This is a genomic window from Celerinatantimonas sediminis, assembly GCF_046054195.1.
Classification (GTDB): domain Bacteria; phylum Pseudomonadota; class Gammaproteobacteria; order Enterobacterales; family Celerinatantimonadaceae; genus Celerinatantimonas.
The window spans coordinates 57,672-114,852 of sequence record NZ_JBEQCS010000001.1 but is presented as its reverse complement, the minus strand read 5'-3'; the positions used below and the strand labels follow the sequence as shown (position 1 = coordinate 114,852).

The following is a 57,181-nucleotide window of genomic DNA, read 5'->3' as shown; positions in this document are numbered from 1 at the left end:
ATATCTAAGCGCAGTTCCACAGCAGACGCGACTTTATTCACATTCTGCCCACCAGGACCACTTGCTCTTATCTGAGAAATTTTGATGGCATCCTCATCGATAGCAACGCCGGGTTTGACCTGCAACATAGATTAACTCCTTAAATAAAATCCCCTAATAACGCCGCACCATAAGCGTTGGGAGTGATAAATGGTAACGAATTGCCACCAGGCGGATCAACAAGGCCGTTAAAATACATAGTAAGGTGCTGACCCAAAATGGTGAGTGAACACTTACTGCTAAAATCCAGGCAATGCCACCGGCAAGGCACGCAGTTGCATAGACCTCTTGGCGCAGCACCAGTGGCACTCGATTTGCCAACACATCTCGTAACATGCCACCACCACACGCGGTTAGAATCCCCATCAGCACACAAATGGAAAGAGGTGCACCACTTTGCTGGGCTTTGACCGCCCCAATTGCCATGAAGGTTGCCATCCCAATGGCATCAGCAACTGGCAGCAACCACCACGGCAAAGTTTTTAAACGCCACAGACCAATCAAACTAACGACACTGGCGGCTAGAATCACCCACAGATAAGCAAGTTGATGCACCCAAAAAACCGGGGTATCCCCTAATGCCATATCCCGAATGGTACCACCACCGATGGCGGTACAAGTGGCTAAGACTAACGCGCCAAATGGATCCATCCGTCGCCCGGTAGCCACTAAGACACCCGAGATAGCAAATACTGCCGTACCAAAATAATCCAAAACCGTAATTAACATTTTTCGCTCTTAAGCAATCGCGTTTTAACGCGCCTATTAGACCCAATTTATCGCTTCGATACCAGCGCCAAAGTTGAGTGAATCAGCAATCGGCTCTATGCTCCTAAGAGAATTAAAAAGGAGTCCTTAATGGCAAAATTAGTTTGGTTTCGACACGATTTACGCACTCTGGATAACCCCATGCTCAGTTATGCCAGCCACAGCGGCCAACCCATCTATGGCTGTTATCTGATTACGACCAAACAATGGCAGCGGCAAAACCACAGCCCGCTGCGCAATCAATATGTGCTCAACCGCCTTTGTGCATTGCGCCAAGAGCTTCACGATTGCCATATCCCGCTGATAGTTAAAAGTTGCGATGACTATGACCACAGCATCGATGAGCTCAAAGCGTTATGTCTTAAACTAAATATCGATGAAGTGCTGATTGGCGCTGAATATGGACTCTGGGAGCGTCAGCGCGATGAGAAAATTCGCACCGAACTTGCCTCACAATCCATTCAACTGAGCAGTTTTACCAGCCAGTTACTCATAGCGCCCGGCGAACTTGTCACAGGCAAAGGGCTACCTTATCGAGTGTTCACCCCTTTTTCCAAAGCATGGAAAGCGCAGCTTGCATTGCATGACCACCCACCACTTAGCGCCCCCAACCAAGCGCCAATCAATATAAACATTGATGAAGGGTTAGATAACGAGGAACTTGCACGTTTAGCCGATGGAGAAAGCCGCTGGCCAGTGGCGCAACAACAAGTACTCAACCATCTCAGCCATTTTATAAAAAATAAAGTTAGTGATTACCAACAATCACGCGATTTTCCCAATGAGCCAGCCACAAGCCGCCTGTCGGCAGCCCTTGCCCACGGAGTATTTTCTAGCGCGCAAGCCCTTTATCTATTAAAGCAAAGCTACCCCAACCAATATCTTGACCCTAAATCAGGCCCTGGATGTTGGCTTAATGAACTGATCTGGCGCGAGTTTTATATTCAGCTGCTCGCACAATTTGACGCCATCAGCCAGGGGCTAACCTTTAAAAGTGAGACGCGCGCCATTAAGTGGGATAACAATCCACAAGCACTCAGTGCTTGGCAACAGGGTAAAACCGGGATCCCAATTGTTGATGCTGGCATGCGCCAGCTTAATGAAATTGGCTGGATGCATAACCGGGTACGGATGATCTGCGCTTCATTTTTATCTAAAAACCTCTGGCTCGACTGGCGAGAAGGCGAAAAATATTTCATGAGCAAACTGATTGATGGACATCTGGCCAGTAACAACGGCGGATGGCAGTGGAGCGCTTCTACCGGAACAGATGCTGCACCCTATTTTCGAGTTTTTAATCCGGTTAGCCAAAGTCAGAAATTTGATCCCAAAGGGGATTATATTCGCCGCTGGGTCAGCGAATTGGCCTCACTATCGCCAGCGCAAATCCACGAGCCAAGCGATGAAGTGCGCCAAAAACTCAATTATCCACTGGCAATTGTCAATCTTAAACAATCGCGCAAACAGGCCATTGAGCGCTTTGCTGCGCAAACCAAATCAGACTAAAAGAGCACTGAAGACAATGTCGAAAAAATCACTTCAACGCCAATGCCTAATAAAATCAGGCCACAAATCCAGTCTAAATAACGGTTATGGCGACGGATCCAGTTCAACAGGCCCGCTTGGGTTAAAATAGTCACCACTAGCGAATACCAACAACCATCAATGAGCCATGGCGTGAGTACGAGCACGCCATGGGAGCCTTGAGCACTTTGGACAAAAGGGCTAAACAGCGCAATAAAAAACAGTAAAATTTTGGGATTCAGCAATGAGATAGCCAATGCATCACGCGCGGCATCAACGGGCGATGAGCTCGCAGCACTTTGGCTAAGCTCAAACTTACCAGCGGCTTGGCGAAATGAACCAATGCCCATCCAGATGAGATAACAAGCGCCAGCAAGGGCGATAATGCGAAATAATAGCTGCGCTTTTAACAAAATAACCGCTAAACCAAAAACACTTAACGCCGCATACACCGCAATACCGGTCGTATGACACCACGCGGCAACATAACCACAACGACGGCCACCACTGATGGTATGACGAATCACCATGGCTAAACTTGGTCCCGGCGACATTGCCCCCAACAAACATACGGCTGCCAAAGGTAGCCAACGACTGATATCCACAAACGCCCTCGTTCATTCCTTGCTGTGTCATTCGTAACGCTAGAATAACGCCATCACAGTCATTTGCATAACAGATTGACAAGCCGCTCAGCGCAAGCGAGGATTTGGTGTGAATCTTAATCAAGGAGTCGTTATGCAACCTATTCGTGTTGGCGTCATTGGCTACGGAAATTCCGCCAAAACCTTCCATCTGCCATTTATTAACGCACTGCCCATGTTTGAACTCGTTGCGATTAGTTCAAGTCAGAGTGAAGCGCTCAAAGCGGATTATCCAAATGTCGCTCACTATCAAGATGCCATGACTCTCATCGAGCAAAGTGATGCTCAGCTGGTCATTATCACCGCGCCCAACCAAGCCCACTATCCACTGGCAAAAGCAGCTATCGAAAAGGGCCAGCATGTGCTTTTGGAAAAACCGTTTGTCATCGATATCAAACAAGGCGAAGCGCTTATCAATCAGGCCAAACAAGCGAATGTGAAGCTTTGCATATACCACAATCGGCGCTGGGATGGTGATTTTCTAACCGTCAAAAAGCTCCTCGAAGAGAACAAGCTCGGTAAACTTAAAGTATTTCAATCGCACTACGACCGTTTTCGCCCTGAGGTAAAAGTGCGCTGGCGTGAAGATGGTAAACCGGGCTCAGGCACTCTTTATGATCTCGGCTCTCATATCATCGACCAAGTGTTAGCGCTGTTTGGCCGCCCGCAGAAAGTCAGCGCAGACGTGCTCGCGATGCGTGAGCATTCACCTGCGGTTGATTATTTTCACCTAACTTTGCACTACGCCGACCACCTAGTCATTGTGCATTCCAGCTCGTTTAGCGCAGGCCCAGTATTGCGCTTTCGCTTAGAAGGCGAGCAAGGCAGTTATGTAAAATATGGCGTGGATCCTCAAGAAAACCAGCTTAAAGCGGGAATCGTCGATACCAGTTCAACACAGCAGCCGGGCGCAGAAGTTGGGATGCTCTACACCGAGCAAGGCGAAACCCAGATAGCAAACATTCAAGGTGGCTATCACCATTTTTATCGCCAATTAGCGCAAGCGCTGCTTTATAATGCACCGCTACCAATAAGCGCTGAGCAAGCGTTAGATACGATTCGAGTGATTCAATTAGCCGAACAAAGTCAAGCGCAGCAACAAACCTTAAGCTTTAGTGAATAAAATAATGTTTTTATCATCAAGCGCTTATAACAGGAACTATTTGATTGATATAAAGAAAGGAAGAACTAGCAGAATTGGTTAAAAAATGACTCCTAAAGGCATGATTATGGTATGATCATGCCTTGTTATTGATGATACAAATGGAAATGATTGATGAAGCAGTGGAGCAATCATCTAAGCCTGTGGACTTGGATGATTTTAGGGATGGGGCTCATTTGGGGTCTAATTCCGCATGCTCAAGCACAACTGCTTAGAATCAACCCACTACGCGCACAACAATCGCTAGATAGCCATGTCGAAATTCTAATCGATTCTAACTCAAAGCTCTCACTGAGTGATGTCATGGCACAACCTGAGCGCTTTAAACACTCCTCGGGGCGCGATTCTCTGCACATCGGTTATACCCAAGACACCGTATGGTTAAAGCTTTCGCTGCAAAGCTCGCAATCACTCGAGCGAGTATTGATGTTTCAATACCCATATATCGATCGCATTGACTTGTATGCGGTGGCCAATCATCATCTGATCGAACATCAATATAGTGGATTCGTAATTTCTCCAGATAAGCGAGCGATGACAGATATTCATCCCGCATTTTTATTAAAACTACCTGCTAATCAATCGATTACACTGTATTTAAAAGCCAAAGCCAATGGCAGCATGACCTTAGATGCGTCCATCTATACCGTTGATGAGTTTCATCGGGTCAGCAACCAGATGCTGCTCTTTCAGATTTTATTCATCGGCATGGCCTGCGCGCTGGCGCTTTATAACTTCTTTTTGGGCACCGTGTTACATCAACGGGTATTTCTGTTGTATTGCGGTTTTATCAGCTGCTTTGCCATTGCCACTATGACCGCAAATGGGGTCGCTGGCTTGTATGCTTGGCCGTTGATTGGCCCCGTGATTAACTATGCCGTTCCTTGTGGCTTCAGTATTGCCGTGGTGTGGGCGGTCATTTTTGCCCGCTATTTCTTAGCGCTTAAAACCAAAGCGCCTCGCGTTGATAGAGTCCACCAAGTGATGATCGTTATCACGGCTGTTATGGCTGGCGCAACATTGTTTTTACCCGTTCAAGTTGGGGTAAAAATCATGTCACTATTAGGCTGTAGCATGGGCGCATTTTTAGCGTTTTGCGGCTTAATCGGAGTTTATAATAAGGTTCCAGCCGCACGTTATTACCTGCTGGCTTGGACCTGCCTGCTCATCGGTTCAGCATTGGTTTCTGTGCGAAACACCGGACTGATTGCTTCAAACTTTATCAGCGTATACGGCATGGAAATTGGCTCAGCCATGGAGATGATCTTGTTATCATTTGCTCTGGCGGCACGCTTTAATGAGCTAAAACGGCAAAAGGATCTTGCGCAAAACAAATTACTAAAGACCTTAAAAACCCAGGAAAAACTGCTAGAAAAACGAGTCAGCGAGCGAACTTACGAGCTAAAACTAGCTAAAGAGTCGCTCGAATCGATGGCCAACCACGACCCGCTGACCCAAATTTTTAATCGCCTTGGTTTATCCTCTAATTACCAACGATTAAAACAATCACTCTCTCAAGAGACAACACTGGCGGTGTTCTTAATTGATTTAGATGGCTTTAAACCGATCAACGACCGATATGGCCACGCCGCTGGTGACATACTGCTCCAAACGGTCGCCAAACGCCTCAAATCAGTCTGTCGCCCGAGTGATATTGTCGCACGCTTAGGTGGCGATGAGTTTGTGATTCTCTGCTCACAAATTGATGCAAGAGACATTTTATTAGAATTTGCTAAGCGTCTGCTCCGCCAGCTCATTGCCCCGATTCATCTAGACTGTGATATCGAAACAAAAGTTGGTGCGAGTATCGGCATCTGCTTAAGCTCGTTTAAACGCCACTCTTTTGAACAACAGCTGCATTTAGCCGACCAAGCAATGTACTACATCAAAACTTGCCGCAATGCTGCAATTGAGCAAAAAGTTGCAATTGATGACCAGCTCACCCACAGCTTTGTCACGTTAGATCATTCACCAAGCACCGAAACCAAATTACTAACTGATTAACCTAACGAACTATTCCTTCCTAAACATCTGACAGATAAATAATTAATACACTAACTATAAATTCATGTTTATAAATAAAATTTAAAATAAAACACTCTGTTTTTATATGTAAAACTTATTTTTAGTGGATAAAAAATGATTAGAGGTGAAAACAATATTTGAATATGTTAATATTCTTTCCTAACCATTTAGTCATGTTTTAGGGTTTTGACATTATTGTTTTAAAAACAATGAGACATGATTTTTTGTTTTTAACTAAGAATTGCCACAAAAAGGAGCCATTCATGGCGACACTTTCATCGCCCGAAACAGACCAACCTCTTTGTAAGTTACCGAGTTTTTCTTTAGCGGTTACCCCCATCATTCTGACTCTAATGCTATTAGGATTGCAGATTTTCTACTTCGGTGATTTTACACCACATATCCCATTAGCATTGGGGTTAGCCATTACCTCATTGGTCGGCCTAAAACAGGGCTTAAAATGGAAAGATATAGAACAAGGGATGCTGCACGTTGTTTCACTGGCATTGCCATCAATTGCCGTATTGATCTGCGTCGGCATGATCATCGGGACTTGGATTGCCAGCGGGACGGTTCCAACCTTAATCTATTATGGGCTTACCCTGCTCTCTCCCCACATCTTTTTAGCTGCAGCAATGGTGCTCTGTTCTGTCGTGTCTCTGGCACTTGGAACATCTTGGGGCACCGTTGGAACGGTCGGCTTAGCACTGATGGGAATTGGCTCAGGGTTTGGCATTCCGATGTATTGGACCGCAGGGGCAGTTGTTTCTGGCGCCTTCTTTGGCGATAAAATGTCGCCTCTTTCGGACACCACCAACTTGTCCCCCGCAGTGACTGGCACCGATGTCTTCTCGCATATTAAAAATATGATCCCGACGACGCTGCCCGCGATGATCATTGCCTTTTTGATCTATCTGGTAGCGGGATTTGTCATGATCCATACCGGTCATAGCTCATTTGATAATATTGCCAGCGTCACTAACTCACTGGATAAGCATTTTAACTTATCGGTCTGGTTACTCCTGCCAGCTCTGATTGTTATTGTGTTGGCAGTTAAACGTATGCCGCCTATTCCGTCACTGTTTGCCGGTGTATTGGCAGGTGGTGCAACAGCCATGATTGCCCAAGGCGCTAGTTTGCATGATGTATTTTCTTTTGCCAGCAGCGGCTATAGCATCCATACCAATGTCGATGCGGTTAACAGCCTGCTCAACCGTGGTGGTATTCAGTCAATGATGTGGACCATTTCATTGATTCTCATCGCGTTAAGCTTTGGTGGTGCGCTGGAAAAAACTCGCTGCTTGGAAGCCATCATTAGCGCGATTGTTAATCGGGTGAGCAAATTTGCTCAGCTACAAACCGCTGCCGCTTGTGCCTCTATGGCGACCAACTTAGTCGCTGGCGACCCTTATCTATCCATTGCTCTTCCAGGTAGAATGTTTGCGCCGGCTTATCGCGGTATTAAATATTCAACCTTGAATCTGTCACGAGCTCTTGAAGAAGGCGGCACACTCATCTCGCCATTAGTGCCGTGGAACGCAGGGGGTGCGTTTGTTATCTCTGCATTGGGATTAGGAATTTCTCAGGGTAACTTTGAAAATCTTTTATACATCCCACTGGCATTTGCCTGCTGGCTATCACCATTGACTGGCATCTTGTTTGCGCACTTAGGAATTTTCTCTCCTAAAGCGACCCAAAAAGAGCGTCAAGAATGGCAAGATAAGAATGAGTTAGTCGCAGCCGTAGATGGCATTGAATAACACTTAAGCGCCTAGCTTGGCGCGAAGTTTAAGGGTGAATGAAAACGCTAAAAGAGCTCCACTTCGTTGGAGCTCTTTTTTATTAACTAAAGAAGTTTTAACAGCGCGTTAGCGCATTCAACCGAAGAACTTGGGTTTTGCCCGGTCACCAATAAACCATCGGTGAGCACAAAGCTGCTCCAATCCTCACCTTTTGCATAATGACCACCATTGGCTTTGAGCATATCTTCGACCAAAAATGGCACAACCTCAGTCAGCCCAACGGCGGCTTCTTCACTATTACTAAAACCGGTGACATTTTTTCCTTTGACCAATGGGCTGCCATCTTGGTTTTTAACATGGCGTAAAACCCCCGGCGCATGACAAACAGCCGCAACGGGGCGATGACTCGACAAAGTCTGTTCAATCAGCTTAATTGAATCGGTATTTTCAGCCAAATCCCACAGTGGCCCATGACCACCCGGATAAAAGATAGCGTCAAACTCAGCGCCATTGACATCAGCCAAAGCTAAAGTATTGGCAAGCGCTTGCTGCGCTTTCGTATCGGCTTTAAAACGGTGAGTAAACTCAGTTTGTGATTGCGGGTCATCACTTTTGGGATCAAGTGGCGGCTGACCACCAGCGATAGATGCAAGCGTTAGCTCAACGCCTGCATCTAAAAATGTGTAATACGGTGCGGCAAACTCTTCTAACCAGAAACCTGTTTTGTGTCCGGTGTTACCTAGCTTGTCGTGGGAGGTTAAAACCATCAAAATTTTCATCGCTCACTCCTTTTTCAAGACTGAGTTAATAAACTGTCGGCCCAAATAGACAGACCATGAGCAGACAGTTTAGTAAAAACTAGACCAATCGTCTAGAATCGATACGTCACCGCAAATGACTTAGCTGTGCTGTTTAACGTGATAACCAAAACAGCTAACCAACCAACGCAAAATGCCATAGACAGTAGCACTGACCACTAATGTTGGCAACGTAGCACCAATATCAGGGTAGTAGCTAGTCATCATGTGATAAGTCACCACCCCTAAAAGCCAGGCAACCAGCGCCGAGCAGACCTGAAACTTACCAGGAGTACGAAGCTGTTTTGATGAAAAATGATCGACCATTAACAGTGCAAATAGCGGTGTGAAGACCGAACCAATCCACAACAAGAAATCTAAATAAGCATCGGTTGGCACGCACCAAGCCACAACGGTAGAAACAACACCGAAGAACATTGCCAGATAAGAGATAGGCCAGCGCACCACTAAGCTTGCCGATACGGCAGATGAGTGAATCGGCGCAAACGCATTTTCAGTTTCATCAAACAGCACCATCAGCAGTGGAATACCACTAAAGGCCACACCTAAAGACAGCATCAACTGCGTGCTCGATGAGCCAGCGGGTAATACCACCTGATAAGCCGCCCCCAATGTCATGATCCAGACGGTGCCAATCAGGTAACCAAACGCTGTGCCGTTGAAAGTATGCCCTGAGCTTTTACCAAAACGGCTATAATCCCCCACCAGCGGTAACCAGCTCACCGCCATTGAAATAACAATATCCAACCCGAGCGCTTGTGGCATTGAGCCATCACCCGCTTGCTGCCAGAACTGGTTAAGCGAGTAATGAGCGAACCAGTAATAAGTGAGCCCCGCGCAGCCTGCAACAACAATCCAAATGCCGACTCGACGCAAAAACACGCGAACCCAAGTCAGTGGTCCCTGAATCGCCTGCCAAGTTGCTAAAGCACCAAACAAGAGCGTCCAAACCAGAGGAATTGTCAGCCACGTGGCACCCGGCCACCACTGTTCAATCAACTGGGTGACAGCATTGCGCATCAATACAATTTCAAAAGCGCCCCAACCGATGAGCTGAATAAAGTTCATGCACGCAGGAACGTACGCGCCTTTAAAACCAAGCGTCTGCTGCATCAGCGCCATTGACGAAAGTCCATGACGTTGGCTAAACCAACCGACGGTCGCAATTAAAGCCGCGCCAATAACGGAGCCGACTAAGATCATCATAAATGACTGCGCAAGCCCCAAACCCGGCCCTAACAAGGCTCCAGTTTGAAGCACCGCCAAACCGATGCCTAAAGAGGTCCACAACGCAAAGAAATCACCAAAAGCCCAGCTTTGGCGCTCACTTGAAACCGGCTTGCTGGCCGTATATTTTTCAGTAGGTTGCATAAATTAACGTATCTTTTTAAATCGAAAGAGTTGGGGGGGATTCAGCATGACATCTTGCGCGGCAATCAACTGCAATTCGCGCTCGCCAGACTGCGCGGTTTGTTTTAGCAATGCATAAACAGAAGCGGCGACAAACTGCAAAGCTTGCTCGGGAGCAGCACCTTTAAGTAGCTGCGCGAGAAACAAAGCACTGGTCGCATCACCGGCGCCGCTTAACACTTCTTTAAAATCAAGTTTGGGAGTGATCACCAGATAACTGCCTTCTTCATTATCTAGTAGCATCCCAATTTCATCTTCAGCCAGTTCGCTCACATCAAGCGAGGTGAGCAGCACCTGTTTAGGGCCATTTTTACGCACAATTTGCGCCGCTTTAATCGCATCATTGAGCGAGCCAATATGATGATCGGCAAGAAAGCTCAGCTCAAACTGATTCGGGGTAATCATATCGGCATGCACAATCGCCTTATCACGGATCCACTCAGGCAGACCATCCTGAACATAAAATCCACGCCCGACATCGCCCATCACCGGGTCGCAGCAATACAAAGCATTGGGCTGATAAGAGCGAATTCGAGCCAGCGCATCTAACACAACCTCACCGGTATGCTGATCACCTAAATAACCAGTCAGCAGTGCACTCATATTTTTAAGCGCACCACATTGTTCCACCCCATCAAGGACTGTGCGCAAATGCGAGGGAGGAAACACATCACCTTTAAACTGTTCGTAACCGGTATGGTTAGAAAACTGAACGGTATGGATGGCGGTAACTTCAAAGCCCTGGCGTTGCAAGGGGAACACAGCAGCACAATTTCCCACATGACCAAAGGCAACGTGGCTTTGTATAGAGAGCAGATGATAAGGCATAAAATTCGACGATTACTTCAACATATGAAGCATTATGCTACGAGTTGATTGCTCACGAAAACCCCATTTCTAATAAAAATAAAATATAAAAAATAAACAATCTGCCTAACAAGCCATCGAACACACAACATTTGTGTACTTTTGTGTATTTTTGTACTTTGTTGTATTTGCCTACAAAGCCGTCATTATAAACATAATCGCTAAGTTAAAAAGCCATCTTCAGGGGGTAACCATGGCCACGCGCTCTACTATTATGGATACGAACAGTTTTCGTGCTGAACATGCAGCAGGACTGGACAGCCACACTCGCGAATTAACCGACAAACGCTCAAAAGTTCTCGGGGAGTCTTACCGGTTGTTCTATCGCAAACCTGTTCATCTGGTCAAAGGTAAAGGCCAGTATTTGTGGGATGCAGCAGGTGAAAAATATCTGGATGTGTACAACAACGTGGCCAGTATCGGTCACTGCCATCCGGCGGTCATTGAAGCTGTGCACGAACAGATGTGTCAGCTCAATACCCACACCCGTTATCTGCACGAACGGATCCTGGATTACTCTGAAGATATTCTTACCACCATGCCAAGCGAGATTGATCGCGCCATGTACATGTGTACTGGCTCTGAAGCAAACGATCTAGCCATGCGCGTGGCTCGCTCCTTTAGCGGTGGCACCGGTATTATTGTCACCCAAGAAGCCTATCATGGTACCAGTGCGCTAACCTCTGGCGCATCACCCGCCCTTGGTACAGGCCAAGCCTTAGATGCAACGACTCGCTTGCTTCCATCGCCGGATCACTATCGGCTCAGTGACGTTGATTTAGGCCACTGGTTTGCTCAGCAGATGCAGGCACAGATTGATGATATGACAGCTCACGGCATTAAATTTGCGGGCTTTTTAGCGGACTCTATCTTTTCTTCTGATGGGGTTTTACCCGGGACCGCAGGATTTATGCAAGAAGCTATCGATGTCGTGCATAAAAACGGTGGGATTTTCATTGCCGATGAAGTTCAGCCAGGCTTTGCCCGCACCGGCGAAGCGTTCTGGGGATTTGCTCGCCACAGCTTAGTGCCGGATGTTGTCACCGTCGGCAAGCCAATGGGCAATGGGATCCCTGTTTCTGGGCTGTTTGCGAAAAGCGACGTGTTAGCCTCATTTAGCGACAGCATCCCTTATTTTAATACCTTTGGTGGTAACCCTGTGGCGATGGCTGCAGCTCAAGCCGTGCTTAAAGTGATTCGCGATGAACACTTGCAAGAACACAGCCTCACCGTTGGCCGCAAACTATTAGCAGAGCTTAAAACATTGATGGACAAACATGAATGTGTCGGCGATGTTCGTGGTGCTGGATTATTTATCGGTTTTGAACTGGTTAAAGATAGAACCAGCAAAGAAGCGGACCAGCAACTGGCGCTGAATGTCATTGAACGGTTACGCGAAAAACACGTTTTAACCTCCGTTGCTGGCCCTTATGGCAACGTTCTAAAACTGCGTCCACCGCTGGCATTCCAAGAACACGATATTGACTGGTTAGTTGGCGCGCTAGATGAATCACTTAGCGAATTAAAAGCTTAAGAATCCAATTGAAATAGATTAGGGAGCTGATGCTCCCTTTTTTAATAAGCTCATTTATTAAACATCGCTCGCCTGATAGCTCGATTGCCAGTTCGCAGATAAATCTCTCAGTGATTATATTGCTTGTAACACCTTAGGCTAGCAGCTGCAAAAGCCATCGGTATAACTCACGCTATCTTTGGCAGTGGCTTAGCAAAGATAAAAAAACCGCCGCTAGTGCGGCGGTAACACTTAATCAATATGACTTTATTTGCCTGCTAACATCGCATCTTCGGGTGCATGCTGACGCTGAGCACCGGTGAGGCGAAAATAAACATAACCGACAATTAAAATTCCCACAAAAATCCCAGCCAGTACGAGGTTAAACCAGATCATCGCAATGAGCGCTAAAACCGAGATAACCAACGCAATTGCAGGGACCAGCGGATAACCTGGCGCATGGAAGCTACGTGGCAAATCAGGTTCAGTGCGGCGCAGTTTAAACAAACTCAACATGCTCATGATGTACATCACAATCGCACCAAAAACGGCCATAGTAATCATCGCAGCGGTTAAACTCATCCCCTCTAAGTTCACGAAACTATCACTGAAGATGGCGATGATGCCAATAATACCGCCGGTGATAATGGCGCGATGAGGCGTTTTAAAAGCCGATAACTTAGCTAAACTTTCAGGCAAGTAACCGGCACGAGCCAGTGCAAAAAATTGCCGAGAGTAACCAAGAATAATCCCGTGGAAACTCGCAATTAAGCCAAACAGACCAATCCACACCAGCATATGCATCCAGCCAGAGTTGGCACCCACCACGATTTTCATGGCTTGCGGCAATGGATCGTTAATTCCTGAAAGCTCCTGCCAATTACCAGCACCACCGGCTAACATCATCACCCCAATTGCTAACACAACTAAGGTCAGGATGCCGGAAATATATGCTTTAGGAATCGTGCGTTTGGGATCTTTGGCTTCTTCAGCAGCCATAGCCGCCCCTTCAATGGCAAGGAAAAACCAGATAGCAAATGGAATGGCCGCAAAAATACCCGCAATAGCATGAGAGCTAAACTGGTTACTACCAGCCCAACCATTGATGACAAAATGGCTAAAACTAAAGCCCGGTGCGACAACGCCCATAAAGACCAGTAACTCGATAACGGCTAATATGGTGACTAATAGCTCAAAGGTTGCAGCCAGTTTCACCCCGAGAATATTCAGCCCCATAAACACAATGTAAGCGCCAACAGCGGCATAACGCGGGTCTAAATGTGGGAACTGCACATTTAAATACGCCCCAATTGCCATCGCAATCGCAGGTGGAGCAAAAACAAATTCAATTAATGTCGCCATCCCTGCAATCAAACCACCGGTTTCACCAAAGGCACGACGGCTATAAGCAAAAGGCCCACCCGCATGTGGAATTGCAGTTGTTAGTTCAGTAAAACTAAAAATAAAGCAGGTATACATCACGGCAATCAGGGCTGTAGTTATCAAAAAGCCCAATGTACCTGCTACCCCCCAGCCATAACTCCAGCCAAAATACTCACCCGAAATAACCAGCCCCACTGCAATTCCCCACAGATGCAGCGTGCTCAATGTCGGTTTAAGTTTTTCCGTCATACGAAATCTCCAATGATCGACCGAAACGGTTCAAACAGCAAAATATCGACGCTTTTTTGAACGACCCTTTGATAATCGATGATTCAACAAAAGAAAACTTGACCAAATCCGACTCAGTTTGCCACCTAAAGTCAACTTTCCAATTAAGTTGACACTACAGTGCAACAGCGAGTGCTTGGTGCAACATTAGGTCAAGCACAAAGAGCAAGAAAATTAGAAGCTTTAACTATCGACGAATAGATGGAGTTTTCCGATGTCAACGCAGCAATACGATACCTTAACCGACCAGCAGGTTCTGGCTCTGGCTTCGACGCTATTAGAGCGCTATGACAATTCTTACCAAGGCGATATCAGTTTATTGTGCCGCTCAGAAAATGCGACCTTAAAAATCACCACCACCAATAACCGCTATGCACTGCGCATCCATCGACCCGATTATCACAGCTTTAATGCCATCAACAGCGAGCTTTTATGGCTGGATGCACTGCGTGAAAACGGCATCGAAGTTCCTATTGCAATAGCCAATAAAGAAGGCGAGCGCGTTCAAACGTTAACCTTAGATAGTGGAGAACAACGCTATGCAGTGATGTTCGGCTGGATTGAAGGTGATATGCCAACCACCGAGGTTGACCCCAAAGCTTTTTTTGGCCTTGGCGCTATCACAGCCAAATTGCATCAACATGCCAAAAGCTGGCAACGCCCAGCAAGCTTTGAGCGAATTATCTGGAATCATCAGACCATGGTGACCGATGATGCCCATTGGGGACGTTGGCAAGACGCGCCGCATCTAAATCCCAGCGATCATGCACTCATTCACCAGGCACTGACAAAAGTTGCGCAGCAGATGGCCGCTTATGGCATGAGTGATGACCGATATGGGTTAATTCATGCAGATCTTCGCCTAACCAACATTCTGTTATTTAACGGCCAAACCCGGGTGATTGACTTTGATGACTGTGGCATGGGCTGGTACATGCATGATTTAGCCGCAGCGATTAGCTTTAACGAACATTTGGCGAATGCCCCCCTGTGGGTGGACCAATGGCTCAATGGCTATGAAACCCAAGCACACTGCAGCGACAGTGATTTAGCAATTCTTCCAGCGATGATCATTCAGCGGCGAATTCAGATGCTCGCCTGGACGGGAACCCATGCTCAAACAGAGATGACGTTAAGTCTTGGCGATCAATGGGCCAATGAATCGGTGCGCTTATGCCGGCGTTATTTAGAAACTGACGGACTGCCGATTGGTCAATAATATGCACAAACTTTGCTCAACAGCGCAAAAACGGTGCGTAAAACCTCGAATTGGTTATCGATAAATATAGTTAACTTATTGAAATATCATCTATAAGACATTGGTTTAAAAATTGCTTTATAAAACCTTATGTCCACTATCGCATAAGGTTTTATGATGACTGACCAAATGTTGATTACCCGCCCGCTGATTGGCGATGCGCTGCGTGAAAATGTTTGTGTAAACCAAGGGGTGCTGGCCGCTGCCGCTAGTGGCTTAGATCAGTTCATCGGCCAATATGGTGCGGATGTGGACCGAATTTTAGGCCGCAGTGGCATTAACCCAGAAATTCTTAACTCGCCAACTCAATCACTGCAATTGGTGAACTATTGCCAAGTGCTTGAAGAAGCAGCCAAAGAGAGCCAGTTTGATAACTTTGGCCTCTATTATGGCCGTCAATTTCAACCCCAATCGTTAGGACTCATCGGTTACATTGGTTTATGTTCTGCTAACTTAGCTCAGGCGTTAACCAATGTCGCTTATGCCTTTCACTGGCACCAACACGACACCTTTGTGCAATTTGTAGAACAGGGCGAATGCTATCGCTTTGATTATCAGGTTCGCCACGGCGCTATTGTTTGCCGCCGCCAAGATGCCGAGCTAACCATGGGGATGATATTTAATCTGATTCGACAGTCTGCGGGTAAAAACTGGGCACCGCGCGAAGTTCACTTTGAGCATCCGCGTCCAGAACAATGGCATGAACACTGTAAAGTCTTTGATGCGCCGGTTTATTTTGAACAGCCGTTTAATTCGTTGTTGATCCCCAAAAGCGATCTTAACCGCGCCATGCCGGGGCATGACCCTATTCTACTGGGCGTTATGCTGGATGCGCTGAAACGGTTAAATATGCAGCCGCCGGGACAGGATGTCATCAACCAAACCCGCGCCCAAATTCAAAGTGCACTGCTCGATGGCGAACCCGATTTAGAAACCATCGCAGAACAATTAAATTTATCTCTCTGGTCACTACAGCGGCGCTTACGCCAAGAAAATTTAAGCTTTAGTGGCTTAGTTGACTTGGTTCGCCAAGAAGTGGCAACCCATTATTTAAGTCAAAAACAAATTCCAATTTCACAGATGGGCATGCTACTTGGTTACTCAGAAACGAGCGCATTCTCGCGCGCCTTTCGTCGTTGGTTTGGCATGAGTCCACGCCAATACCGACAAAACCAAAGCCAAGCGCATTAACAGCCAACAAATGGATGCACTCGAGACTGATTTATGCTCTGATAACGCCAGCAATTAGTGACCATGATGAAATATGCTGCAACAAACTCGACTGTTAAAAATTCAGGCACTGCTTGGCCAGTATCGTCAGCTTAACAACGAGCAACTGATGGACGCGCTGAATGTTTCCCGTGAAACAATTCGTCGCGATATTATCAAGCTCACCACGCAAGGGCTGGCCGCCCGTGTTCATGGTGGGATTGTCGCCCTCGATGCCCCAGCGGAGCCGCCGCTAATTATTCGCCAAGGCGCTCGCACCCAAGAGAAAATTCACATTGCTAAACAATGTGCCCAACTCATCGCACCAGAGCAAACTATCTTTATCGATGCTGGCAGTACCACCTCTCATTTGGCAGAACAGCTTAAAGCCTCGATGAATCTGACGATTATCACCAACAGTTTACAGGTGGCACTAACGCTCAACCACGGTCAAAATCCGACCCAAAATGAGGTGATTTTGCTCGGTGGCAACATGTTCTCAGGCGCCAATGAAACCCGTGGAGAGGAAACCATCAATGCTATCTATCGCTATCATGCGGATGTGGCAATTGTTTCGCCAGTGGGTATTAGCAGCGGTGGAATCAGCAGTTATTATCAATGGGAAAGCGCCATTGCTCAGGCCATGTTCGCCCAATCCAAACACCATATTGTGCTGGCCGATCATAGTAAAGTTGGCAAAGTGAGCCGTTTCATTTACGCACCATTGGCCAAAGTCGATAAATTAGTCACCAATAAAAGTGCCAGCAATGCGGTTCTTTTAGAGAAAATCGCGCAACAGGGGGTTGATGTTTACTCAGCTTAAAGCCTGAGAAACCTGATTTTATCACAGGCGGAGGTAGCTAAATCAAAGCAGAGTAGATTAACCGTTTTATCACCACCAGCGCTGTGCTAGACTTCGCGGCGCTTTTTTAATCACCACGGAAAACGTTATGCCACTGCTGCATTTTGGATTGGCTCTGGTTGTTATTTTCGCGCTAGCTATTGCAGTTAGCTTCGAACGCAGCCAAATTCGCCCTCGTTATATTATTCAGCTACTTGTTATTGAGATAGCACTTGCCTGGGGAATGCTCCATTCCCAAAGCGGTATTGCCGTCGTTCATGCCATTGCTGAACTATTTGATAAATTAATGGTTTTTGCCGGAACAGGCACCGACTTTGTGTTTAATGGAATGCGTCCCAAAGGGATGGCATATGTCTTTTTAAATGTGCTTTGTCCAATCATCTTTATCTCAGCACTTATCGGTATTTTGCAGCATTTTCGTATTCTGCCGTGGCTGATTCGAATCATTGGAACCATCCTTTCGAAAGTAAACGGCATGGGTAAGCTTGAATCGTTTAATGCCATTAGCTCACTCACTTTAGGCCAGTCAGAAAACTTCATCGCCTATAAAACCGTTCTTGCCCAGCAATCACCACGGCGCATGTACACCATGGCAGCAACGGCGATGTCGACGGTTTCAATGTCGATTCTGGGTGCCTATATGAAGATGATTGAACCCCGTTACGTGGTGGTTGCCATCATCTTAAATGTGTTCTCAACTTTTATTATTTTATCGCTGATTAACCCCTACCACCCAGGGGCTGAACCAGAAGTAAAGCTTGAACAGCTCCATGAAAAACAGAGCTTCTTTGAGATGCTGGGAGAATACATTCTAGCGGGCTTTAAAGTTGCGATGATTGTCGCTGCGATGCTGATAGGCTTTATTGCGCTAATCGCGCTGCTCAATGCGATTTTCTCGGCAATCTTTGGTTTGTCATTCCAGCAGTTACTGGGCTATATCTTCTATCCACTGGCTTGGATTATCGGTATTCCATCAGCCGATGCACTGCAAGCAGGCTCTATTATGGCGACAAAATTGATTGCCAATGAGTTTGTTGCGATGCAAACGCTACAAAAAATCGCGATGAATTTCACCCCAAGAGGCTTAGGAATTTTGTCGGTCTTTTTAGTCTCATTTGCCAACTTTGCCTCTATTGGCATTGTTGCTGGCGCAATTAAAGCCGTCAGCGAAAAACAAGGCAATGTGGTTTCTCGATTTGGTTTTCGCCTCGTTTATGGCGCAACGTTGGTAAGCTTATTATCAGCCGCTGTGGTTGGGGCCGTGCTCTAAGCTATCTTACGAGATTAACTTGCACAGATAAAAAGCCAGTCATTTAACTTGACTGGCTTTTTCTTTATGAACTGTTTTCGATTAAATTAAAATGAAACGCAAGAGCTGCTATCTACTCTCATCACCGATTCTTGGTGGAACTGCTGCATGTAGATTTTGCGAATTTTTTCAATTTTAGCGTTACTGGCTTTATCGTCTCGCGGATAAATCAATAGCAGTGCGCGGCTAGGTTCTCTGGCAATTTTACCATCTTCACCCAACCATTGCCCTCTGGCTCGAAATACCGTTAACCCATCACGAAACCGCGGGGTCACTTCATTATTCACAAAACTCTGCCACTGCGCTTGGGTAATATTCGGCCCATCGGTGCGGCTCATCCCAAAATATAACGTACTTTGAGCCATGACTGAGCCGACCTGACACGCATGAACATCGCTCGTTTTAGGTGCTGGTTTTTCTAGTGCACATCCAGATAGAGCCAGAGTAAACGATAAGACAAGGCCACCGACTAAGTGACGGCGAGTGATAAATTGGTTCATTTGCATGAAGACTCCGTTTAAAGAAGAAACATTATTCTACCCATGAATGAGCACCCAAGGTAGTTTAATCAATTAACGTTATCTGCCAAGGATACCGCATAAAAGCCCACGCATTAGAGTAAAAATTAAGTACAATCAATACACTAAAATGTAGCATTCAATCAAAGGAGGCGCTGGTGGATCGCATCGAGTGTGACCGCATGTTTGTTGCGGTAATGGAGCAAGGTAGCTTTATAAAAGCGGCCAAACGCCTTGGCACCAGTGCCGGTCAAGCATCCAAGCTTATCTCAAAGCTTGAACAAGAACTCGATATTCAGCTCTTTAAGCGCACCACCCGTGCTCTTTCCCCAACTGACGTGGCACTGTCCTATTATGAGCGCGTCAAAACCCTGCTTGAAGAGTTTGATGCGCTCGATGCATCGGTTCGCAATATCGCCCGAAACCCTTCCGGCAAACTCACTATTTCAGCGCCATCAAGCTTTGGTCCGACCCAGCTCACACCGGTTTTAATGCGCTTTGCCAGTCAATATCCACAGATTGAGCTCGACGTTAACTTTACCGACCGGTTAGTGAATCTTGTCAACGAGGGGTTTGATTTAGCCATTCGGATTGGCAAGCTTGATGACAGTAGTTTGATGGCGCGCAAGCTCGGTGATATTCGAGTGGCAGTTGTCGCATCCCCAGAATATCTCGCCAAACAAGGACGCCCGAACCACTGGCAGCAACTGGCCAATCACGCCCAAATTATCGATTCAAATTCGCGCACCCCAAGACTCTGGCGGTTTTGTGAAAATGGCCAAGATTATGACTTGCCGGTCAAGGGTCGCTTAAGAATGTCTGACCCGCACGCCTGTTTACAGGCGGTTTGTGCTGGATTAGGTGTGGCGCAACTGCCTATTTTTGTTGCCTCAAAAGCCCTTCAGGAACAACAAATTGAGATAATTTTGCAAGAATATGAAATGCCGCCACTGGGATTGTATGTGATCTATCCACCAGCTCGCCATCTTGCACAAAAATCTCGCGTATTGATTGATTTTTTAAGTGCATGGTTTCAACAAAAATTATTTTAAAAACAATCAATTATTTTAATTTATTCCAATATGGAAATTATATTATTCAATTTACCCATATAATAATACAAATGGAAATAATATAAGATTCTCTCAAGTCAAACGATAAACCAATTCAAAACGAGGGAATGATGATGATTGACAATAGAACAACTCCATACGCAGCTTTGTTATTACGTGTTGTCTTAGGGATTTTATTTTTCGCTCACCTGGGACTGAAATATTTCGTCTTTACACCAGCTGGCACCGCACACTTTTTTGAATCACTGGGATTGCCTGGCGCTCTGGCTTACATCACCATGGTTTGGGAACTGTTAGGAGCCATTGCGCTGGTTCTGGGCATCTGGCCACGACTGGTTGCGATTGTCATGATTCCAGTGCTGTTAGGTGCCATTGTGACCGTTCATGGTCCTGCTGGATTCTTCTTCACTGATGCCAACGGTGGTTGGGAATACCCAGCTTTCTGGATTGTCGGTCTGATTGTTCTGGCCTTAACTGGTGATGGTAAATATGCACTTAAACCAACACCGATTAAAGTACCAGCATAAACTACACTGCAAAGCCCAGGTTTAACCTGGGCTTATTTTATTCAAATCGGCAAACAAAGGGGTCATCATGAGCAAAAAATTAGTCGTTTTCTTACATGGCGTTGGCAGCCAAGGCAGCGATTTAGCAGGCTTAGGAAAAATGTGGCAAGAGCAGCTGCCAGATGTCCAATTTTTAAGTCCAAATGGCCCTGAGCCTTGTGATTTTGGCCGCGGCTATCAGTGGTTTAGCGTCAGTGGCGTCACCGAACAAAACCGCCCAGCTCGGATCCTATCCGCGCGGCAAAGCTTTGATGCCCACCTAAATGAACTATTTGCCGCAAATGACTTTAACCCCCAGCATGATAAGTTAGTCTTGGTTGGATTTTCACAAGGTTCAATTATGGCCTTAGATGTACTCGCTAGCGGTCGCATCAATCTTGCTGGGGTGGTTGCGTTCTCAGGCCGATTAGCATCGCCTGAGCCACTTACGCCACAATCAGACAGTCATGTACTGATTATTCACGGACTGAGCGATCCAGTGATGCCACCAGTCTTAGCAGAGCTTGCCGCAAAAGAGTTATCAACCCTTGGCGTTGATGTCCAAACCTATTTTGAACCTAATCTAGCCCATCAAGTTTCAGCAGATGGTGCAGAGCGTGCTTTGAACTTCATAAAAAAACAGCTGAGCTAATTTAAGCAATAAGCCTTTAATAATCATATCAAAGGCTTTTGAGCTCTAGACAAGCCTGATGTAATTCTATATATCTCTTAGATAAAAGCCCCGTAAAAGTCGGATAACAGGATGCATCAGGCGACCAATTACTCGCTCAAACAGATGAGCGACTATGAACTAAAACAGTTACGCGTTTTTAAAACCGTGGTTGAATGTGGTGGCTTTGCCGCTGCTGAAACCAAGCTCAATATTGGCCGCTCAACCATCAGCTCCCATATCAGTAATCTAGAATCCCGTCTTAATTTACGCCTGTGTCAGCGCGGTCGTGCAGGGTTTGCGCTCACCGAGGAAGGTGCCATCATCTTTGCAATGACGCAAGAAGTGCTCGATTCTTTGGAAAAATTTCGAAATGGCGTCAATAACCTGAACAGTAGCCTTACCGGCCAATTACGCATTTTAATGTCTGACAATATCTGTCTTGACTCACGCGCAAATTTTCCCGAACTGGTGGCAAGTTATGCGCAAAAAGCGCCGCAGGTGCAGCTTATCACCGATATTCGAGCCATGGCTGATATTGAGCAACGATTGTTAAATCATGAAGCGGACATCGGTTTTATCCCCTATCACCGCGAACTTGAGGGGTTAAGTTATCAGCAGCTATATGCTGATACCTGTTATCTGTACTGCGCGCTTAATCATCCGCTCAGCCAAAAAGCTCTTAGTGGCACGCTTAGCGAGCAAGCCATTGATTTAGCCCCCGCGGCTCACGCCGAGCTTAAAGCTCATGAGCAGGTCAATAACCAGTTGATCAACTTGAATTTAACGGCAGCTGCTTATTTTTATGATGTGCGCTTGAGCTTAATTTTATCGGGCAATTACATCGGCTTTTTACCCGAATTTTATGCCCAACATTATGTTTCAACGGGTCAAATTATTGCGCTTAATCCTCAAACGCGCCATTACCAGTTAGGGGTTGCGGCGGTCTGTCGTAAAACCGCGCAACCACATAAACCTCGTGAACTATTCTGGCAACTGCTAACCGAGCAGCTCGGCAAACACAGCACTTAATTTATCCATCGCTTCGGTTAAAATCTCTTGCGGAGCAGTTAAAGCCGGTAATAGACGAACCACATTTGAGCGAATACCACAGGATAATAAAATTAGCCCATGCTCACTGGCTGTTTTCACGATTTGTTTGGTCAGTTCCGGATTTGGAACACTAGCATCACCATCTTTAACGAGCTCAAAGGCGACCATGGCGCCAAGATGTCGCACCTGACCTATCTGCGCTGGGTAGCTTTGCGCAAGCTGATTAAGGCGACTAGATAACAGCTCACCAATAGCCAAAGCTTTGTCACAAAGTTGCTCTTGCTCGATAACATCTAACACCGCCAAGGCCGCTGCACATGAAACAGGCGAACCACCGTAAGTGCCGCCTATTCCACCCGGTTGGGCACTATCCATAATCGATGCTTTGCCGACTACGCCAGAGAGAGGAAATCCGCCACCGATACCTTTAGCGATGGTCATTAGATCTGGTTCAATCTGCGCATACTCACAGGCGAACAGTTTCCCGGTTCGAGCAAAACCGCTTTGGATTTCATCAATAATCAGCACAATGCCATGTTCATCACATAACGCGCGCAGAGTTTGCAAAAAGCTTATCGGCGCTTGATAAAAACCGCCTTCGCCCTGCACTGGCTCAATGACAATGGCAGCCACTCTTTGCGGTTCAATATCGACTTTAAAGCGCATATTTAAGGTATCGAGCGCTTGTTGCTCACTAATACCTAGATATTCATTTGGATAAGGGACGTGATAAACATCCCCAGGAAACGGCCCAAAACCACGTTTATAAGGGTCAACTTTCCCCGTTAAAGCCATCGCCATCGCCGTACGGCCATGAAAACCACCATCAAAGGCAATCACACCGCTGCGCTTTGTGTAATGACGGGCGATTTTTATCGCATTTTCAATCGCTTCAGAGCCTGATGAAAATAAAACTGTTTTTTTACGACTTTCCCCGGGAGCCAACTGGTTTAACCGCTCAGCTAAGCTCACAGCAACTTCATAAGGAGTGACGGTCAGACAGGTGTGGGTGACATGTTCAAGCTGCTCTTTCACTGCGGCAATGACTTTGGGATGACGATGGCCAGTATTTAAAACTGCGATCCCAGCACCTAAATCGATATAACGATTACCGTCACTGTCCCAATATTGTGCATTTTCGGCGCGTTCAATAAAAATATCAAAGGCACTGCTTTGTCCATTAGCAAACGCGTCCTTGCGTCGTTTTGCCAGTTGCTGATTATCCATGCGACCCCCTGTTGAGCGATGTTTAGAATAAATAGTGATAGGAGTAATAGAGCTTTTGCGATGGTTTAGTTTGACCAAAATTCAATCGCAAAAGACTAACAGCCCCTAATGAATCGATATTAAATGTCCCCAAAAAACTTAAAAATAACGGTAAATCAATGCATAGTTTGATGGTGACAAAACTTTAAGCAATAACCATGCGAACCAAAGGCAAAGATATATCTAAATATTTAATTGTATAAGTCAGCTAAATTGGTAAAGTGGGCCGATAGGTTCATCTAATGTTCACCAACGTGTCGCTGGCTTCATCTTCTGTTGCGCTCGCGCCTGTTACGACTTGAGAAAATCACCAATAGCCAATGCTCATACATAAACTCTTTCGCTCTTTGAAAAACTACAACTACCGGCTGTGGGCCGGTGGTTCAGTTGTTTCAAACATTGGCACATGGATGCAGCGCACCGCTCAAGACTGGCTAGTGTTGACCCAACTAACCCATCATAATGCGACGGCAGTTGGGATTGTCATGGCTTGTCAATTCGGCCCGCAGCTGTTGTTATTACCTATCAGTGGTTTTTGTGCTGACTACTTTAACCGCCATAAATTGGTGATGACTACGCAAGGCATCTTGTGTCTATTGGCACTGATTTTAGGCATTCTTACCGTAACGGGTGCAATTACACTGTGGGAAGTCTATTTACTGGCGTTTTTATTTGGCTGCACCGCGGCAATCGATGCGCCCGTTCGCCAGACATTTGTTGGCGATCTGGTCGGTGATCAGTATCTCAGTAACGCGATATCACTTAACTCAACCTCTTTTAATGCAGCACGAATGATTGGCCCTGCCGTTGCCGGGCTGATTATTGCAGCGGTGGGCACAGGTTGGGCGTTTATTATCAATGCTGCATCATTTCTGGCGGTTTTAACGTCTTTACAATTTATGCGCCCGAGTGAGTTTTTCCAACTCACTCGCCCCCAGCGCACCAAAGGCAGTTTAACGGCTGGTTTTCGTTATGTGTGCCGACGCAGAGATTTACGAACTATTTTGTTGATGGCGTTTGTGATTGGCACCTTTGGTTTGAATTTTCCGCTGTATATTTCAACGATGGCTGCATCGGTGTTTCACACCGGAGCCAAAGGCTACGGATTTTTATCTTCGTGCATGGCGATGGGCACGGTCAGTGGCGCCATTTTTTCAGCCATTCAAGAAAAACCGCATATGCGCAACTTGCTCTTTAGTGCCTTATTATTTGGGATTGGCTGCGCTTTTGCCGCGTTTTCACCTAGCTATGGCTGGTTTGCTATTATCTTGATTGTTGTTGGGCTTGCGACACTAATTTTTAATAATAACAACAATAGCCTCGTGCAATTATCGACAGAACAGTCGATGCGCGGTCGAGTCATCGCGATTCGAATGGCCATTATGATGGGTGGAACGCCCTTTGGCGCACCGATTGTTGGGTGGGTCATCAACCACTTTGGCGCTCGCTGGGGGCTTGCCATTGGCGCAATGTCCGGGATTGTCGCCGCCTTAATCGCCTTAAGTTATTTTATCTTTAGCAAACCGGCCGATTCATCACTTCAAGCCAGTAAATAATCGTGCGGTTTCTCTTGGGTAAATTGCGGTAATTTTTCATCACGTAAAACAAATAGACTTTGACATACGTCTAAACATATATGATATTTCGTATATGTTTAAGGAGTAAAGATGATAGAACCGCTCAACTTATTTAAATTGTTAGCCGATGATACTCGCTTAAAAATATTGCTCTTGCTCTGTGAAAATAAGCAGTTATGTGTCTGTCACCTCACCGATGCACTCAACTTATCGCAGCCTAAAGTGTCTCGGCATTTAGCGATGCTACGCCAAGCATCGTTGGTACTAGACACTCAACAAGGCAAATGGCGCTACTATCAACTTGCACCCGATCTCGCGATGTGGATTGTTCAATTGTTACAACAGACGATAAAAGCGCAGCCAGCTTATTTAACGCAGTGCAGCCAACGACTTACAACCAGCCTCAAGACATGTGAGAGCCCTCGATGAAAATTCTTTATATCTGTACCCATAACCGTTGTCGCAGCATTTTAAGCGAAGCAATCACTAACCACTATGGCGATGGCCTACTCAATGCCAGAAGCGCGGGGAGTCAGCCAGTCGGGCAAGTTCATCCGTTATCGATTAAATATCTTAATCAGGTTGGTATCGCCACCGACCAACTAAAAAGTCAGTCTTGGGATGAGATGCACTCATTTGCACCCGATGTCGTAATTACCGTCTGCGACAGTGCAGCAAAAGAGAGTTGTCCAGTTTGGTTTGGCCACTCTTTACAAGTTCATTGGGGACTTAGCGACCCATCCAAGCTACGCGGTGATGACGCTCTAATCGAAAATGCTTTTATGCAAACAATTCAAACCATTAAAGAGCGAGTGATTGAGCTTAAACAGATAGCAGCTCAGGATAAACAGAGCTGGCAAGAAGCATTTAAAGCGCTAGGCGCCGATATAAAAGCTTAAAAGGACATTCAGCATGGGACGCTTTGAAAGATATTTATCACTGTGGGTTGCGCTTTGCATCGTTGCGGGCGTGGTGTTTGGCAATCTGTTTGCAGGGTTGTTCAGTGTCATCGCTTCGCTTGAATATGCACACGTCAATTTAGTGGTCGCTGTGCTGATTTGGGCCATGATCTACCCAATGATGGTACAAATTGATTTTAAAGCCATTAAAGAGGTGAAAAACCGTCCCAAAGGGTTATTACTCACCATTGTCATCAACTGGCTGATTAAACCCTTTACCATGGCACTGCTAGGTAGTGTGTTTTTCTATGGCCTATTTTCCGGATGGGTCAATCATCAAGAAGCCTCTGGTTATGTCGCGGGAATGATCTTACTTGGCGCAGCTCCGTGTACTGCGATGGTGTTTATCTGGAGCCAGATGACCAAAGGAGATCCTAACTACACTTTAGTGCAAGTGGCACTGAACGATCTAATTATGATTGTCGCATTCGCTCCGATCACCGCGTTACTATTAGGCATTAGCGATATTGCCGTGCCGTGGCAAACCTTGCTTATTTCTGTGCTACTTTATGTTGTGCTGCCACTGGCAGCTGGCGCAATCACTCGGGCTCGTTTACCCAAAGAGCAGCTCAATTCGTTTTGCGCCCAACTCAAACCTTGGTCCATCATCGTCTTACTCGCAACTGTGGTGATTCTCTTTGCGTTGCAAGCCCAAACAATCATTAGTAAGCCACTGATTATTCTTTTAATTGCCATTCCTCTTTTAATTCAAACCTATGGTATTTTTGGACTGGGTTATATAGGTGCCAAACTCTTAAAACTACCTCACAATATCGCCGCCCCAGCGTGCATGATCGGTACCTCAAATTTCTTTGAACTGGCGGTAGCGGTTGCAGTTTCACTGTTTGGCCTGCACTCAGGAGCTGCGCTTGCAACCGTTGTTGGGGTATTAATTGAAGTGCCTGTGATGCTCTCTTTAGTGTGGTATCTCAATCGCAAAAATCGAATCTAATCATTAGCAGACTAAGTTCTGCGATAATACTCACAACAGATTTTCGCCATAAGATTAAGTTGTTCTTAAGGGATATTTCTGATTATTTATTTTTGAGTCTAAAGACGATGACTGCCTGTCCAGCCAAACCCCATCTCAGCCCTGAGAGCCAAACTGTCCTTCACGACTCACATTAACAAATGTGCCGTCAATAATTAGAGCCCTCTTATCTTTTATTCCACTTGAAACAGCAAAACATCACTGCATTTTTAATATGGAGGAATGACTATGAAAGCTGTTGTTTATCACGGCCCAAATGAGATTAGTTATGATGAGGTGGCAAAACCTGAGTTAGAACACCCAACCGATGCCATCGTAAAAGTATTAAAAACGACCATTTGCGGTACCGATCTACATATTTTAAAAGGCGATCTGCCAGAGGTCACCCAGGGGCGCATCTTAGGGCATGAAGGAATTGGCATTGTCGAATCAACCGCAAGCTCAGTGAGCCACTTTAAAGTTGGAGATAAAGTCATTATCTCTTGCATTACTTCATGCGGGAGCTGTCGTTATTGTAAAAAAGGACTACCTGCTCACTGTGAAGATGGTGGCTGGATTTTAGGCCACTTAATCGATGGCACTCAGGCTGAATATGTCCGAATTCCCCATGCTGATAACAGCCTATACCCAATTCCTAACGGGGTTGATGATGACTCAGCGATTATGCTCAGTGATATTCTTCCCACCGGCTTTGAAATTGGTGTTTTAAATGGTCAGGTTAAACCGGGCGACAATGTTGCCTTTGTCGGCGCAGGTCCTGTTGGCATGGCCGCAATGATGACTAGCCAGTTCTATTCACCATCAGAAATTATCATGATTGATTTAGATGATAACCGGCTTGAAGTTGCTCGAGAATTTGGTGCAACACAAACGATTAACCCAGCCAAAGAAGATGTTGAACAGCGCATCAATGCACTGTGTCATGGCGATGGGGTTGATGTGGCGATTGAATGTGTTGGTGTCCCTGCCACCTTTGATATTTGCCAGAAAATTGTCGGTAAAGGCGGTCACTTGGCTAACGTCGGAGTACATGGACAAAGTGTTGATCTGCAATTGCAGGAACTGTGGACGAAAAATATTATACTGACCACCGGGCTTGTGAACGCCACCAGCACCCCGATGCTATTAAAAGCACTCACCGCTCAAAGCAGCAAAATCGCGCCAGACAAATTAGTCACTCACCATTTTTCATTTGACGAGTTTACGAAAGCGTATGACGTCTTTGGGCATGCTGCCGATGAAAAAGCGATGAAAGTGGTGATTAGTCAAACCGATTAAATCATCCATTGCTACGCCTAGCATAACCACGGCGTAGCAATCGTAACTCAAGCAAAGTTACGGGCGATAAAGCTCAAACTCTTCATTTGAACTGATGCCAAAATAACTAGCAGGTCCACCTGCTCGCATCACTGGCTGCGCGGCAACGGTTTGATAAACACCATCTTTTAGAAACTGTTTATCGATGTGTACCCCAACCACCTCGCCAAGCACTAACCAATTAGGTAATGGCTCAGCTTCGGTATTTTCAAGGCGTATCACTTGCGTTAATCGACATTCAAATGACACAGGAGATGCTGCAACTCGCGGCACATCAATAATATTTGAAGGGGCTGTTTCAAGCGAGCAAAGTTCAAACTCATCGATCTGAGGTTCAACACTCGCGCAGCTTTGATTCATCTGCGAGGCCAGAGAGCGAGTTACTAAATTCCAACTAAACTCTTTAGTCTGCTCAATATTACGCACACTATCTTTATAACCACTGCTGGCAAAACCGATGATTGGCGGCTCATCACAAAATGCATTAAAAAAGCTATAAGGCGCAAGGTTGGCAATGCCATCGGCACTTTTTGAACCAATCCAGCCAATAGGCCGCGGCGCAATAATCGATTTAAATGGATTATGGGGTAAATGGTGACCCAATTTAGGTTCATAAAAATGGAACGATTGTTCACTCATAATATCTCCCGTTGGATGATTGAGTAGCGCCAGAGCCAGATTATTTACCGATACAAAAGCTTGAGAAAATCCGCCCCAGCAAGTCATCACTGGTAAATTCACCAGTGATTTCACTTAAAGCATTCTGACAGAGCCGAAGCTCTTCGGCCACCAGCTCGCCGGCTTTATACTCTTCAAGCTGAACATGGGCATTTTCAAGATGCTCAAATGCTTTATCCAGCGCATCCAGATGGCGGCGCCGAGCCATAAAAGTACCTTCATTGGAGCCTTGAAAGCCCATGCAGTCTTTTAAATGCTCACGCAATAGCTCTATCCCTTCGCCTGTTTTAGCCGAAAGTGATAACACTGGGATCTCACCTACATGCGCCATGCCGATGGTTTCACCACTTTGATCCGCCTTATTGCGGACCACACTCAGCCCCATATGCTCAGGCAAACGCGCCATAAACTCGGGCCAAATATTGGTGGGGTCTTTAGCATCACTTTCACTGCTATCGACCATTAACAATACCCGATCAGCATTATTAATTTCATCCCACGCGCGAGCAATCCCAATCTGTTCGACCTTGTCAGGGCTGTCGCGCAATCCTGCGGTATCGATAATATGTAGCGGCATCCCATCAAGATGAATATACTCACGCAGTACATCGCGCGTAGTACCAGCGATATCGGTCACAATGGCTGAGTCTTTGCCTGCGAGTGCATTAAGCAGGCTTGATTTACCCGCATTGGGACGTCCTGCTATCACCACTTTCATCCCTTCGCGCAGCAACGCGCCTTGTCCTGCTTGCGCGCGAACGCCGGTTAATGCCTGCTCAACAAGGGACAGCTCAGCGGCAATTTTACCATCACCTAAGAAATCCACCTCCTCTTCAGGAAAATCAATGGCCGCTTCAACAAAGATGCGCAGGTGAATCAACTGTTCGACTAATGCACTGACCTGTTTAGAAAATTGTCCCTGCATTGAGTTAAGGGCACTTTTAGCCGCTTGCGCGGAGGTGGCTTCAATTAAGTCGGCAATGGCTTCGGCCTGAGCCAAGTCGATTTTATCGTTCAAAAAGGCCCGTTCGGTAAACTCCCCAGGGCGCGCGGTGCGAATATCATCCAGTTTTAGAATCTGCTGAATGAGTAAATCCATCACCACTGGGCCACCATGGCCCTGCAGCTCTAAAATGTCTTCGCCAGTATAGGAGTGCGGCCCTTTAAAAAATAACGCAATGCCTTGGTCAATCATGTCGCCATCGGCATTTTTAAACGGCACATATTCAGCGTAACGCGGTTTTGGGCAGTGCCCGAGCATAGCTTTTGCAACCACCTGTGCTTTTGGACCGGAAACTCGCACAATCCCCACGCCGCCGCGTCCGGGAGCCGTTGCCTGGGCGACAATGGTATCAATGCTTTGCATATAAACTCCTATTGCTGGTAGAGCATAAAAAAATGCCACCGATGATTCAGTGGCATTTTAAAGATTTGTAACGATTCGTTAAGCGTTATCGTTATTTTTTCTTATCTTTTTTATCCCGACTGTGCAGACCTTTTTTCTCCAGCTCACGATAAATCAGGGTTTGCTGAATCAATGTTACACAGTTACTGACCAACCAGTACAGTACCAGACCAGATGGGAAGAACAGGAAGAATACGGTAAATGCCACTGGCATAAACTGCATGATTTTCTGCTGCATCGGATCGGCAACCGCAGTTGGCGACATTTTCTGGATCATGAACATACTAATGCCCATCAATACTGGCAGGATGTAGTATGGGTCTTGTGCTGACAAGTCATGGATCCACAAGAAGAATGGTGCATGGCGCAGCTCAACACTACCCAAGAACGCCCAGTACAGAGCGATGAAAATAGGCATCTGCAAGGCAATTGGGAAACAGCCACCAAGCGGATTCACTTTCTCTTTTTTGTATAATTCCATCATCGCCTGAGACTGTTTCTGGCGATCATCGGCGTAGCGTTCACGCAGCTCTTTCATTTTCGGCTGCAGAATACGCATTTTCGCCATTGAGGTGTACTGAGCACGAGTCAGCGGATACATCACACCTTTAACAATCAGCGTAATCAGGATAATTGCCACACCCCAGTTACCAACCAAGCTGTGCAAGAATTTCAAGAATTTAAACAGCGGCTGAGAGATAAACCAGAGCCAACCATAATCAACGGTTAAATCCAGATGCGGCGCAACTGCGGCCATTTTATCCTGAAGCTCAGGACCAACCCAGATAGAGCTTTTGAGCTGCGCGGTTTGTCCTGGTGCAATTTCTTTTTTCGCACCGATAAAGCCGATATGAGCAAAGTCATCTTTGTATTGGCTGTAAAGCGTACTTTTTTCATCCTGTGGTGGTACCCAAGCTGCGGCAAAATAATGCTGCAACATAGCAACCCAGCCACCTTTGGTGGTGATATTCAGATTTTTATCTTTGATATCATCGAAGGTGTATTTTTCATAGCGGGTATCATCAGATGAATACGCCCCACCACGATAATTTGGATGCCCAAAGAAACCGCCTTTGGCTTTCTGAGTGGTCTGTTTTAACTCAGCAAATTGTTGAACGGTGATTTTGTTTGCCGCGTTGTTAGTGACTTTATAATCCACTTTAACGTCATAGCTGCCTTTATCTAAGGTGATCAGCTTATGGTAAACAACCCCGTTTTTATCGGTATAGGTCAGTGGAACAGTCACTTGTTTTTGACCGTCAGCCAGTGTAAAGGCTTTTTTATCGACACTATAAACAGGTCGAGATTGACCCGCATCAGGACCATTGTCACCGATTAAACCACTGCGAGCAGTATATTTATGGGCACCATTGATATTGAGCAGTTGAACTGGATCTGATGTTTTCTCAGTTTTTGGATATTTGAGAAGATCAGCTTCAACGATATCACCACCGAGTGTATCAATCGTCAGTTTTAAAACATCTGATTGCACGGTGATTAACTGGCCATGCGCACTCGCATTGTCAGCAGGTGTTGTTTTAGCTTCTCCCGGAGCCGTTGGGACATCCGAGTTCGACTGAGCAGACTGAGTCTGGGTCGTGGTTTGTTCTGTATTTACCGGCTTAGGGCTGTGATCCTTGCCCCACTGTTGATAAATCAGAAAACTGACAAACAGCAAACCGATTAACAATAAATTGCGTTGAGATTCCATAATCTAGTCAATCTCTTTTAGTTTTATGAGCAGGCGGAACCGGATCGTATCCACCTGAGTGTAAAGGCTGGCATTTTAATAGACGTTTTATTGCTAACCAACTGCCTTTGATCAAACCATGAACTTTTAATGCTTCAATCGCATAATTTGAGCATGTTGGCGTAAACCGACAACGCGGACCAATTAGCGGGCTAATAGCTAACTGATAGAAACGAATTAACCCAATTAAGAGGTAGCGAAACGGCGCAGTAATCGTCGCCATGACTTATCCAATATTTTGTTGAGCTCGGTATCAGACAATTTGGACACACCAAACTTTGAAATTACAACAATGTCCATGCCCGATAGCTGTTGCTGATTCAGCCGAAAACTCTCTCGAATATGCCTTTTAATTCGATTTCTGGCAACTGCTCGCTTATCGCTTTTTTTGGAAATGGCCAAACCAAGGCGGGGATGAGATAGCTGATTGGCTACAGCCAGAAAAGTAAGCTGAGGTGTGCCGATGCGAATCGGTTGATTAAAAACCTGTTTAAATTGCATGGGAGTTAACAAACGTAACTCCCTGCTGAACGACTGATTCGCCACAATTAGGCTGACAGACGTGCACGACCTTTGGCACGACGACGAGCCAAGACCTGACGACCTTTTTTGGTTGCCATGCGAGCGCGGAAACCGTGAGTACGGCTACGTTTCAGTACGCTTGGTTGAAAAGTACGTTTCATAATATTATTACCGTTTTGCTAGCTAGTTTTTACTGTACAGCAGGCCCATGGGCCTGGTAAAAAGAGGCGAAATTCTAATCATTGGCATAGTAAAAGTCAATCACTGATGAAAAACCAACCGCCAATTTAGTACTCCACATCAATTTGTCCTTGGTCAGCGCGAAATTATAGCGATTATTGGCGCACAGGCAAGCTTCTTACTTAGGTTTCTGTGAGCTTTCCTGCACAGTTAAACTTGTTACAATGCTTTTTTCTTTCAACTGTTGTAGGTTATGGCCGATTTTAAAACCCATACCATTGTTGCAGCCGGTGTCAGTGGCGCAATGACCGCCGGATTACTCGTGCACTACCAACTTAGTGTCCCACTGGCGCTATTATTCTGGGCAGCAGGGACCTTTGGCGGCATTCTGCCCGATATCGACTCAGACCACTCAACATCGATTCGGCTTATTTTCCAGCTCCTAGCCGGCATTGGTGCGGTGATAACCGTTGTGGCGCTGCATACTAAGCTGCCATTATGGCAACTGTGGCTAGCGGGGCTTGTGAGCTTTCTCGCGGTTTATTATCCGCTGCGCCAATGTTTTGCCTCGTTTACCATTCATCGCGGCATTTTGCACTCGCTGCTGGCCAATCTATTATTTGCTCTTATCATGATAGTCGCAGGCTATTATTTACTCGACATGCGCCCTTGGGTCGCTTGGGGCTGTGGGTGTTTTCTGTTTTGCGGAGCGATTATTCACCTTTTATTAGATGAGATATATAGCGTAGATTTAGCAGGAGGCCGATTAAAATCATCGTTTGGTAGCGCCCTTAAAATCACGCAGTGGAGCGAACCACTGCTTAGTATTGTGGTGATAGGCTTAATCGCCGGGCTTTACTATCTAGCGCCGCCTGATAGCTATTGGCTCAATTTAATTGAACACCTATTTGCCCCAATAGCGCACTTTGTTAAATCACTTTAAGCAATTTACAGGTATTGGTGGTGCCACTAAATTCGACTTGATCACCGTGAGTCAGCACCACCAAGTCGCCATTTTGCAAATATCCCTGCTCTTTGAGCTGGGATAAAACGGCGCGGATCACATCGTTAATATCACCACTTTTATCAAAAAACACCGGATAAACCCCGCGAAATAGTGCGCAGCGATTTAAGGTCTGTTCATGGCGCGACAAAGCCAAAATAGGCATTCGCGAGCTTAATCGCGAAGCAAGCAGCGCGGTACTTCCCGACTCTGTCAAAGTAATAATCGCTTTCATCCCAATTTGATGCTGCGCGGCAAAAATTGCCAACATGGCAATGGTTTCATTAACCTCATCAAAATGTTCATCTTGGCGATAGTTGTAGACGTTGATACTGGGATGCTTTTCAGCGCCCACACACACGCTCGCCATGGCTTTAACCGTTGCCACAGGATAAGCGCCAACGGCAGTTTCGCCTGAAAGCATCACCGCATCGGTACCATCTAACACCGCATTGGCCACATCCATGGTTTCGGCTCGCGTTGGCATCGGCGAGCTAATCATCGACTCCATCATCTGGGTGGCGGTAATCACCACACGATTATGCTGACGGGCCAGATAAATTAACCGCTTTTGCACCCCCATCAACTCGGCATCGCCAATCTCAACGCCTAAATCACCACGCGCGACCATCACCGCATCACTGGCATTGATAATATCTACCATGGCCGCTTCACTAGCCACGGTTTCAGCTCGTTCCACCTTCGCTACCAATTGCACTTTATCCATGCCCGCTTCTTTGGCCAAAGAGCGAGCATAATGCATATCCTCACCGTTGCGCGGAAACGAGATAGCCAGATAATCAACACCGATGGCAGCGGCAATTAACATATCGGCTTTATCTTTATCCGTTAAAGCTGCAGCAGATAGTCCGCCACCTTTTTTGTTAATTCCTTTATTGTTAGAAAGCTTGCCACCGACGGTTACTTTACAGCGCACTTTAACCCCTTCGATGTCAATCACTTGCAATTGCACTCGGCCATCATCAAGCAACAAAGTATCTCCAGCGACGACATCGTGGGCCAGCGCTTTATAATCTAACCCTACCTGCGTATTGTCGCCCTCACCGGGTTGCAACTGGGCATCTAAGCAAAAAGAGTCGCCAACAGAAATCTCTATCGGGCTTTGTTTAAAAGTTGAGATACGAATTTTAGGCCCTTGCAGATCACCTAAAATAGCGACGTGGGTATGATGCTTTTTCGCAATGGCGCGAACCAATGATGCCTGTTTTTGGTGATCTTCTTTTTTACCGTGAGAGAAATTCAACCGCACCATATTCACCCCGGCGAGGATCATCTGTTCCAACACGCCGACAGGCGCCGTAGCCGGACCTAATGTGGCAACAATTTTGGTTCGACGAAACATACCCATGCTCCTTAGCTAACAAGATGAATTTGCGCAGTTATGCCAAAGCATGGGATGGAATATTAAGAAAGTAAAGAAAGCCCTTTGAAAATAGCTGGCTGATTAATCGTAATGCGTCACCCAATCGGTTAGTTTTTCACAAACCCAACGAGGGTCATCCAACGCCAAATCATGCCCACCGCTTAGATGTGGAAAGAGTGGCGCTTGCCAAATTGCGGCCAGACGATAGCTTAATGAGGCGCTAATCCAATGATCATGGCGAGAAACTAATAGCTGCAGCGCTACTTTGGGTGAAAACGAGCAGCTAGCTTTGATAAACAGCTTAAACTGTTTCACCAGTTGCCAACTGTGCAACGATAAAGCGCTTGGCTGTTCAATGAGTTCTGGATGCAATCCCGGCCATGCTGATAAACGTTTAAACCAGCGTTTAGAGTGGCTCGATGTGAACATGGACAAAACGACAATTTTGCTCAACAACCACCAAAGTAGTGGATGCCAGCGCTGCGTTTTATCAATCACCAGCGGGTTAATCAATGTTACGCTTTTCACCTCATCACTAAATTGTTGTTGCCAATAAAGCGCAGCATTTGCCCCGAGCGATAAACTGACGACATGACATTGATGACTTTGGGTTTGTGAATAAAGCAGGTCACGAAAAGTTTCAACTAAGGCTGCTGAGCTCTGCGTTTGGCTGCTCAATTGCTCGCGAAGTGAAACCAAAATCACTTTACGCTGCAGCGTTTGCTCAAGCATCTGTTGAAAATGCTGCCAATAATAATGCTCGCCTAACAATCCTCGAATCAGGACAACGGGGCTCAGATTATCCAGTATCTGTTGTTGCTCTGTCATAACTTTATCCCTACCAGATATCTTTTGCGTGTTTGAGCAAAAGCGAAAAATCCTCATTTATACAGCTTAGATGCGAATTCATAACTTGATGTATTCTCATCCGTGAAGATCTAAGTGTTTTTCCATCTCCACGATGGTCCATTGGCTACCATCATTGGATGCAACAGTGCTCTGGTGAATCGTTTTAAAACCAAAATATTGATAACGATTAAACGCAATTTGGTTGTGTTGATAAACCCCTAATTCCATTCTTTTTACACGAAGTTGATCCCGAGCAAATCCAATCGCATGAGCGATTAACAATCGACCCAGTCCTTGGCGCCGATGTTGTGGATGAACAATCACCCGACATAACCGAATACTGCCTTTACTACAGGGTTTAAGCTGACAGTAACCTAACAGTTGCTCACCATCAATCAGCATACGAGCCCAACCGCCTTGCTCACTATCAAGCAATTTGCTCACACTTAAAGGCCACGAAAGGTTGGGACCTGCAAAAAGCTGGGTTTCCTGAGCATTCGTAGGCCAGCTGGCCAATTGCACCAATCCATTTGGAATACTGGCAATAAACTGCATAATGATCTGCTTTGTGACAAGGATTTTTCATAACTTTACATGGCTTAGCCGAGCTTTACACCTTTAACGCTAAACTTAGTATCGAGATGACGACTAAACAGGGATACATAGATGAAAACATCGATAAAAATTGCTCTGGCAGCAGGTATAGTGCCACTTTTAATGAGCACTACAAGCTTTGCCCGAGGACAAATGAACCATCCAGGCCCAATGGGTGGCCCGATGCAGTTTTGTGCAGGCCCAGGTGGATTCATGGCAGCACTGGCGACACTGAATCTAACCACAGAGCAAAAAGCTAAGTTATTTGACTTACAAGTCAATATGATGAAAGAGCATCATGGTGATTTTAAACACAAAGGGCCAGGTCCGAAAATGGACAAGCCATTTAAACAGATGCAACAGATGATGTTTAGCGATCATTTCGACAAAGAGAAGTTCGCTCACGATATGCAGCAAATGGCGCAGCAACAGCATCACCAAGCAGAAAAATGGATGCAACATCATGCGATTGAACGTGCTGAATTTATGCACAAACAAATTTCCGTGCTAACCAACGCACAAAAAGCCAAATTAAAAGAGATGATGGCCAAACCAAATTGTGGCTTTATGCCAGGCCCAATGCAATAAACGGCGAAGAAGAAGCTCGCCTTGAGCTTCTTCTTAAACCTCTTCAGCGAGCTTTTTTGTATGGCAGCATTCTAACTAATGTATTGTCTTTTCGAATAAAATGATGAAAAAGCGCCGCTAAGCTATGCAACCCCACTAAAAAATAGCCCGTATTAGCTATCAATTCATGAAGCTTATGAAGCTGCACAGATGTTTTAAAATCTTCACCTAAAACAGGTGTCATAATTCCCAAAAAAGGCCACGATTCTTGCTGCAAAGCCAGTGATAAAACCCCCAACACCGGCAAGCTCAAAAAGCAGAGAAACATCAGCCAATGCATAATTTTCGAGGCAATCCGTTGCAACTGGCTAATTGGCGGAACAATAACGACCTCTTTAGAGCGCCGAATAAACACCATAAAGCGCGCTATCATCACCAACCATAACAAGCCGCCACAATTAAAATGTGCAACGCGCAGCAGTTCACTCATTCGGTGATCGAGAATCATATCCTTTAAGTTGATACAAACATAAGCACCAACCACTAAAATAACTGACAACCAGTGCAGCCCAATCGTCCAAGATGAAAACCGTTGCATAGCGCTCATGCTCCTGCATTGATTGAGTTTATAAAATCGACCCTTGCTCTATTTATAGCCTAATCATGCAACCACATTGTTATTAACCTATATGTAAATAATCATTTTAATAACAAAATGGAATAATTGAATAAAATGGTCATGTTTATAATGGCATTAGTCACTATGAAGGAATAAAGAATTTATGAAACGTTGGAGCAAAATTTTTGCAATCGCCACTTTACTCATGGCTGTTTGCGCACCATCAGCATTTGCCCAGAAACAAGTTGTAAAAGTAGGCATGTCAGGCGGTTACTTTCCATTTACTTTCGTTCGCGATGATAAATTGCAGGGCTTTGAAGTCGATGTATGGAACGCCATTGGCAAGCAAAATAATTATGATGTGAAATTTGTCACCGCCAGTTTCTCTGGATTATTTGGTCTGTTAGAAACAGGTCGAATCAATACGATTTCAAATCAAATAACCATCACCGCACAGCGCAAAGCAAAATATTTGTTTTCAAACCCATATGTGATTGACGGGGTACAGATTACCGTTCGTAAGGACAATAAAGATATCCATTCTTTAAAAGATCTGAACGGTAAAACAGTCGCCGTTGACTTAGGCAGTAACTTTGCTCAGATTTTGGAAAAATATAACAAAGAACATAACGGTACGATCAAAATCAAAACCTTTGAAACAGGGGTTGAACAGGTTGTAGCCATGGGCCGAGCAGATGCCTACGTGATGGACCGACTATCAGCGGCTCAATTGATCAAAAAATCGAACTTGCCATTAAAACTGGCAGGCAAACCGTTTTCTAAAATTGAAAATGCTTGGCCATTTGTGAACAATGCTAAAGGACGTCAACTGCGCGATCAGGTAAACAAAGCTCTGGCGCAGCTACGTAAAAATGGCACATTGAAAAAAATCTCTGAAAAATGGTTTGATACTGACATTACCAAGTAATCGTCTAAGGCCAATTGAAAAAAACCCGTTGCCTGCGACGGGTTTTTTTATCGCCAAGCACAACACAAAAGGCCAGATAGGCCAAAAGAGGCATTATGAATTTTGATTTTGCATACATGCTCCATCTGTTTCCAATTTTGCTCAAATATCTGAGCACTACGATGGAAATGTCGGTTTTAGGGATGTTCTTTGCCCTAATATTGGCAATTTTAATCGCCAATATTCGCATTTTTCGCATCCCAATTCTGGACCCGCTCAGTCAGCTCTATATCAGCTTTTTCCGTGGGACACCGCTATTGGTACAGATGTTTCTGTTTTTCTACGGACTACCTCAGCTGTTTCCATCGCTGGTGGGCATAGATGCCTTTACCGCAGCGGTGATAGCTCTAACGCTGCACTTTACCTCTTATATGGCTGAAAGCATTCGAGCCGCCATTTTAGGGATTGATCGCAGCCAAATGGAAGCCAGCTTATCGATTGGGATGACCACGCCACAGGCCATGCGCCGCATCATTTTGCCGCAGGCTGCGCGTATCGCCTTTCCATCGTTGGTGAACTACTTTATCGATATGATCAAATCAACATCGCTGGCATTTACCCTTGGCGTTGCAGAGATCATGGCGCAGGCAAAACTTGAAGCCGCTTCAAGCTTTAAATATCTCGAAGCTTTTTTAGCCGTGGCAATTATCTACTGGGTCGTCGTGCTTATCATGACACGCGTCCAGATCTGGGCTGAAAAACAGTTAAATAAGGCGTACCAGAGATGATTAAGATAACCAATTTACACAAAAGCTTTGGAGATAGTGAGATCCTCAAAGGAATCGATCTGAGTATCGATAAAGGTGAAATCGTCTGTATTATTGGCTCCAGCGGGACTGGCAAATCAACCTTACTGCGCTGCATTAACTTTTTAGAAAAGCCCAATCAGGGCCAGATTACGATAGGTTCTCATTCGGTTGATGTAACCAAAGCCAAACGCAGTGACATTTTAGCGCTGCGCCGCGCTTGCGGGTTTGTCTTTCAAAACTATGCATTGTTCGCCCACATGACCGCTCGCGCAAATATTGCCGAAGGGCTCATCACCGTACAGAAAAAAAATCGCAAAGACGCCTTAAAAATAGCAGACCAGATCCTCGCAGATATTGGTCTAGCCGATAAAGGCGATGCATATCCGGCGGCGCTCTCAGGCGGTCAGCAGCAGCGGGTCGGAATTGCTCGAGCAATGGTTTTAGAGCCAGAGATATTATTGTTTGATGAGCCAACCTCAGCGCTTGATCCAGAATGGGTTGGTGAAGTACTCGCATTGATGAAAAAACTCGCCCAGCGCCACCAAACAATGGCTATCGTGACTCACGAAATGCAGTTTGCCAAAGATGTTGCAGACCGAGTGATCTTTATGGCCGAAGGCAATATTGTTGAGCAAGGAACACCCCAAGCAATATTTGATGCCCCTCAAGACCCACGCTTAAAGCGTTTTTTAAATCAGGTGGCTAACGGCTAATTTTAACAAAAGAGCCCGTTTTAAAACCGATATCAATCTGTGATATCGGTTTTTTTATGCCTGTTTACCGCCCAAGAGCTCAATATTTTTTTGGCCAAACATCAGTTTTTGTCCAAAGATTGCGATTTTCGTGCAGAAAAACTAAAAAAATTTTTAAGCGCAGTTGAATTGATCACCGACTTTTACACAGGCAGATTTTTATCTCTTTTGGGATAAGTGATCATAAAAGTGATCACAACATCAGGATCTTCGCACTTGATCAGTTGATTTAACCAAGCGAATATCAGGTGCACAAAATGTGGATCAACTGTGACTTTTATTCGATCTTAATTTATAGTCGCAACAGCATTTTGTGGAAAATAGCTAACGAGAAAATATTCATCCACAAAAATATGCGTTTATTTTTATCTTCTTTTTGAGTGAGGAGCCGTTATGGACATTGATCTCATCGTGGGATCTATGATGGGTGCAGCTGAATATGTAGCCGACGAATTAGAACAGAATTTAATGGACAAACACCAGGTAACACAACATCTGGATGCCGACTTAAAAGAACTTACAACCGATGGCAGCCATATCTGGTTAGTTTGTACATCAACTCACGGCGCTGGTGATTTTCCTGATAATATTCAGCCCTTTGTTGACCAACTTGAAGCAAAAAGCCCTGACCTTAGTAAAGTTAAATACGGCATTATTGCGTTAGGCTCTAGCCAATATGACACGTACTGTCAGGCTGGACGACATATGGATGAACTGCTTAGCAAACTAGGTGCAACACGCATTGGTGATCGCTTAGAAATTGATGCTGAAGAGCAACCCGTACCTGAAGATGCAGCATTAGAATGGCTTCCTGGTTGGCGAAATGTATTGGAAGCTCAATAATATATCCACAATCAGCGAATAAATTGTGAATAACGGGATCAATATCCTCTGATCTGAGCAATGTTATTCCTATGGATAACTTAGGACTGCCGATCTGCTGTGGATAAGTAAGGATCTTGATCCCAGCTTCTACGCGATCAGATCAAAGGTTAAGCACATCTTTTGATCTGATATAAACTAATGATCTAAAGCATTTTTTTCCAGTTAATCACAGAAAACCGTCCCCTTAGTAGTAGATCTAATAAAAAAGATCTTTAAATAAGATCTTATATAATTAATAACGATCTTTAAGCTGATCCTATAAAAAATTGATCGTTTCTTCTGAGCCATTAAATCGGTAGAATACACACCCCCTTACATAAGGGATCATTAGAGATTTATGGGGTTAATCAGATGTTCTTAAATCAGCAGTTTGACGTGATCGTGGTTGGTGGCGGTCATGCCGGCACAGAAGCTGCTAGTGCTGCAGCTCGAATGGGGCGTAAAACACTGCTCCTAACACACAATATTGAAACACTTGGACAAATGTCCTGTAATCCAGCTATTGGTGGGATCGGCAAGGGACATCTGGTTAAAGAGATTGATGCAATGGGCGGGATCATGGCACAAGCTGCTGATCGTGGTGGCATTCAATTTCGTACCCTTAATTCAAGCAAAGGCCCAGCTGTTCGAGCAACCAGGGCCCAAGCAGATAGAATTCTATACAAAGCAGCCGTTCGCCAAATGCTGGAAAACCAGCCTAATTTATACCTGTTCCAACAAGCCTGTGATGACTTAGTGGTTGAAGGTGAGAAGGTAACTGGCGTTGTAACTCAAAGCGGCTTAACTTTTCATGCCAAAACGGTTGTATTAACCGTTGGAACGTTTTTGGCTGGACGCATTCATATTGGCTTAGATAACTACGCAGGTGGCCGAGCAGGCGATCCACCAGCGCAGCGTTTAGCTGAGCGCTTACATGAATTACCACTTCGAATCAGCCGTTTAAAAACAGGCACGCCTCCACGGATCGATGGACGAACCATTGATTACTCGGTGATGAAAGAGCAGCCTGGTGATAATCCTGAGCCCGTATTTTCGTTTATTGGCAATCGCAACGATCATCCAGAGCAGATCCCGTGTTATATCGCGCATACCAATTTAAAAACCCACGAGATCATCAAAGGTGGATTGGATCGCAGCCCAATGTTTACCGGTGTGATCGAAGGGGTCGGTCCGCGCTATTGCCCGTCAATTGAAGATAAAATAACCCGCTTTGCTGACAAAGATAGCCATCAGATCTTCATGGAACCGGAAGGGTTAACCACTAACGAAGTTTATCCAAATGGGATCTCCACCAGCCTGCCGTTTGATGTTCAAGTCGAGCTTGTACATTCCATTAAAGGCTTGGAAAACGCGCATATTCTGCGTCCTGGGTATGCAATTGAATATGATTATTTTGACCCTCGCGATCTGAAAATGACCCTTGAAAACAAACACATTCAAGGACTATTTTTTGCCGGCCAAATCAATGGGACAACCGGTTATGAAGAAGCGGGTGCGCAAGGTTTAATTGCCGGGCTCAACGCCGCTCGTATGGCTTGGGATGAAGAAGGTTGGGCACCACGGCGTGAAGAGTCTTACGTTGGGGTGTTAATTGACGATCTTTCAACATTAGGTACGAAAGAACCTTACCGCATGTTCACCAGCCGCGCAGAATATCGTTTATTGCTGCGTGAAGATAATGCCGACATTCGTTTAACTCCAATTGGCCGTAAACTCGGAATGGTCGATGATCATCGCTGGCAACTGTTTAACGATAAAATCGAAGCTGTTGAACAAGAGCGTCAACGGCTGCGCTCAACGTTAGTTCATCCGCGCACCCCTGGAATTGACAAGCTAAATCCGCTTTTGAAAAATCCACTTAACCGTGAGCACCGTCTAGAAGAGATTTTACGTCGCCCTGAGATGACCTATAACAAACTGATGTCTCTGGATTTATTTGGTCCTGGCATCACGCAGCCAAGTGCCGCCGAACAGGTTGAAGTTCAGGTTAAATATGATGGTTACATCAAACGTCAACTTGAAGAAATTGAAAAATCTCGGCGTCATGAGCAAACATTGTTGCCCCATAATATCGATTTTAGCCAAATTAGTGGTTTGTCCAACGAAGTTGTGGCCAAACTCAAAGAAGCGCAACCTGAAACCTTAGGCCAGGCCTCGCGGATTTCTGGGGTGACTCCTGCTGCTATTTCACTTTTGCTGGTTTATCTCAAAAAACATGATTTAGTGCGTAAATCCGCATAAAAAGGTGATCGGGTGCTAAAATCTTTATTAAATGAGCTGCTTAAAGAAGCTAAGCTTAACCTTGAGGCTGGTCAGATTGACCAGCTTATTGCATTGGTTGAATTACTCGATAAGTGGAATAAGGCCTATAATTTAACGTCGGTGCGCGAGCCCAAAGAGATGTTAACTCGTCATATTCTTGATTCACTGGTGGTTAGTGAACATCTGTTAGGTGAGCGGTTTATCGATGTGGGCACCGGTCCCGGATTACCAGGCTTACCGCTGGCAATCGTCAACCCTGATAAACAGTTTGTGCTGCTGGATTCATTGGGTAAGCGAATTCGCTTTATCAAACAGGTCTGTTATGAGTTAAAACTTAATAACGTCAGCGCAGTGCAGTCGCGGGTTGAAAAATATCAGCCAGAGGAAAAATTTGATGGAGTTTTAAGCAGAGCCTTTGCTTCATTGAGTGATATGTTACAGTGGTGTTCTCACTTACCGACAAATCATGGTAAATTCTATGCATTGAAAGGGAGTATCCCTGAGTCGGAAATTGAAACCTTAGATGCTGAGCTAAAAGTCCGTGATATTATTAAGTTACAAGTTCCACGACTTGCAGAGCAGCGTCATCTCATTATCATTGAACCAGTTTCAGATTAAAACAGAGAGTGCCTGTGGCTAAAGTGATTGCGGTTGCCAACCAAAAAGGTGGTGTCGGCAAAACAACGACCAGCGTTAATTTGGCAGCTTCTATGGCTGCGACTAAACGTAAAGTATTGTTAATCGATCTCGACCCACAAGGGAACGCGACGATGGGCAGCGGCGTTGACAAATATGACGTGCCTAAAACAAGTTATGAACTACTGGTTGACGAAGAACCCATCAATGATGTTTTAGTGCATGAAACATCCGGTGGTTATGATTTGCTAGCTGCAAATTCTGATGTAACTGCCGCTGAAATTAAGCTGATGGAGTTTTTTGCCCGCGAAGTTCGTCTGCGCAATGCTATTGCTCCGGTTCGTGAGTATTACGATTATATATTTATTGATTGTCCGCCATCGCTGAATATGTTGACAGTGAATGCCATGGCTGCAGCCGATTCGGTGTTAGTGCCCATGCAGTGTGAATATTATGCCTTAGAAGGCTTAACGGCGTTGATGGACACTATTAGCAAATTAGCCTCAATAGTAAACCCAGATCTTAAAATCGAAGGGATTTTGCGAACCATGTTCGATCCGCGAAATCGTCTCGCTGCTGATGTTGCCGCACAGCTTAAACAGCATTTTGGCGAAAAAGTATACCGGACTGTTATTCCTCGCAACGTCCGTTTAGCGGAAGCACCTAGTTTCGGTAAACCCGCTATGTATTACGATAAAACTTCTAATGGTGCGAAAGCATATTTGGCATTAGCTGGCGAAATTATCCGTCGTCAGGAATCCAGTCGAACAAAAGTTGCGAGTTAATTTTTCATGGGAGCTGATTTTTCAATGACGTCTCGTAAACGTGGTCTAGGTAAAGGTTTAGATGTGCTGCTGAGCACTAGTCATTCTGCGCGTCAGCGAGAACAGTCTGAGTTTTCAGCTTCCAGCGAACAAGATGAGCGTGCAGCTCAATCGGATAAAACCCTGCGGACATTGCCCATTGAATGGCTAAAACCTGGGCGTTATCAACCACGTAAAGACATGTCGAGCGAGCTTCTTGAAGAGCTCGCACAATCGATTCAGGCTCAAGGTGTTATTCAACCGATTGTGGTTCGCCCTGTTGATCACGAAAAATTTGAAATTATTGCAGGTGAACGACGTTGGCGTGGTGCTCAATTAGCAGGCTTGCATGACGTCCCTTGTCTGGTTAAAAACGTTGATGATAATGCCGCTATTGCGATGGCGCTGATTGAAAATATTCAGCGTGAAGACCTTAATGCGATGGAAGAAGCGGTGGCTTTACAGCGTTTATTAGATGAATTTTCGCTCACCCATCAACAGGTCGCGGATGCGGTTGGTAAATCGCGTACAGCAATTAGTAATTTATTGCGCCTAAACGGATTAACTGACGATGTTAAGCAGCTTTTAGAGCATGGAGACCTAGAAATGGGCCATGCCAGAGCATTATTATCGCTTGATGGTGAAAAACAAGTTGAAGCAGGTCGCATAATTGCAGCCAAAGGCTTGACGGTTCGTGAGACCGAAAAGTTAGTTAAAAAGTTATTAAACCCCTCCTCTAGTTCCGTTTCTACCCCCTTAGATCCGGATGTTGAAAGATTACAGCAACGTTTATCGGAACAGCTTGGTTCTGTTGTAAAAATACAGCAATCCAAACAAGGTAAAGGTAAATTAGTGATCAACTACACATCTTTAGCCGAATTAGATCAAATCATTAATAAATTTAACTAAAATAATGCATTTGTTTTGTAAGTTTATTTCTCTAATCACTGAAATCATCATATTACCATGTAATAAATTGACATGAGTCAACGCCTTATAAAGGCAACAGGTTGAATATATGGATGGCTGGTTTCTATTGATGAAATAGCTCTGTTATATAACGCGAAAGTTATATTTGTGAAAAAATTTAGCGTTGTTAACAACATTGCAATGGCTATTTAGCAACGTATAATTGCAATTTTGTTGGTGGCAGACGGGCCTATTACCGATTCAGCCAGGGAGTCTTTTCGTGTCGGGACATTTCTTTGAGTATACGCGCCGGCGAGTGTTTTTCCTGATTGGTCTCCAGGCCTGTTTTATCTGCCTCTTAGTATTTGGGACTGCGTTATTTAAACAAAAACAAATTGTTTTATCTGTTTTTGTGGGTTCCATGATATTTTTTATTTCTAACTGGTGTTTTATGTTATTTTCTCTTCGAAAATATAGTATTTTGTCGCCAGAATTAGCGGTAAAAAATATCTATATTGGTCAGGCAATGAAACTGGCTTTGGTAGTAGGACTTGGTGTTGTTTTTATACATCTTTTTGCGGTTAATGCTTTAGCTGTATTGTTTAGCTTTATCGTAAGTGTATTGGCGCACTGTTTTACTCTTTTACTTATATTTCAAAGTAGATAATTAAGTGGGGCTTATTGTATGGCTGCAACTGGAGAACAGATGTCTTCTGCTGAATATATATCACACCACTTGCATAATCTGCAGGTTGGGACTGGTTTTTGGCAGTTCAACATCGACTCATTGTTTTGGTCGGTCCTATTAGGTGTGCTTTTTTTATGGTTATTTAGAGCCTGTGCAAAAAAAGCGACTACCCATGGTGTACCGGGTAAGATGCAATGTTTTATCGAGATAATTGTCGAGTTTGTGGATAACTCCGTTAAAGATATTTTTCATGGCAAAAATAAAGTTATTGCGCCGCTGTCTTTGACTATCTTTGTTTGGGTTTTCCTGATGAATTTTATGGATTTACTCCCAATTGATTATCTCCCTTACGTAGCTGAACACTGGATTGGTTTGCCTAATATGCGCGTCGTTCCATCGGCCGATGTGAATATTGATATGTCTATGGCTTTGGCAGTCTTTGTTTTAGTTATCTTTTATAGTTTGAAGGTTAAAGGTCTCGGTGGTTTTATTAAAGAACTAACCATGCAACCTTTTAACCACTGGGCGTTTATTCCAATCAACTTTATCCTGGAAATGGTTTCACTACTTTCTAAACCATTATCTTTAGGACTGCGGTTGTTTGGGAATATGTACGCAGGGGAACTGATTTTCATTCTGATTGCAGCTTTGCTGCCATGGTGGATTCAGTGGCTTCTGTCTGTTCCGTGGGCTATTTTCCACATTCTGATTATTACATTGCAAGCGTTTATCTTTATGGTCCTGACGATCGTATATCTGTCTCAGGCAAGTGAAGATCATTAATTTTTAAACTCTATTGTTTTATAAACATAGTCGATAGAAAACTGGAGAAACTAATGGAAAATTTGAGTTTTGATCTGCTGTACATTGCCGCGGGTATCATGATGGGGTTAGCGGCTATTGGTGCTGCTATCGGTATCGGTATTTTAGGTGGTAAATATTTGGAAGGTGCAGCTCGTCAACCTGATATGATTCCTCTGTTACGTACGCAATTCTTCATCGTTATGGGTCTGGTCGATGCGATCCCTATGATTGCTGTTGGTCTGGGTCTGTATGTCATGTTTGCGGCCGCTTAGAAGAATAGTGTTTAATCGCTATTTTTTGATATTTTATTCATTATTTTAGAGAGGTATTGCAGTGAATCTCAATGCAACCATCCTCGGCCAGGCTATCGCTTTTATTATCTTTGTCTGGTTTTGCATGAAATTCGTATGGCCACCAATTATGAAAGCCATCGAAGATCGTCAGAAAACAATCGCTGATGGTTTACAAAGTGCAGAACGGGCAAAAAAAGATTTGGAATTAGCAAAAGCTAAATCTTCAGATCAGCTGAAAAGCGCCAAAAACGAAGCCGCCGTCATCATCGAACAGGCGAATAAACGTAAAGCCCAGATCCTTGATGAAGCGAAACAAGAAGCTGTCAGTGAACGAGAAAAAATCGTCTCGCAAGGGCAGGCTGAATTAGAAGCCGAACGTAATCGTCTTCGTGAAGAGCTGCGCGCTCAAGTCGCGGCACTCTCTGTCCTTGGAGCTGAAAAAATTATTCAGCGTTCCATCGATGCAGATGCCAATAAAGATATCATCGATCAAGTGCTCAAGGAGCTGTAGAGGGGTAAGGGTTTATGGCTGAACAAAGAACCATTGCTCGCCCTTACGCGAAGGCTGCGTTTGAGTATGCTGTGGAGCATCAAGCAATCGATAAATGGGGTGAAATGCTGGGATTTGCCAGTTTAGTCGCTCAAGATTCCCAAATGGAGGAATTTTTATCGAACGCTGATAAAACCCAACTGATGGCTGACGTTTTCGTCAACGTTTGTGGGGATGCGCTCGACGAGCACGGTCAGAACCTGATTAAGGTAATGGCTGAAAACAAACGACTAGGAGTCCTTCCTTCGGTCTGTGAACAATTTATGGAGTTCCGTGCGGAACACCAAAAAGAGATTGTCGTACAGGTTGAAAGTGCGGCCGAACTGTCACAGTCGCAGCTGCAAGAGTTATCGAGCGCATTGGAAAAACGATTTGCGCGTAAAGTGCAGCTAGAATGCAGTGTCAACAGTGATTTAATTGCCGGGATGGTAATTACCGCTGGCGATACAGTGATTGATAGCTCTGTTAAAGGGCAACTGGCAAAACTGTCTGACACGCTTAAAGCGTAATTGGGGAATAGAGCATGCAACTGAATTCCACTGAGATTAGTGAACTGATCAAAGAACGAATTGACCAGTTTCAGGTTGTAAGTGAAGCTCGTAATGAAGGTACTATCGTTTCTGTAAGTGATGGTATCTTGCGAATTCATGGCCTTGCTGAAGTTATGCAAGGTGAAATGATCGAGCTTCCTGGCAATCGATTTGCACTCGCACTTAACTTGGAACGTGATTCCGTTGGTGCGGTTGTTATGGGGCCTTATGCCGATTTGGCCGAAGGCGATAAAGTTAAAAGTACTGGCCGTATTTTAGAAGTTCCAGTTGGCCGTGGTCTGTTGGGCCGCGTCGTTAACACTCTGGGACAACCTATTGACGGTAAAGGCGCAGTTGAACACGATGGGTTCTCACCTGTTGAAGTTATTGCACCTGGGGTTATGGCTCGTAAGTCAGTTGATAAACCTGTTCAAACTGGTTTAAAAGCAATTGACGCAATGATTCCAATCGGCCGTGGTCAACGTGAGTTGATTATTGGTGACCGTCAAACTGGTAAAACTGCAATTGCTGTAGATACCATTATTAACCAGAAAGATGCTGGTATTAAATGTATCTATGTTGCGATTGGCCAGAAAGCATCAACCATTGCTAACGTGGTTCGTCAATTAGAAGAACATGGCGCAATGGCTTATACCACCGTTGTTGCAGCATCAGCATCTGATACCGCTGCACTGCAATATCTGGCGCCTTACTCAGGCTGTGCCATGGGTGAGTATTATCGTAACCGTGGTGAAGATTCACTGATTATTTATGATGACTTGTCTAAACAGGCTGTCGCTTATCGTCAGGTTTCTCTATTGCTGCGTCGTCCACCAGGTCGTGAAGCTTTCCCTGGGGATGTGTTCTACCTGCACTCTCGTTTGCTCGAACGTGCCGCTCAGGTTAACGAAGACTTCGTTGAAGAGTTCACCAAGGGTGAAGTTAAAGGTAAATCTGGTTCATTGACTGCTTTGCCAATCATTGAAACTCAGGCTGGGGACGTTTCAGCGTTCGTACCAACCAACGTAATTTCGATTACCGATGGTCAGATCTTCTTGACTACTCAGTTGTTTAACTCAGGTGTTCGTCCTGCGGTTGACCCTGGTATTTCGGTATCTCGAGTTGGTGGTGCGGCTCAGACGAAAATCATCAAAAAACTTTCTGGTGGTATTCGTACAGCTCTGGCTCAGTATCGTGAATTGGCAGCGTTCGCTCAGTTTGCATCCGACCTTGATGATACAACTCGTAAACAGTTGGACCATGGTCAGAAAGTAACTGAGTTGATGAAACAGAACCAGTTCTCTCCTCGCTCAGTTGCTGAACAAGCTCTTAGCTTGTATGCCGCTGAAAAAGGGTTCCTGGATGATGTTGAAGAGAAGAAAATTGTCGATTTCGAATTGGCATTGCTCTCTTATGCAAAAGCAGAACACGCAGAACTGTTAGCCACTATCAACGAAACAGGTGATTACAACGATGAGATTGATGGCAAATTGAAAGCATTGTTAGAAGCTTTCAAATCAACTCAAACTTGGTAATTCACCGATAGGAGCATAACTTTATGGCCGGCGCAAAAGAGATTAAAGGTAAAATCGGGAGTGTTCAGAACACTCAGAAAATTACCAAAGCGATGCAAATGGTTGCCGCCAGTAAAATGCGTCGCTCCCAGGAGCGTATGGAATCAAGTCGTCCATATGCACGAACAATGCGCAAAATGATCGGTCATATCGCGCTTGGTAAGTTGGAGTATAAACATCCTTATACTTTAGAACGTCCTGCCAAGCGTGTTGGTTATATCATCGTCTCAAGTGACCGTGGGTTGTGTGGCGGTTTGAACATTAACTTGTTCAAACAAGCCATCAGCGATATGAAACAGTGGAATGACCAAGGTGTTGAAGTTGATTTAGCACTTTTGGGTTCCAAAGCCACTGGTTTTTTCAACTCCCACGGTGGACACGTTGTGGCTCAAAATTCAGGTTTGGGAGATGATCCCTCACTTGATGAATTAGTCGGGACAGTCCGGGTGATGCTGGATGCGTATGACGAAGGTCGCTTAGACCGCCTGTTTTTGGTTTATAACCAGTTCGTCAACACGATGATCCAGAAACCAAAAGTCGATCAGATTTTGCCTCTGCCTAAAGCAGATGATCCGGAAATTGCTAAACGCAATTGGGACTATATCTATGAGCCTGATGCTCGGGATATCTTAAATACTTTGATGTCTCGATATGTTGAATCGCAAGTGTACCAGGCATCTGTAGAAAACTTGGCATGTGAGCAAGCAGCCCGAATGATTTCCATGAAAGCTGCAACTGACAACGCCAGCAGCCTGATAGACACACTGCAGTTGGTTTACAACAAAGAACGTCAGGCCGCCATTACCCAAGAACTGACAGAAATTGTCTCCGGGGCTGCAGCAGTTTAATGGCAGCGAAAGCATAAAGAATTTAGAGGAATCAACATGAGTAACGGTAACATCGTCCAGGTTATTGGCGCTGTTGTGGACGTTGAGTTTCCACTGGACAGTGTGCCTCACGTCTATCATGCTCTGAAGCTTGAAAGTGCCGACTTGGTACTGGAAGTTCAGCAGCAAATTGGCGGTGGCGTTGTTCGTTGTATCGCAATGGGCTCATCTGATGGGCTGGTTCGTGGTATGGCCGCTAGTAACACTGGCAAAGGTATTGAAGTGCCTGTTGGCGAGGGAACTTTAGGACGTATTATGAACGTTCTGGGTGAACCTGTTGACGGCGTTGGTGAAATTAAAACTGACGAAAAATATGTTATTCACCGTGATGCACCAACTTATGAAGAACAATCTAATGCGATTGAGCTTCTCGAAACTGGTGTAAAAGTGATTGACCTTATCTGCCCATTTGCTAAGGGTGGTAAAATTGGTCTGTTCGGTGGTGCTGGGGTTGGTAAAACCGTCAACATGATGGAGCTTATTAACAACATCGCGACCGCTCACTCTGGTCTGTCTGTATTCGCAGGGGTTGGTGAACGTACCCGTGAAGGGAACGACTTCTACTACGAAATGAAAGAATCAGGCGTTATCGATAAAGTGGCCATGGTTTATGGTCAGATGAACGAGCCACCAGGAAACCGTCTGCGTGTTGCTCTAACAGGCTTGACCATGGCGGAACGCTTCCGTGATGAAGGCCGTGATGTATTGCTGTTCATCGATAACATTTATCGTTATACCTTGGCCGGTACTGAAGTATCAGCACTGTTAGGTCGTATGCCTTCAGCGGTTGGTTATCAGCCTACTTTGGCTGAAGAAATGGGTGTTCTGCAAGAACGTATTACGTCAACTAAAACTGGTTCTATTACCTCTATCCAAGCGGTATACGTACCAGCCGATGACTTGACTGACCCATCACCAGCAACTACGTTTGCCCACTTGGATGCAACCGTTGTATTGTCTCGTAACATTGCAGCATTAGGTCTGTATCCAGCCGTGGATCCATTGGATTCAACCAGTCGTCAGCTTGATCCGCTAGTTATTGGTCAAGAACATTACAGCGTTGCTCGTGGTGTTCAGACTGTATTGCAGCGTTATAAAGACTTAAAAGACATCATCGCCATTTTGGGGATGGATGAACTGTCTGAAGACGATAAACTGGCAGTTGCACGGGCTCGTAAAATCGAACGTTTCTTGACTCAGCCATACCATGTAGCTGAAGTATTTACTGGTGAACCTGGTATTTACGTGCCATTGAAAGAAACTATCCGCGGCTTTAAAGGCATTTTGAATGGCGAGTATGATGATCTGCCAGAACAAGCCTTCTTGTATTGCGGTTCTATCGATGACGCGGTTGAAAACGCTAAGAAAATGTAATCTTTCCACTTTTTGATAGTGGATTGAGGAGGCTATCATGGCAGCAATGACAGTCCATCTGGATGTGGTTAGTGCTGAGGACAAATTGTTCTCAGGGCTAGTTGAGAGCATTCAGGTGACCGGTCAGGAAGGGGAACTTGGTATTCGTTATGGCCATGCTCCATTGCTGACCCCGATTAAGCCCGGTATGGTTCGTATCGTTAAACAACACGGAGAACCGGAAGTCATTTATCTTTCGGGCGGTATTTTAGAAGTTCAGCCAAACTTAGTAACTGTTTTGGCTGATACTGCAATCCGTGGCGAAGACTTGGATCGCGCTAAAGCTGAAAAAGCGAAAAAATCAGCTGAAGAACGAATCAATAATCCGCATAGCGATATCGATTATGCTCAGGCTCACAGCGAGTTGATGAAAGCCATTGCTCAGCTGCGTGTTCTGGATATGGTGAAAAGTCGTTAAGCGTACGAACAAGGCTTATTAAATAGTGAAGGCAACCATTTTGGTTGCCTTTTTTTATTTATGATTATTTGAAATTTTTATTTTAAAAATATTTGATGTTTTAGTTAATTTATGATTTCATAACAGAACAATTTGTATTCGGTTTATCCCGGATCGTAAGCGTTTAACGTTAACCAACGCGCTGTTTAGTCCATGTTGTTCGTGGCAGCGCGTTGTGTCTGATCGTTTATGACAGCATGGACTCTTTGAATCAATTAGGAGAGTCAGATGGTTGTTGAAATGCGAAATGATACGGTTCGTCTAGCCTGGCTAACTGCATCATTATTTATCGCTTATCTAGCCGTTGCGACGGCACTTCCTGTTATCCCTATCTATGTATCCCATGGATTACATTTTAGTAATTCACTCGGCGGCTTAGCTGTTGGTATCTCATTTCTATCGACGATTTTAACGCGTGGTTATGCAGGAAAATTTGCTGATACTTATGGTGCTAAAAAATGTGTCTGGCGGGGATTTGCCTGTTATGGCGTGGCCAGTTTACTCTGCTTAGTTTCCACCTGGCATGGTTTACACCCTTGGGTCGCCTATGCGTTATTGATTGTTGGCCGATTATTATTAGGCCTTGGTGAAAGTCAGGCGTTGGTCGGGATTAACTTGTGGGGAATTGGCCTGTTAGGGCCGAGTCATTCAGGGCGTGTCATGGCTTGGGTTGGTGCTGGCATGTATGGCGCTTTTGCGGTCGGTTCGGTACTTGGTGTTGGTGTCTACCAACATACTGGGATTGTGGTTGTGATGACTCTTGGGGTTATCCTGCCGCTCATTGGATGGTTAATTAGCATCCCTATTCCAGCGGCGAAACCAACTCGTAGTAAAAGTAATGCGCAGCCACCGTTTGTTAAAATTGTTGGACAAGTCTTTAAACCGGGTGCCGTGGTTTGTTTGCAAGGGATTGGTTTTGCGGTAATTGGCGCCTTTTGCTCGCTGTATTTTATGCAGCAACATTGGGGATATGCCGGAACCGGCTTAACTTTCTTTGGCTGTGGCTTTGTGATTTCCCGATTATTATTTGGTTCTTTGCCTGATCGCATTGGCGGGATCAAAGTTGCCTTGCTCTCTATTATTGTTGAAGCCATTGGTCAGTATATGCTGTGGTTAGCCCCTAATCTCTATTTTGGTTTAGCGGGGGCTTTATTAACTGGGCTTGGTTGTTCAATGATCTTCCCATCGATGGGGATTGTGGTGGTCAAAGAGATCCCAGCCCATATTCGCGGGAGTGCCTTGGGCGCATTTTCAGCCTTTCAGGATTTAGCCTATGGTATTTCAGCGCCAATTACCGGGATTGTTGCTGACCATTATGGTTATGGCAGTGTTTTTGCCATTGGTGGTGTTGCAGCGACTGTTGGGGTGGTACTGATTATTCGCATGGCTTTGGTTCGCCGCCAACAAGAAGTTTCGCAATCGGCATAAAAACCTTTGAGATACGTCTTAGGGCTGATAGATAACATGTGAAATTGCTATACTATCAGCTCTATAAATTGAAATGACTAAGCTAAGCAATTTATGGATTGCTTAGCTTTTTTATATCCGTTTTTCTCATCATTAGTTGGAGTCGTGCATGAAGTTAAGTGTGGTTATCCTGGCAGCCGGGAAGGGGACCCGGATGCATTCTCGTCTGGCAAAAGTTCTCCATCCGATTGCTGGTAAAGCAATGGTTCAGCACGTTATTGATACCGCGCGCGCGCTAGGTAGTGCCAATATCCATCTGGTTTACGGTTATGGTGGTGAGCAGTTAAAAGCAGCCTTAACAGGGGATGACCTAAATTGGGTCGAACAAACTGAGCAACTTGGTACTGGCCATGCGATGCAACAAGCCGCTCCCTATTTTAGCGATGATGAAACGGTATTGATGCTCTACGGGGATACACCGCTCGTTGAAACCGAAACCCTCAAACGGTTAATGGCGGAAAAACCTGATGATGGCATCGCACTATTGACGGTGAAACAGGATGATCCAACCGGATATGGCCGAATTATTCGTGATTCACAAGGACATATTACCGCCATTGTTGAGCATAAAGATGCAAGCGCTGAGCAGCGCACGATTAATGAAGTGAACACGGGCATCATGGCCAGTAGTGGTAAAGATTGGAAACATTTTCTGTCTAAACTCTCCAATGACAACGCCCAGAAAGAATATTACGCCACCGATGTGATTGCGTTGGCCGTGAATGAAGGGCGCTCGATTGGTTATGTTGAAGCGTTAAGCGCTAATGAAGTTGCAGGCGTAAATAGCCGTGTGCAGCAAGCCGCCCTTGAGCGAGCTTATCAGCTCAAACTTGCCAATAAACTTTTAACCTTTGGTGTGTCTTTAGCTGATCCCGCCCGCTTTGATTTGCGCGGCAGCTTAGAACATGGCTCAGATTGCTTTATCGATGTGAACTGTGTTTTTCAAGGTAAAGTGGTTTTGGGCAATGATGTGAGTATTGGTGCTAACTGCGTTTTAAGTGATTGCGAGATTGGCGATGGCTGTGAAATTAAACCCAATACCGTCATTGAAGGCGCTATCCTTGAAAAAGGCAGCTCTGCAGGGCCGTTTGCGCGGATGCGACCAGGTGCTAAATTAGCCGAAGATGCCCATATTGGCAATTTCGTTGAAATGAAAAAAGCTTCCTTAGGTAAAGGTTCCAAATGTGGCCACTTAACTTATCTTGGAGATGCTCAAATTGGTGCCAATGTGAACATCGGCGCAGGGACCATTACCTGTAATTATGACGGCGTGAATAAATTTAAAACGGTGATTGAAGATGGTGCTTTCATCGGTAGTGATTCGCAGTTAGTTGCTCCCGTTCATATTGGCAAAAACGCAACAATTGCCGCAGGTTCAACCGTGACCAAGGATGCGCCAGCCGAACAGTTAACCATTTCTAGAACGCCTCAAACTGTGGTTCCTCATTGGCAGCGGCCAGTTAAAAAATCTTAAGCTAACACGTTGTTATCGGCATCTTGTCAGATGCCGATTTTATTTTGTATTCACATATAAAAAGGAGCCGCTGTGAAGTTTCATCTGGTGACCGAACGTGCTCAGGTGGTGTTACTGCAACCTGGATTAGCGCCATTTTTAACCGACTATAAAATTCGCAATCGCGACCATTTGGCACCTTGGGAACCGCCGAGAAGCGAAGCGTATTTCACATTAAAAAACACCCAGCAAACCATTGCCGCGCTATTAAAACTTTATCATCAAGATCTTGCTTTGCCGCTGGTGGCGCTTGATCGCGATGGGCAAAAAGTCATTGCAACGGTTAATGTCTCGAATATTGTTCGTGGGATTTTTCAGGCCGCTCACCTTGGCTATGGATTAGATGAGAGATATCAAGGCCGTGGGGTTATGAATGAGATCTTATCGGATGCCATCCCGGAAATATTCACCCAGCTTAAGTTGCATCGATTAATGGCAAACTACATTCCAACAAATCAGCGCAGTGGTGCACTCTTGCAACGTCTTGGCTTTGCCAAAGAGGGGATAGCGAAAGACTATCTATTTATTAATGACCAATGGCAGGATCACATTCTTACCGCCAAAACCAATCCCCATTTTCAGTTTTAATTTTTACTCCCTTCCTGTTGAGCCGAATAAACCTGCCGATTTTTGGCTCGGTGGGTTGATCTTATCTTTCGAATTGATCATAATAAGTTTCAGTTTGAAACTTAAATAAGTTG

The 57,181-nt window shown here is 45.2% G+C and carries 59 protein-coding genes (1 of these 59 running past the window's edge); 40 read left to right on the top strand and 19 right to left on the bottom strand.

Annotation, left to right across the window (positions count from 1 at the left end; translation table 11 throughout):
* Positions 1-128 carry the start of an alternative ribosome rescue aminoacyl-tRNA hydrolase ArfB gene (gene arfB / locus ABTQ23_RS00565; RefSeq protein ID WP_408613669.1) on the bottom strand. It extends 283 nt beyond the left edge of the window, so only the first 128 of its 411 coding nucleotides appear in the window; the start codon lies at positions 126-128; its stop codon lies beyond the left edge, outside the window.
* Between the two features lie 25 nt (positions 129-153).
* A complete protein-coding gene (locus tag ABTQ23_RS00560) occupies positions 154-768 on the bottom strand; it encodes a trimeric intracellular cation channel family protein (protein WP_408613668.1) in 615 nt (204 codons plus the stop codon).
* A 129-nt stretch (positions 769-897) separates the two neighbouring features.
* Here ABTQ23_RS00560 and ABTQ23_RS00555 point away from each other — a divergent pair, with 129 nt between their 5' ends.
* Positions 898-2,313 (top strand): cryptochrome/photolyase family protein, encoded by a 1,416-nt coding sequence (locus tag ABTQ23_RS00555; protein ID WP_408613667.1) that lies wholly within the window; start codon positions 898-900, stop codon positions 2,311-2,313.
* Here ABTQ23_RS00555 and ABTQ23_RS00550 read toward each other — a convergent pair.
* A complete protein-coding gene (locus ABTQ23_RS00550) occupies positions 2,310-2,936 on the bottom strand; it encodes a LysE family translocator (protein WP_408613666.1) in 627 nt (208 codons plus the stop codon). The two genes, ABTQ23_RS00555 and ABTQ23_RS00550, sit on opposite strands and share 4 nt — an antisense overlap.
* Positions 2,937-3,069: 133 nt before the next feature.
* Between ABTQ23_RS00550 and ABTQ23_RS00545 the strand changes: the two genes are divergently transcribed.
* The 3 genes from ABTQ23_RS00545 (at position 3,070) to nhaC (ending at position 7,922) form a co-directional block, all read left to right on the top strand.
* The gene (locus ABTQ23_RS00545) at positions 3,070-4,098 is read left to right on the top strand and encodes an oxidoreductase (RefSeq protein WP_408613665.1); all 1,029 of its coding nucleotides are present in this window, start codon (positions 3,070-3,072) and stop codon (positions 4,096-4,098) included.
* Between the two features lie 153 nt (positions 4,099-4,251).
* Positions 4,252-6,141 (top strand): diguanylate cyclase domain-containing protein, encoded by a 1,890-nt coding sequence (locus tag ABTQ23_RS00540; protein ID WP_408613664.1) that lies wholly within the window; start codon positions 4,252-4,254, stop codon positions 6,139-6,141.
* Between the two features lie 284 nt (positions 6,142-6,425).
* Entirely contained in the window at positions 6,426-7,922 is a 1,497-nt protein-coding gene (gene nhaC, locus ABTQ23_RS00535) for a Na+/H+ antiporter NhaC (RefSeq protein WP_408613663.1), read from the top strand.
* Positions 7,923-8,008: 86 nt separating this feature from the next.
* Here the strand turns inward: nhaC and ABTQ23_RS00530 are convergent, their stop codons facing one another.
* The 3 genes from ABTQ23_RS00530 to pdxY all read right to left on the bottom strand — a co-directional run bounded on the left by ABTQ23_RS00530 (position 8,009) and on the right by pdxY (position 10,960).
* Positions 8,009-8,683 carry a type 1 glutamine amidotransferase domain-containing protein gene (locus tag ABTQ23_RS00530; RefSeq protein ID WP_408613662.1) on the bottom strand — a complete coding sequence of 225 codons (675 nt, stop codon included), beginning with the start codon at positions 8,681-8,683 and terminating at the stop codon, positions 8,009-8,011.
* Positions 8,684-8,803: 120 nt separating this feature from the next.
* Entirely contained in the window at positions 8,804-10,093 is a 1,290-nt protein-coding gene (locus tag ABTQ23_RS00525) for a cytosine permease (RefSeq protein ID WP_408613661.1), read from the bottom strand.
* 3 nt (positions 10,094-10,096) lie between these two features.
* Positions 10,097-10,960 (bottom strand): pyridoxal kinase PdxY, encoded by an 864-nt coding sequence (gene pdxY / locus ABTQ23_RS00520; protein ID WP_408613660.1) that lies wholly within the window; start codon positions 10,958-10,960, stop codon positions 10,097-10,099.
* A 232-nt stretch (positions 10,961-11,192) separates the two neighbouring features.
* Here pdxY and ABTQ23_RS00515 point away from each other — a divergent pair, with 232 nt between their 5' ends.
* Entirely contained in the window at positions 11,193-12,533 is a 1,341-nt protein-coding gene (locus ABTQ23_RS00515; RefSeq protein ID WP_408613659.1) for an aspartate aminotransferase family protein, read from the top strand.
* Between the two features lie 246 nt (positions 12,534-12,779).
* On the opposite strand, the gene eat is transcribed toward ABTQ23_RS00515, so the two are convergent.
* Entirely contained in the window at positions 12,780-14,144 is a 1,365-nt protein-coding gene (gene eat, locus ABTQ23_RS00510; RefSeq protein ID WP_408613658.1) for an ethanolamine permease, read from the bottom strand.
* Positions 14,145-14,397: 253 nt separating this feature from the next.
* On the opposite strand from eat, the gene ABTQ23_RS00505 reads away from it, so the two are divergent.
* The 4 genes from ABTQ23_RS00505 (at position 14,398) to ABTQ23_RS00490 (ending at position 18,782) form a co-directional block, all read left to right on the top strand.
* Positions 14,398-15,402 carry a phosphotransferase enzyme family protein gene (locus tag ABTQ23_RS00505; protein ID WP_408613657.1) on the top strand — a complete coding sequence of 335 codons (1,005 nt, stop codon included), beginning with the start codon at positions 14,398-14,400 and terminating at the stop codon, positions 15,400-15,402.
* 168 nt (positions 15,403-15,570) lie between these two features.
* Positions 15,571-16,632, top strand: a complete 1,062-nt coding sequence (qhpR, locus tag ABTQ23_RS00500; protein WP_408614042.1) for an AraC-like transcriptional regulator QhpR — start codon at positions 15,571-15,573, stop codon at positions 16,630-16,632.
* A gap of 73 nt (positions 16,633-16,705) precedes the next feature.
* On the top strand, positions 16,706-17,473 hold the full coding sequence (locus tag ABTQ23_RS00495) for a DeoR/GlpR family DNA-binding transcription regulator (protein ID WP_408613656.1): 768 nt from the start codon (positions 16,706-16,708) through the stop codon (positions 17,471-17,473).
* 127 nt (positions 17,474-17,600) lie between these two features.
* Positions 17,601-18,782, top strand: coding sequence for a NupC/NupG family nucleoside CNT transporter (locus tag ABTQ23_RS00490; RefSeq protein ID WP_408613655.1), 1,182 nt, complete (start codon positions 17,601-17,603; stop codon positions 18,780-18,782).
* An 86-nt stretch (positions 18,783-18,868) separates the two neighbouring features.
* Here ABTQ23_RS00490 and ABTQ23_RS00485 read toward each other — a convergent pair whose 3' ends face one another.
* Positions 18,869-19,327 carry a DUF3574 domain-containing protein gene (locus tag ABTQ23_RS00485; RefSeq protein ID WP_408613654.1) on the bottom strand — a complete coding sequence of 153 codons (459 nt, stop codon included), beginning with the start codon at positions 19,325-19,327 and terminating at the stop codon, positions 18,869-18,871.
* 170 nt (positions 19,328-19,497) lie between these two features.
* On the opposite strand from ABTQ23_RS00485, the gene ABTQ23_RS00480 reads away from it, so the two are divergent.
* The 4 genes from ABTQ23_RS00480 (at position 19,498) to ABTQ23_RS00465 (ending at position 22,659) form a co-directional block, all read left to right on the top strand.
* Positions 19,498-20,391, top strand: a complete 894-nt coding sequence (locus ABTQ23_RS00480; RefSeq protein ID WP_408613653.1) for a LysR family transcriptional regulator — start codon at positions 19,498-19,500, stop codon at positions 20,389-20,391.
* 134 nt (positions 20,392-20,525) lie between these two features.
* Positions 20,526-20,939, top strand: coding sequence for a DoxX family protein (locus ABTQ23_RS00475; RefSeq protein ID WP_408614041.1), 414 nt, complete (start codon positions 20,526-20,528; stop codon positions 20,937-20,939).
* A 67-nt stretch (positions 20,940-21,006) separates the two neighbouring features.
* Entirely contained in the window at positions 21,007-21,609 is a 603-nt protein-coding gene (locus ABTQ23_RS00470; protein WP_408613652.1) for an alpha/beta hydrolase, read from the top strand.
* Between the two features lie 111 nt (positions 21,610-21,720).
* Positions 21,721-22,659: a LysR family transcriptional regulator gene (locus ABTQ23_RS00465; RefSeq protein ID WP_408613651.1), complete on the top strand. Its 939-nt coding sequence runs from the start codon at positions 21,721-21,723 to the stop codon at positions 22,657-22,659.
* Here ABTQ23_RS00465 and gabT read toward each other — a convergent pair.
* A complete protein-coding gene (gene gabT / locus ABTQ23_RS00460) occupies positions 22,627-23,907 on the bottom strand; it encodes a 4-aminobutyrate--2-oxoglutarate transaminase (protein WP_408613650.1) in 1,281 nt (426 codons plus the stop codon). The two genes, ABTQ23_RS00465 and gabT, sit on opposite strands and share 33 nt — an antisense overlap.
* A 359-nt stretch (positions 23,908-24,266) precedes the next feature.
* Here gabT and ABTQ23_RS00455 point away from each other — a divergent pair, with 359 nt between their 5' ends.
* The 5 genes from ABTQ23_RS00455 to ABTQ23_RS00435 all read left to right on the top strand — a co-directional run bounded on the left by ABTQ23_RS00455 (position 24,267) and on the right by ABTQ23_RS00435 (position 28,751).
* Positions 24,267-25,502 carry an MFS transporter gene (locus ABTQ23_RS00455; protein WP_408613649.1) on the top strand — a complete coding sequence of 412 codons (1,236 nt, stop codon included), beginning with the start codon at positions 24,267-24,269 and terminating at the stop codon, positions 25,500-25,502.
* 111 nt (positions 25,503-25,613) lie between these two features.
* Complete coding sequence (locus tag ABTQ23_RS00450) at positions 25,614-25,952, top strand: metalloregulator ArsR/SmtB family transcription factor (protein WP_408613648.1); 339 nt, start codon at positions 25,614-25,616, stop codon at positions 25,950-25,952.
* The gene (locus ABTQ23_RS00445) at positions 25,949-26,422 is read left to right on the top strand and encodes an arsenate reductase ArsC (RefSeq protein ID WP_408613647.1); all 474 of its coding nucleotides are present in this window, start codon (positions 25,949-25,951) and stop codon (positions 26,420-26,422) included. Before ABTQ23_RS00450 ends, ABTQ23_RS00445 begins: the two co-directional genes overlap by 4 nt.
* Positions 26,423-26,435: 13 nt before the next feature.
* Positions 26,436-27,434, top strand: coding sequence for an ACR3 family arsenite efflux transporter (arsB, locus tag ABTQ23_RS00440; RefSeq protein WP_408613646.1), 999 nt, complete (start codon positions 26,436-26,438; stop codon positions 27,432-27,434).
* Between the two features lie 267 nt (positions 27,435-27,701).
* Complete coding sequence (locus ABTQ23_RS00435; protein ID WP_408613645.1) at positions 27,702-28,751, top strand: zinc-dependent alcohol dehydrogenase family protein; 1,050 nt, start codon at positions 27,702-27,704, stop codon at positions 28,749-28,751.
* 57 nt (positions 28,752-28,808) lie between these two features.
* On the opposite strand, the gene ABTQ23_RS00430 is transcribed toward ABTQ23_RS00435, so the two are convergent.
* The 6 genes from ABTQ23_RS00430 to rpmH all read right to left on the bottom strand — a co-directional run bounded on the left by ABTQ23_RS00430 (position 28,809) and on the right by rpmH (position 33,306).
* Positions 28,809-29,429, bottom strand: a complete 621-nt coding sequence (locus ABTQ23_RS00430) for a flavin reductase family protein (RefSeq protein ID WP_408613644.1) — start codon at positions 29,427-29,429, stop codon at positions 28,809-28,811.
* Between the two features lie 40 nt (positions 29,430-29,469).
* Positions 29,470-30,834 (bottom strand): tRNA uridine-5-carboxymethylaminomethyl(34) synthesis GTPase MnmE, encoded by a 1,365-nt coding sequence (mnmE, locus tag ABTQ23_RS00425; RefSeq protein ID WP_408613643.1) that lies wholly within the window; start codon positions 30,832-30,834, stop codon positions 29,470-29,472.
* A 91-nt stretch (positions 30,835-30,925) separates the two neighbouring features.
* A complete protein-coding gene (gene yidC, locus ABTQ23_RS00420) occupies positions 30,926-32,584 on the bottom strand; it encodes a membrane protein insertase YidC (RefSeq protein WP_408613642.1) in 1,659 nt (552 codons plus the stop codon).
* A 7-nt stretch (positions 32,585-32,591) separates the two neighbouring features.
* Positions 32,592-32,846 (bottom strand): membrane protein insertion efficiency factor YidD, encoded by a 255-nt coding sequence (gene yidD, locus ABTQ23_RS00415; protein WP_408613641.1) that lies wholly within the window; start codon positions 32,844-32,846, stop codon positions 32,592-32,594.
* Positions 32,810-33,124, bottom strand: coding sequence for a ribonuclease P protein component (rnpA, locus tag ABTQ23_RS00410; protein ID WP_408614040.1), 315 nt, complete (start codon positions 33,122-33,124; stop codon positions 32,810-32,812). The genes yidD and rnpA overlap by 37 nt, the downstream gene beginning before the upstream one ends.
* A gap of 47 nt (positions 33,125-33,171) precedes the next feature.
* Positions 33,172-33,306 (bottom strand): 50S ribosomal protein L34, encoded by a 135-nt coding sequence (gene rpmH / locus ABTQ23_RS00405; RefSeq protein ID WP_013745661.1) that lies wholly within the window; start codon positions 33,304-33,306, stop codon positions 33,172-33,174.
* Between the two features lie 272 nt (positions 33,307-33,578).
* Between rpmH and ABTQ23_RS00400 the strand changes: the two genes are divergently transcribed.
* Positions 33,579-34,268: a metal-dependent hydrolase gene (locus ABTQ23_RS00400; protein ID WP_408613640.1), complete on the top strand. Its 690-nt coding sequence runs from the start codon at positions 33,579-33,581 to the stop codon at positions 34,266-34,268.
* Here ABTQ23_RS00400 and pyk read toward each other — a convergent pair.
* The 3 genes from pyk to ABTQ23_RS00385 all read right to left on the bottom strand — a co-directional run bounded on the left by pyk (position 34,255) and on the right by ABTQ23_RS00385 (position 37,116).
* The gene (pyk, locus tag ABTQ23_RS00395; RefSeq protein WP_408613639.1) at positions 34,255-35,691 is read right to left on the bottom strand and encodes a pyruvate kinase; all 1,437 of its coding nucleotides are present in this window, start codon (positions 35,689-35,691) and stop codon (positions 34,255-34,257) included. The genes ABTQ23_RS00400 and pyk overlap by 14 nt on opposite strands.
* Before the next feature lie 102 nt (positions 35,692-35,793).
* On the bottom strand, positions 35,794-36,540 hold the full coding sequence (locus ABTQ23_RS00390; RefSeq protein ID WP_408613638.1) for an alpha/beta fold hydrolase: 747 nt from the start codon (positions 36,538-36,540) through the stop codon (positions 35,794-35,796).
* A 96-nt stretch (positions 36,541-36,636) separates the two neighbouring features.
* On the bottom strand, positions 36,637-37,116 hold the full coding sequence (locus tag ABTQ23_RS00385; RefSeq protein WP_408613637.1) for a GNAT family N-acetyltransferase: 480 nt from the start codon (positions 37,114-37,116) through the stop codon (positions 36,637-36,639).
* Positions 37,117-37,227: 111 nt separating this feature from the next.
* On the opposite strand from ABTQ23_RS00385, the gene ABTQ23_RS00380 reads away from it, so the two are divergent.
* Positions 37,228-37,743, top strand: a complete 516-nt coding sequence (locus ABTQ23_RS00380; protein ID WP_408613636.1) for a Spy/CpxP family protein refolding chaperone — start codon at positions 37,228-37,230, stop codon at positions 37,741-37,743.
* Positions 37,744-37,786: 43 nt separating this feature from the next.
* On the opposite strand, the gene ABTQ23_RS00375 is transcribed toward ABTQ23_RS00380, so the two are convergent.
* Positions 37,787-38,320: a cytochrome b gene (locus tag ABTQ23_RS00375; RefSeq protein WP_408613635.1), complete on the bottom strand. Its 534-nt coding sequence runs from the start codon at positions 38,318-38,320 to the stop codon at positions 37,787-37,789.
* Positions 38,321-38,504: 184 nt separating this feature from the next.
* Between ABTQ23_RS00375 and ABTQ23_RS00370 the strand changes: the two genes are divergently transcribed.
* From ABTQ23_RS00370 to ABTQ23_RS00275, 20 genes are all read left to right on the top strand, one after another.
* Entirely contained in the window at positions 38,505-39,269 is a 765-nt protein-coding gene (locus tag ABTQ23_RS00370; protein WP_408613634.1) for an amino acid ABC transporter substrate-binding protein, read from the top strand.
* A 95-nt stretch (positions 39,270-39,364) separates the two neighbouring features.
* Complete coding sequence (locus ABTQ23_RS00365) at positions 39,365-40,036, top strand: amino acid ABC transporter permease (protein WP_408613633.1); 672 nt, start codon at positions 39,365-39,367, stop codon at positions 40,034-40,036.
* The gene (locus ABTQ23_RS00360) at positions 40,033-40,770 is read left to right on the top strand and encodes an amino acid ABC transporter ATP-binding protein (protein WP_408613632.1); all 738 of its coding nucleotides are present in this window, start codon (positions 40,033-40,035) and stop codon (positions 40,768-40,770) included. The genes ABTQ23_RS00365 and ABTQ23_RS00360 overlap by 4 nt, the downstream gene beginning before the upstream one ends.
* Positions 40,771-41,202: 432 nt before the next feature.
* Entirely contained in the window at positions 41,203-41,652 is a 450-nt protein-coding gene (gene mioC / locus ABTQ23_RS00355; RefSeq protein ID WP_408613631.1) for an FMN-binding protein MioC, read from the top strand.
* Between the two features lie 393 nt (positions 41,653-42,045).
* Entirely contained in the window at positions 42,046-43,935 is a 1,890-nt protein-coding gene (mnmG, locus tag ABTQ23_RS00350) for a tRNA uridine-5-carboxymethylaminomethyl(34) synthesis enzyme MnmG (RefSeq protein ID WP_408613630.1), read from the top strand.
* A 12-nt stretch (positions 43,936-43,947) separates the two neighbouring features.
* Positions 43,948-44,574, top strand: a complete 627-nt coding sequence (rsmG, locus tag ABTQ23_RS00345; RefSeq protein ID WP_408613629.1) for a 16S rRNA (guanine(527)-N(7))-methyltransferase RsmG — start codon at positions 43,948-43,950, stop codon at positions 44,572-44,574.
* A gap of 14 nt (positions 44,575-44,588) precedes the next feature.
* Positions 44,589-45,377: a ParA family protein gene (locus ABTQ23_RS00340; protein WP_408613628.1), complete on the top strand. Its 789-nt coding sequence runs from the start codon at positions 44,589-44,591 to the stop codon at positions 45,375-45,377.
* A gap of 24 nt (positions 45,378-45,401) precedes the next feature.
* Complete coding sequence (locus ABTQ23_RS00335; RefSeq protein WP_408613627.1) at positions 45,402-46,304, top strand: ParB/RepB/Spo0J family partition protein; 903 nt, start codon at positions 45,402-45,404, stop codon at positions 46,302-46,304.
* Between the two features lie 280 nt (positions 46,305-46,584).
* Positions 46,585-46,971: an ATP synthase subunit I gene (locus ABTQ23_RS00330; protein ID WP_408613626.1), complete on the top strand. Its 387-nt coding sequence runs from the start codon at positions 46,585-46,587 to the stop codon at positions 46,969-46,971.
* Positions 46,972-46,989: 18 nt separating this feature from the next.
* A complete protein-coding gene (gene atpB / locus ABTQ23_RS00325) occupies positions 46,990-47,775 on the top strand; it encodes a F0F1 ATP synthase subunit A (RefSeq protein WP_408613625.1) in 786 nt (261 codons plus the stop codon).
* Between the two features lie 53 nt (positions 47,776-47,828).
* Entirely contained in the window at positions 47,829-48,068 is a 240-nt protein-coding gene (gene atpE, locus ABTQ23_RS00320) for a F0F1 ATP synthase subunit C (RefSeq protein WP_408613624.1), read from the top strand.
* Between the two features lie 61 nt (positions 48,069-48,129).
* Positions 48,130-48,600 (top strand): F0F1 ATP synthase subunit B, encoded by a 471-nt coding sequence (atpF, locus tag ABTQ23_RS00315; protein ID WP_408613623.1) that lies wholly within the window; start codon positions 48,130-48,132, stop codon positions 48,598-48,600.
* 14 nt (positions 48,601-48,614) lie between these two features.
* The gene (gene atpH, locus ABTQ23_RS00310) at positions 48,615-49,148 is read left to right on the top strand and encodes a F0F1 ATP synthase subunit delta (RefSeq protein ID WP_408613622.1); all 534 of its coding nucleotides are present in this window, start codon (positions 48,615-48,617) and stop codon (positions 49,146-49,148) included.
* 14 nt (positions 49,149-49,162) lie between these two features.
* Positions 49,163-50,704: a F0F1 ATP synthase subunit alpha gene (atpA, locus tag ABTQ23_RS00305; RefSeq protein ID WP_408613621.1), complete on the top strand. Its 1,542-nt coding sequence runs from the start codon at positions 49,163-49,165 to the stop codon at positions 50,702-50,704.
* Positions 50,705-50,727: 23 nt separating this feature from the next.
* Positions 50,728-51,591 (top strand): F0F1 ATP synthase subunit gamma, encoded by an 864-nt coding sequence (atpG, locus tag ABTQ23_RS00300; protein WP_408613620.1) that lies wholly within the window; start codon positions 50,728-50,730, stop codon positions 51,589-51,591.
* Positions 51,592-51,627: 36 nt separating this feature from the next.
* A complete protein-coding gene (gene atpD, locus ABTQ23_RS00295) occupies positions 51,628-53,004 on the top strand; it encodes a F0F1 ATP synthase subunit beta (protein WP_408613619.1) in 1,377 nt (458 codons plus the stop codon).
* Between the two features lie 37 nt (positions 53,005-53,041).
* Positions 53,042-53,461, top strand: coding sequence for a F0F1 ATP synthase subunit epsilon (locus tag ABTQ23_RS00290; protein WP_408613618.1), 420 nt, complete (start codon positions 53,042-53,044; stop codon positions 53,459-53,461).
* 267 nt (positions 53,462-53,728) lie between these two features.
* Positions 53,729-54,928, top strand: a complete 1,200-nt coding sequence (locus ABTQ23_RS00285; protein ID WP_408613617.1) for an arabinose transporter — start codon at positions 53,729-53,731, stop codon at positions 54,926-54,928.
* A 148-nt stretch (positions 54,929-55,076) separates the two neighbouring features.
* Entirely contained in the window at positions 55,077-56,441 is a 1,365-nt protein-coding gene (gene glmU, locus ABTQ23_RS00280; protein WP_408613616.1) for a bifunctional UDP-N-acetylglucosamine diphosphorylase/glucosamine-1-phosphate N-acetyltransferase GlmU, read from the top strand.
* A gap of 72 nt (positions 56,442-56,513) precedes the next feature.
* A complete protein-coding gene (locus tag ABTQ23_RS00275; protein WP_408613615.1) occupies positions 56,514-57,068 on the top strand; it encodes a GNAT family N-acetyltransferase in 555 nt (184 codons plus the stop codon).
* Positions 57,069-57,181 lie beyond the last annotated feature (113 nt).

Excerpts from the sequence above, each read along its gene's own strand:
- ABTQ23_RS00560 (WP_408613668.1), bottom strand. The coding sequence starts at position 768 with ATGTTAATTACGGTTTTGGATTATTTTGGTACGGCAGTATTTGCTATC.
- ABTQ23_RS00555 (WP_408613667.1), top strand. The coding sequence starts at position 898 with ATGGCAAAATTAGTTTGGTTTCGACACGATTTACGCACTCTGGATAAC.
- ABTQ23_RS00545 (WP_408613665.1), top strand. The coding sequence starts at position 3,070 with ATGCAACCTATTCGTGTTGGCGTCATTGGCTACGGAAATTCCGCCAAA.
- ABTQ23_RS00540 (WP_408613664.1), top strand. The coding sequence starts at position 4,252 with ATGAAGCAGTGGAGCAATCATCTAAGCCTGTGGACTTGGATGATTTTA.
- nhaC (WP_408613663.1), top strand. The coding sequence starts at position 6,426 with ATGGCGACACTTTCATCGCCCGAAACAGACCAACCTCTTTGTAAGTTA.
- ABTQ23_RS00530 (WP_408613662.1), bottom strand. The coding sequence starts at position 8,683 with ATGAAAATTTTGATGGTTTTAACCTCCCACGACAAGCTAGGTAACACC.
- ABTQ23_RS00525 (WP_408613661.1), bottom strand. The coding sequence starts at position 10,093 with ATGCAACCTACTGAAAAATATACGGCCAGCAAGCCGGTTTCAAGTGAG.
- pdxY (WP_408613660.1), bottom strand. The coding sequence starts at position 10,960 with ATGCCTTATCATCTGCTCTCTATACAAAGCCACGTTGCCTTTGGTCAT.
- ABTQ23_RS00515 (WP_408613659.1), top strand. The coding sequence starts at position 11,193 with ATGGCCACGCGCTCTACTATTATGGATACGAACAGTTTTCGTGCTGAA.
- eat (WP_408613658.1), bottom strand. The coding sequence starts at position 14,144 with ATGACGGAAAAACTTAAACCGACATTGAGCACGCTGCATCTGTGGGGA.
- ABTQ23_RS00505 (WP_408613657.1), top strand. The coding sequence starts at position 14,398 with ATGTCAACGCAGCAATACGATACCTTAACCGACCAGCAGGTTCTGGCT.
- qhpR (WP_408614042.1), top strand. The coding sequence starts at position 15,571 with ATGTTGATTACCCGCCCGCTGATTGGCGATGCGCTGCGTGAAAATGTT.
- ABTQ23_RS00495 (WP_408613656.1), top strand. The coding sequence starts at position 16,706 with ATGCTGCAACAAACTCGACTGTTAAAAATTCAGGCACTGCTTGGCCAG.
- ABTQ23_RS00490 (WP_408613655.1), top strand. The coding sequence starts at position 17,601 with ATGCCACTGCTGCATTTTGGATTGGCTCTGGTTGTTATTTTCGCGCTA.
- ABTQ23_RS00485 (WP_408613654.1), bottom strand. The coding sequence starts at position 19,327 with ATGCAAATGAACCAATTTATCACTCGCCGTCACTTAGTCGGTGGCCTT.
- ABTQ23_RS00475 (WP_408614041.1), top strand. The coding sequence starts at position 20,526 with ATGATTGACAATAGAACAACTCCATACGCAGCTTTGTTATTACGTGTT.
- ABTQ23_RS00470 (WP_408613652.1), top strand. The coding sequence starts at position 21,007 with ATGAGCAAAAAATTAGTCGTTTTCTTACATGGCGTTGGCAGCCAAGGC.
- ABTQ23_RS00465 (WP_408613651.1), top strand. The coding sequence starts at position 21,721 with ATGCATCAGGCGACCAATTACTCGCTCAAACAGATGAGCGACTATGAA.
- gabT (WP_408613650.1), bottom strand. The coding sequence starts at position 23,907 with ATGGATAATCAGCAACTGGCAAAACGACGCAAGGACGCGTTTGCTAAT.
- ABTQ23_RS00455 (WP_408613649.1), top strand. The coding sequence starts at position 24,267 with ATGCTCATACATAAACTCTTTCGCTCTTTGAAAAACTACAACTACCGG.
- ABTQ23_RS00450 (WP_408613648.1), top strand. The coding sequence starts at position 25,614 with ATGATAGAACCGCTCAACTTATTTAAATTGTTAGCCGATGATACTCGC.
- ABTQ23_RS00445 (WP_408613647.1), top strand. The coding sequence starts at position 25,949 with ATGAAAATTCTTTATATCTGTACCCATAACCGTTGTCGCAGCATTTTA.
- arsB (WP_408613646.1), top strand. The coding sequence starts at position 26,436 with ATGGGACGCTTTGAAAGATATTTATCACTGTGGGTTGCGCTTTGCATC.
- ABTQ23_RS00435 (WP_408613645.1), top strand. The coding sequence starts at position 27,702 with ATGAAAGCTGTTGTTTATCACGGCCCAAATGAGATTAGTTATGATGAG.
- ABTQ23_RS00430 (WP_408613644.1), bottom strand. The coding sequence starts at position 29,429 with ATGAGTGAACAATCGTTCCATTTTTATGAACCTAAATTGGGTCACCAT.
- mnmE (WP_408613643.1), bottom strand. The coding sequence starts at position 30,834 with ATGCAAAGCATTGATACCATTGTCGCCCAGGCAACGGCTCCCGGACGC.
- yidC (WP_408613642.1), bottom strand. The coding sequence starts at position 32,584 with ATGGAATCTCAACGCAATTTATTGTTAATCGGTTTGCTGTTTGTCAGT.
- yidD (WP_408613641.1), bottom strand. The coding sequence starts at position 32,846 with ATGGCGACGATTACTGCGCCGTTTCGCTACCTCTTAATTGGGTTAATT.
- rnpA (WP_408614040.1), bottom strand. The coding sequence starts at position 33,124 with ATGCAATTTAAACAGGTTTTTAATCAACCGATTCGCATCGGCACACCT.
- rpmH (WP_013745661.1), bottom strand. The coding sequence starts at position 33,306 with ATGAAACGTACTTTTCAACCAAGCGTACTGAAACGTAGCCGTACTCAC.
- ABTQ23_RS00400 (WP_408613640.1), top strand. The coding sequence starts at position 33,579 with ATGGCCGATTTTAAAACCCATACCATTGTTGCAGCCGGTGTCAGTGGC.
- pyk (WP_408613639.1), bottom strand. The coding sequence starts at position 35,691 with ATGTTTCGTCGAACCAAAATTGTTGCCACATTAGGTCCGGCTACGGCG.
- ABTQ23_RS00390 (WP_408613638.1), bottom strand. The coding sequence starts at position 36,540 with ATGACAGAGCAACAACAGATACTGGATAATCTGAGCCCCGTTGTCCTG.
- ABTQ23_RS00385 (WP_408613637.1), bottom strand. The coding sequence starts at position 37,116 with ATGCAGTTTATTGCCAGTATTCCAAATGGATTGGTGCAATTGGCCAGC.
- ABTQ23_RS00380 (WP_408613636.1), top strand. The coding sequence starts at position 37,228 with ATGAAAACATCGATAAAAATTGCTCTGGCAGCAGGTATAGTGCCACTT.
- ABTQ23_RS00375 (WP_408613635.1), bottom strand. The coding sequence starts at position 38,320 with ATGCAACGGTTTTCATCTTGGACGATTGGGCTGCACTGGTTGTCAGTT.
- ABTQ23_RS00370 (WP_408613634.1), top strand. The coding sequence starts at position 38,505 with ATGAAACGTTGGAGCAAAATTTTTGCAATCGCCACTTTACTCATGGCT.
- ABTQ23_RS00365 (WP_408613633.1), top strand. The coding sequence starts at position 39,365 with ATGAATTTTGATTTTGCATACATGCTCCATCTGTTTCCAATTTTGCTC.
- ABTQ23_RS00360 (WP_408613632.1), top strand. The coding sequence starts at position 40,033 with ATGATTAAGATAACCAATTTACACAAAAGCTTTGGAGATAGTGAGATC.
- mioC (WP_408613631.1), top strand. The coding sequence starts at position 41,203 with ATGGACATTGATCTCATCGTGGGATCTATGATGGGTGCAGCTGAATAT.
- mnmG (WP_408613630.1), top strand. The coding sequence starts at position 42,046 with ATGTTCTTAAATCAGCAGTTTGACGTGATCGTGGTTGGTGGCGGTCAT.
- ABTQ23_RS00335 (WP_408613627.1), top strand. The coding sequence starts at position 45,402 with ATGACGTCTCGTAAACGTGGTCTAGGTAAAGGTTTAGATGTGCTGCTG.
- atpB (WP_408613625.1), top strand. The coding sequence starts at position 46,990 with ATGGCTGCAACTGGAGAACAGATGTCTTCTGCTGAATATATATCACAC.
- atpE (WP_408613624.1), top strand. The coding sequence starts at position 47,829 with ATGGAAAATTTGAGTTTTGATCTGCTGTACATTGCCGCGGGTATCATG.
- atpH (WP_408613622.1), top strand. The coding sequence starts at position 48,615 with ATGGCTGAACAAAGAACCATTGCTCGCCCTTACGCGAAGGCTGCGTTT.
- atpA (WP_408613621.1), top strand. The coding sequence starts at position 49,163 with ATGCAACTGAATTCCACTGAGATTAGTGAACTGATCAAAGAACGAATT.
- atpG (WP_408613620.1), top strand. The coding sequence starts at position 50,728 with ATGGCCGGCGCAAAAGAGATTAAAGGTAAAATCGGGAGTGTTCAGAAC.
- atpD (WP_408613619.1), top strand. The coding sequence starts at position 51,628 with ATGAGTAACGGTAACATCGTCCAGGTTATTGGCGCTGTTGTGGACGTT.
- ABTQ23_RS00290 (WP_408613618.1), top strand. The coding sequence starts at position 53,042 with ATGGCAGCAATGACAGTCCATCTGGATGTGGTTAGTGCTGAGGACAAA.
- ABTQ23_RS00285 (WP_408613617.1), top strand. The coding sequence starts at position 53,729 with ATGGTTGTTGAAATGCGAAATGATACGGTTCGTCTAGCCTGGCTAACT.
- glmU (WP_408613616.1), top strand. The coding sequence starts at position 55,077 with ATGAAGTTAAGTGTGGTTATCCTGGCAGCCGGGAAGGGGACCCGGATG.